The 56932-nt window shown below is 62.6% G+C and carries 52 protein-coding genes and 1 pseudogene (1 of these 53 cut by a window edge); 27 read left to right on the top strand and 26 right to left on the bottom strand.

Going from position 1 to position 56932, the window contains the following annotated elements; genetic code table 11:
• Positions 1 to 1070 (top strand): AAA family ATPase (locus tag ABIE62_RS01750; protein WP_354323039.1); only part of this gene is annotated, 1070 nt, incomplete at its 5' end.
• Entirely contained in the window at positions 1067 to 2923 is a 1857-nt protein-coding gene (locus ABIE62_RS01755) for a hypothetical protein (protein WP_354323040.1), read from the top strand. The genes ABIE62_RS01750 and ABIE62_RS01755, both read left to right, overlap by 4 nt.
• A gap of 235 nt (positions 2924 to 3158) precedes the next feature.
• On the opposite strand, the gene ABIE62_RS01760 is transcribed toward ABIE62_RS01755, so the two are convergent.
• On the bottom strand, positions 3159 to 3515 hold the full coding sequence (locus tag ABIE62_RS01760) for an ArsR/SmtB family transcription factor (RefSeq protein ID WP_354323042.1): 357 nt from the start codon (positions 3513 to 3515) through the stop codon (positions 3159 to 3161).
• Positions 3515 to 4165, bottom strand: coding sequence for a peroxiredoxin (locus tag ABIE62_RS01765; RefSeq protein ID WP_354323043.1), 651 nt, complete (start codon positions 4163 to 4165; stop codon positions 3515 to 3517). Before ABIE62_RS01765 ends, ABIE62_RS01760 begins: the two co-directional genes overlap by 1 nt.
• Before the next feature lie 74 nt (positions 4166 to 4239).
• On the opposite strand from ABIE62_RS01765, the gene ABIE62_RS01770 reads away from it, so the two are divergent.
• From ABIE62_RS01770 to ABIE62_RS01820, 11 genes and pseudogenes are all read left to right on the top strand, one after another.
• Positions 4240 to 5172 carry an MBL fold metallo-hydrolase gene (locus ABIE62_RS01770; protein ID WP_354323045.1) on the top strand — a complete coding sequence of 311 codons (933 nt, stop codon included), beginning with the start codon at positions 4240 to 4242 and terminating at the stop codon, positions 5170 to 5172.
• Positions 5169 to 5633: a YeeE/YedE family protein gene (locus ABIE62_RS01775; RefSeq protein WP_354323046.1), complete on the top strand. Its 465-nt coding sequence runs from the start codon at positions 5169 to 5171 to the stop codon at positions 5631 to 5633. The genes ABIE62_RS01770 and ABIE62_RS01775 overlap by 4 nt, the downstream gene beginning before the upstream one ends.
• Entirely contained in the window at positions 5630 to 6049 is a 420-nt protein-coding gene (locus tag ABIE62_RS01780; RefSeq protein WP_454184769.1) for a DUF6691 family protein, read from the top strand. The genes ABIE62_RS01775 and ABIE62_RS01780 overlap by 4 nt, the downstream gene beginning before the upstream one ends.
• On the top strand, positions 6046 to 6468 hold the full coding sequence (locus ABIE62_RS01785) for a protein tyrosine phosphatase family protein (protein ID WP_354323048.1): 423 nt from the start codon (positions 6046 to 6048) through the stop codon (positions 6466 to 6468). The genes ABIE62_RS01780 and ABIE62_RS01785 overlap by 4 nt, the downstream gene beginning before the upstream one ends.
• A gap of 24 nt (positions 6469 to 6492) precedes the next feature.
• On the top strand, positions 6493 to 7719 hold the full coding sequence (locus ABIE62_RS01790) for an NAD(P)/FAD-dependent oxidoreductase (protein WP_354323049.1): 1227 nt from the start codon (positions 6493 to 6495) through the stop codon (positions 7717 to 7719).
• Positions 7720 to 7726: 7 nt separating this feature from the next.
• Positions 7727 to 9484, top strand: a complete 1758-nt coding sequence (locus ABIE62_RS01795) for a SulP family inorganic anion transporter (protein ID WP_354323051.1) — start codon at positions 7727 to 7729, stop codon at positions 9482 to 9484.
• A 187-nt stretch (positions 9485 to 9671) separates the two neighbouring features.
• A complete protein-coding gene (locus tag ABIE62_RS01800; RefSeq protein WP_354323052.1) occupies positions 9672 to 10301 on the top strand; it encodes a peroxiredoxin in 630 nt (209 codons plus the stop codon).
• Between the two features lie 126 nt (positions 10302 to 10427).
• A pseudogene (locus tag ABIE62_RS01805) lies at positions 10428 to 10565 on the top strand (cytochrome ubiquinol oxidase subunit I); the annotation flags it as partial.
• Between the two features lie 85 nt (positions 10566 to 10650).
• Positions 10651 to 13023 carry a hypothetical protein gene (locus ABIE62_RS01810; RefSeq protein ID WP_354323054.1) on the top strand — a complete coding sequence of 791 codons (2373 nt, stop codon included), beginning with the start codon at positions 10651 to 10653 and terminating at the stop codon, positions 13021 to 13023.
• A 110-nt stretch (positions 13024 to 13133) separates the two neighbouring features.
• Complete coding sequence (locus ABIE62_RS01815) at positions 13134 to 14300, top strand: alpha-hydroxy-acid oxidizing protein (protein ID WP_354323055.1); 1167 nt, start codon at positions 13134 to 13136, stop codon at positions 14298 to 14300.
• A 101-nt stretch (positions 14301 to 14401) separates the two neighbouring features.
• Entirely contained in the window at positions 14402 to 14557 is a 156-nt protein-coding gene (locus tag ABIE62_RS01820) for a hypothetical protein (RefSeq protein ID WP_354323056.1), read from the top strand.
• Positions 14558 to 14573: 16 nt separating this feature from the next.
• Here ABIE62_RS01820 and ABIE62_RS01825 read toward each other — a convergent pair whose 3' ends face one another.
• Positions 14574 to 16049 (bottom strand): NAD-dependent succinate-semialdehyde dehydrogenase, encoded by a 1476-nt coding sequence (locus tag ABIE62_RS01825; RefSeq protein WP_354323058.1) that lies wholly within the window; start codon positions 16047 to 16049, stop codon positions 14574 to 14576.
• Between the two features lie 94 nt (positions 16050 to 16143).
• Between ABIE62_RS01825 and ald the strand changes: the two genes are divergently transcribed.
• The gene (gene ald / locus ABIE62_RS01830; RefSeq protein ID WP_354323059.1) at positions 16144 to 17232 is read left to right on the top strand and encodes an alanine dehydrogenase; all 1089 of its coding nucleotides are present in this window, start codon (positions 16144 to 16146) and stop codon (positions 17230 to 17232) included.
• A 236-nt stretch (positions 17233 to 17468) separates the two neighbouring features.
• On the opposite strand, the gene ABIE62_RS01835 is transcribed toward ald, so the two are convergent.
• The 9 genes from ABIE62_RS01835 to tsaD form a co-directional block, all read right to left on the bottom strand.
• Positions 17469 to 18479, bottom strand: coding sequence for a fumarylacetoacetate hydrolase family protein (locus ABIE62_RS01835; protein ID WP_354323060.1), 1011 nt, complete (start codon positions 18477 to 18479; stop codon positions 17469 to 17471).
• Complete coding sequence (maiA, locus tag ABIE62_RS01840; RefSeq protein WP_354323062.1) at positions 18476 to 19147, bottom strand: maleylacetoacetate isomerase; 672 nt, start codon at positions 19145 to 19147, stop codon at positions 18476 to 18478. The genes ABIE62_RS01835 and maiA overlap by 4 nt, the downstream gene beginning before the upstream one ends.
• A 103-nt stretch (positions 19148 to 19250) precedes the next feature.
• Positions 19251 to 20492 carry an acyl-CoA dehydrogenase gene (locus tag ABIE62_RS01845; protein WP_354323064.1) on the bottom strand — a complete coding sequence of 414 codons (1242 nt, stop codon included), beginning with the start codon at positions 20490 to 20492 and terminating at the stop codon, positions 19251 to 19253.
• A 77-nt stretch (positions 20493 to 20569) separates the two neighbouring features.
• Positions 20570 to 20926 carry a response regulator gene (locus ABIE62_RS01850; RefSeq protein WP_354323065.1) on the bottom strand — a complete coding sequence of 119 codons (357 nt, stop codon included), beginning with the start codon at positions 20924 to 20926 and terminating at the stop codon, positions 20570 to 20572.
• 76 nt (positions 20927 to 21002) lie between these two features.
• A complete protein-coding gene (locus tag ABIE62_RS01855; protein WP_354323067.1) occupies positions 21003 to 21512 on the bottom strand; it encodes a helix-hairpin-helix domain-containing protein in 510 nt (169 codons plus the stop codon).
• Positions 21513 to 21606: 94 nt separating this feature from the next.
• On the bottom strand, positions 21607 to 23262 hold the full coding sequence (locus ABIE62_RS01860) for a vWA domain-containing protein (protein WP_354323069.1): 1656 nt from the start codon (positions 23260 to 23262) through the stop codon (positions 21607 to 21609).
• Positions 23263 to 23337: 75 nt separating this feature from the next.
• Positions 23338 to 24882 carry a lipopolysaccharide biosynthesis protein gene (locus tag ABIE62_RS01865; RefSeq protein WP_354323071.1) on the bottom strand — a complete coding sequence of 515 codons (1545 nt, stop codon included), beginning with the start codon at positions 24880 to 24882 and terminating at the stop codon, positions 23338 to 23340.
• Complete coding sequence (locus ABIE62_RS01870) at positions 24879 to 25895, bottom strand: NAD(P)H-dependent glycerol-3-phosphate dehydrogenase (RefSeq protein ID WP_354323072.1); 1017 nt, start codon at positions 25893 to 25895, stop codon at positions 24879 to 24881. Before ABIE62_RS01870 ends, ABIE62_RS01865 begins: the two co-directional genes overlap by 4 nt.
• Positions 25892 to 26989 carry a tRNA (adenosine(37)-N6)-threonylcarbamoyltransferase complex transferase subunit TsaD gene (gene tsaD, locus ABIE62_RS01875; protein ID WP_354323073.1) on the bottom strand — a complete coding sequence of 366 codons (1098 nt, stop codon included), beginning with the start codon at positions 26987 to 26989 and terminating at the stop codon, positions 25892 to 25894. Before tsaD ends, ABIE62_RS01870 begins: the two co-directional genes overlap by 4 nt.
• 44 nt (positions 26990 to 27033) lie before the next feature.
• On the opposite strand from tsaD, the gene hemC reads away from it, so the two are divergent.
• The 3 genes from hemC to ABIE62_RS01890 are packed head-to-tail and all read left to right on the top strand — an operon-like array spanning position 27034 to position 29643.
• Positions 27034 to 27975 (top strand): hydroxymethylbilane synthase, encoded by a 942-nt coding sequence (gene hemC, locus ABIE62_RS01880; RefSeq protein ID WP_354323075.1) that lies wholly within the window; start codon positions 27034 to 27036, stop codon positions 27973 to 27975.
• On the top strand, positions 27972 to 28688 hold the full coding sequence (locus tag ABIE62_RS01885; RefSeq protein WP_354323077.1) for a uroporphyrinogen-III synthase: 717 nt from the start codon (positions 27972 to 27974) through the stop codon (positions 28686 to 28688). The genes hemC and ABIE62_RS01885 overlap by 4 nt, the downstream gene beginning before the upstream one ends.
• 49 nt (positions 28689 to 28737) lie before the next feature.
• A complete protein-coding gene (locus ABIE62_RS01890) occupies positions 28738 to 29643 on the top strand; it encodes a hypothetical protein (protein ID WP_354323079.1) in 906 nt (301 codons plus the stop codon).
• Here the strand turns inward: ABIE62_RS01890 and ABIE62_RS01895 are convergent.
• Entirely contained in the window at positions 29633 to 30799 is a 1167-nt protein-coding gene (locus tag ABIE62_RS01895; RefSeq protein ID WP_454184779.1) for an FAD-dependent monooxygenase, read from the bottom strand. The two genes, ABIE62_RS01890 and ABIE62_RS01895, sit on opposite strands and share 11 nt — an antisense overlap.
• Before the next feature lie 184 nt (positions 30800 to 30983).
• On the opposite strand from ABIE62_RS01895, the gene ABIE62_RS01900 reads away from it, so the two are divergent.
• Entirely contained in the window at positions 30984 to 33020 is a 2037-nt protein-coding gene (locus ABIE62_RS01900) for a protein-disulfide reductase DsbD family protein (protein ID WP_354323083.1), read from the top strand.
• On the opposite strand, the gene ABIE62_RS01905 is transcribed toward ABIE62_RS01900, so the two are convergent.
• The 7 genes from ABIE62_RS01905 to uvrB all read right to left on the bottom strand — a co-directional run bounded on the left by ABIE62_RS01905 (position 32938) and on the right by uvrB (position 38915).
• Positions 32938 to 33507, bottom strand: coding sequence for a hypothetical protein (locus ABIE62_RS01905; protein ID WP_354323085.1), 570 nt, complete (start codon positions 33505 to 33507; stop codon positions 32938 to 32940). The genes ABIE62_RS01900 and ABIE62_RS01905 overlap by 83 nt on opposite strands.
• Positions 33507 to 35018 carry a S10 family peptidase gene (locus ABIE62_RS01910; protein WP_354323087.1) on the bottom strand — a complete coding sequence of 504 codons (1512 nt, stop codon included), beginning with the start codon at positions 35016 to 35018 and terminating at the stop codon, positions 33507 to 33509. The genes ABIE62_RS01905 and ABIE62_RS01910 overlap by 1 nt, the downstream gene beginning before the upstream one ends.
• A 49-nt stretch (positions 35019 to 35067) precedes the next feature.
• Entirely contained in the window at positions 35068 to 35358 is a 291-nt protein-coding gene (locus ABIE62_RS01915) for an addiction module antidote protein (RefSeq protein ID WP_354323089.1), read from the bottom strand.
• Between the two features lie 3 nt (positions 35359 to 35361).
• Positions 35362 to 35583, bottom strand: a complete 222-nt coding sequence (locus tag ABIE62_RS01920) for a type II toxin-antitoxin system HicB family antitoxin (RefSeq protein ID WP_354323091.1) — start codon at positions 35581 to 35583, stop codon at positions 35362 to 35364.
• The gene (locus ABIE62_RS01925; RefSeq protein ID WP_354323093.1) at positions 35583 to 35834 is read right to left on the bottom strand and encodes a type II toxin-antitoxin system HicA family toxin; all 252 of its coding nucleotides are present in this window, start codon (positions 35832 to 35834) and stop codon (positions 35583 to 35585) included. The genes ABIE62_RS01920 and ABIE62_RS01925 overlap by 1 nt, the downstream gene beginning before the upstream one ends.
• 74 nt (positions 35835 to 35908) lie before the next feature.
• On the bottom strand, positions 35909 to 36718 hold the full coding sequence (locus ABIE62_RS01930) for a hypothetical protein (protein WP_354323095.1): 810 nt from the start codon (positions 36716 to 36718) through the stop codon (positions 35909 to 35911).
• Position 36719: 1 nt separating this feature from the next.
• Positions 36720 to 38915, bottom strand: coding sequence for an excinuclease ABC subunit UvrB (gene uvrB / locus ABIE62_RS01935; RefSeq protein ID WP_354323096.1), 2196 nt, complete (start codon positions 38913 to 38915; stop codon positions 36720 to 36722).
• Between the two features lie 163 nt (positions 38916 to 39078).
• On the opposite strand from uvrB, the gene ABIE62_RS01940 reads away from it, so the two are divergent.
• The 6 genes from ABIE62_RS01940 (at position 39079) to ABIE62_RS01965 (ending at position 44817) form a co-directional block, all read left to right on the top strand.
• Positions 39079 to 39885 (top strand): esterase/lipase family protein, encoded by an 807-nt coding sequence (locus tag ABIE62_RS01940; protein WP_354323097.1) that lies wholly within the window; start codon positions 39079 to 39081, stop codon positions 39883 to 39885.
• Between the two features lie 117 nt (positions 39886 to 40002).
• On the top strand, positions 40003 to 41433 hold the full coding sequence (locus ABIE62_RS01945) for a circularly permuted type 2 ATP-grasp protein (protein WP_354323099.1): 1431 nt from the start codon (positions 40003 to 40005) through the stop codon (positions 41431 to 41433).
• 21 nt (positions 41434 to 41454) lie between these two features.
• Entirely contained in the window at positions 41455 to 42399 is a 945-nt protein-coding gene (locus ABIE62_RS01950) for an alpha-E domain-containing protein (RefSeq protein ID WP_354323101.1), read from the top strand.
• Positions 42400 to 42404: 5 nt separating this feature from the next.
• On the top strand, positions 42405 to 43244 hold the full coding sequence (locus tag ABIE62_RS01955) for a transglutaminase family protein (RefSeq protein ID WP_454184780.1): 840 nt from the start codon (positions 42405 to 42407) through the stop codon (positions 43242 to 43244).
• 63 nt (positions 43245 to 43307) lie between these two features.
• Entirely contained in the window at positions 43308 to 44054 is a 747-nt protein-coding gene (locus ABIE62_RS01960) for a proteasome-type protease (protein ID WP_354323104.1), read from the top strand.
• A gap of 142 nt (positions 44055 to 44196) precedes the next feature.
• Positions 44197 to 44817: a response regulator transcription factor gene (locus tag ABIE62_RS01965; RefSeq protein WP_354323105.1), complete on the top strand. Its 621-nt coding sequence runs from the start codon at positions 44197 to 44199 to the stop codon at positions 44815 to 44817.
• Positions 44818 to 45019: 202 nt separating this feature from the next.
• Here the strand turns inward: ABIE62_RS01965 and ABIE62_RS01970 are convergent, their stop codons facing one another.
• From ABIE62_RS01970 to typA, 3 genes are all read right to left on the bottom strand, one after another.
• Complete coding sequence (locus tag ABIE62_RS01970) at positions 45020 to 45751, bottom strand: extensin-like domain-containing protein (RefSeq protein ID WP_354323107.1); 732 nt, start codon at positions 45749 to 45751, stop codon at positions 45020 to 45022.
• A 101-nt stretch (positions 45752 to 45852) separates the two neighbouring features.
• Positions 45853 to 47364 (bottom strand): sodium/proline symporter PutP, encoded by a 1512-nt coding sequence (gene putP / locus ABIE62_RS01975; protein ID WP_354323109.1) that lies wholly within the window; start codon positions 47362 to 47364, stop codon positions 45853 to 45855.
• Positions 47365 to 47433: 69 nt separating this feature from the next.
• Positions 47434 to 49269 (bottom strand): translational GTPase TypA, encoded by a 1836-nt coding sequence (typA, locus tag ABIE62_RS01980; protein ID WP_354323110.1) that lies wholly within the window; start codon positions 49267 to 49269, stop codon positions 47434 to 47436.
• 415 nt (positions 49270 to 49684) lie between these two features.
• Between typA and ABIE62_RS01985 the strand changes: the two genes are divergently transcribed.
• Both ABIE62_RS01985 and ABIE62_RS01990 read left to right on the top strand, forming a co-directional pair.
• Complete coding sequence (locus ABIE62_RS01985) at positions 49685 to 52309, top strand: TonB-dependent receptor (RefSeq protein WP_354323111.1); 2625 nt, start codon at positions 49685 to 49687, stop codon at positions 52307 to 52309.
• 140 nt (positions 52310 to 52449) lie between these two features.
• Positions 52450 to 52872: a DUF805 domain-containing protein gene (locus tag ABIE62_RS01990; RefSeq protein WP_354323113.1), complete on the top strand. Its 423-nt coding sequence runs from the start codon at positions 52450 to 52452 to the stop codon at positions 52870 to 52872.
• 27 nt (positions 52873 to 52899) lie between these two features.
• On the opposite strand, the gene ABIE62_RS01995 is transcribed toward ABIE62_RS01990, so the two are convergent.
• Both ABIE62_RS01995 and ABIE62_RS02000 read right to left on the bottom strand, forming a co-directional pair.
• On the bottom strand, positions 52900 to 55425 hold the full coding sequence (locus ABIE62_RS01995) for an ABC transporter permease (RefSeq protein ID WP_354323114.1): 2526 nt from the start codon (positions 55423 to 55425) through the stop codon (positions 52900 to 52902).
• A complete protein-coding gene (locus tag ABIE62_RS02000) occupies positions 55422 to 56129 on the bottom strand; it encodes an ABC transporter ATP-binding protein (protein ID WP_354323116.1) in 708 nt (235 codons plus the stop codon). Before ABIE62_RS02000 ends, ABIE62_RS01995 begins: the two co-directional genes overlap by 4 nt.
• A 60-nt stretch (positions 56130 to 56189) precedes the next feature.
• Here ABIE62_RS02000 and ABIE62_RS02005 point away from each other — a divergent pair, with 60 nt between their 5' ends.
• On the top strand, positions 56190 to 56909 hold the full coding sequence (locus ABIE62_RS02005; protein ID WP_354323117.1) for an arylesterase: 720 nt from the start codon (positions 56190 to 56192) through the stop codon (positions 56907 to 56909).
• A 19-nt stretch (positions 56910 to 56928) separates the two neighbouring features.
• On the opposite strand, the gene recF is transcribed toward ABIE62_RS02005, so the two are convergent.
• Positions 56929 to 56932, bottom strand: the final stretch of a protein-coding gene (gene recF / locus ABIE62_RS02010; RefSeq protein ID WP_354323119.1) for a DNA replication/repair protein RecF. Its footprint extends 1085 nt past the window's final position; 4 of the gene's 1089 nt are visible here — the last part of the coding sequence; its start codon lies beyond the right edge, outside the window; the stop codon is at positions 56929 to 56931.

The following is a 56932-nucleotide window of genomic DNA, read 5'->3' on the forward strand; positions in this document are numbered from 1 at the left end:
CCGCCATTCGTATCTGGGCGGCATCAGCCCGCTCGCATTCGAAGCCAGGGTGGCATAGTGAGATCGGTGACCGGCGCAAAACCGTTACAAGTCCAGAGCACGTATTGATCGCGAAGCGACGCGTGGCAGTCCGATCCATCAACCTGCCTTTCCCGCCACAGCAGGATTTGAAGGACGCCCTCAACGAAGCCTGGTGCGGTGCCAATGATCTACGCGCCGCTGGCTGTCCTCAACCTATTGTTGCGGCTCTGGGCGAGAGCTTCATGGGGAAAACCTCGGCAGTCACCGGTCATGTTCAGGAGGTGACCCAAAGATATCTGTCCGTTGGAAAAACTTGCCCTGTGATCTACACCAAGGTTGATCCTGACGGCACCGTCGGATCCCTTGCTACTGACATCCTGAGGGCGATGGGAGAGCGACGGCCTGACAACCTTACGCCGGAGAAGCGTTGGAACAGGGCACGCCAAGCGATACGCGATCGAGGGATTTGTTTGCTCATTCTGGATGAGTTTCAAAGAGCCGGGCGCCGGCCAACCATCAGCCCTGTCATCGCCGGCAAGCTGCTCGATATCGCCGACAGTGGCGATTGCGCCTTGGCGTTCGTCGGGAAGCATTCCTCAGAGCAGGTGTTCAAATCGTGTCCTGACCTCAAAAACCGCCTAGACGCACCCGTCCGGATAAATCCGCTGAGGTGGGAAACGGACCACGCGGAATTCAGGGCCTTCGCAGATGGATTTGACCAAGCTTTGGTCGATGCAGGTATCATTCGCATAAAGGCCGGTTTTGCTGAGGTCAAAACGGCTCAACTCCTGCTCGAGGCTTCGCGGGGATCCATCGGCCAATTCAGCCGTATCATTGAGACAGCTGTCATCGCCATCACCCGTGACGGTCATGAGGTAATCACCAGGCAAGATCTGTCCGATGCCGTTGGGGACTGGTCCATCCCGAGCGGTCGGATCAGCTACAACCCCTTCGCCATCCGCGATAGCCGGTCACCGAAAGGTCATGGTGCTGGAACTCGCAACAGTGAAGTCGCTGATGCTGACGATGACTACGAGTCCGACCGATGACTGCGCAGCCAGATCAACATGGTGGCTTCGTTTTCTATCCGGACGAGTCTTTCAATGGTGCAGTAGCAAGGTGGGCGGATGAAACGTCGCTAGAACGAATGCTCGACATCACAAGAGTTGCTGGCGTCGAATGGGGCCATCGGCAGATGGCCTCATGCGCAGATGAAGCGCATATCCGGGAGCTAGCCGCCGAGATGGTGGTCGATGCGGAAGAACTGCTCGGACGCTCCCTGCCTATCATTCAGGACGGGGCAGGGAGCTCCCGCGTCCATCGATTTGGTGGCCTGTCGGTATCGACCGCCTTGCTCGAGAAAAGGATCAGAAGAGTTTCTCCAAGAGCGCTTCAGATTGCACCTTATCACCGTGCGCTATGGGATCTGCGACTATTTCCCTGCTGTCTTGAGACGGGAGACGTGCTTATCTCTGCGTGCGATAATCCGGAGTGTAACGGCAGACCACTCGGCTGGAGGCACACTCGCGGGATCGACGTCTGTGATCATTGCATGGGCGACTTGAAGCAAGTCCGAACGCCGCAGATCGCCCCCGAACTTGTCACGAAGCTCCGGACAATTGCACAGCTGTTTGATCTGAAGCAGCGCCCAAAGCTCTTGGCGACGCTTCCGCCCGGGATCGCGGCCAAAGAGGGGCAAGTCGCATTTGACCTGCTGAACCGCCTTCTGCCGGTGGTCGATCCAGACCTGAAGAACTTGTGGGCGAGGCTGCACCGAGCGGATGCTTTCAAACTCGCACAAGCACTGGATGCAGCCTGGGAACTCATGGCGGGATGGCCAGATAGCTTCGAGGCCTTTGCCAGTGAGCGCATCGCTGATCGCGAAGCGATTCATCTCGATGGTAACGAGGGTGAAACGGTCCGGTTTCTGACTGGAAAAAGGTTGGATGAAGCATCTTCTGAGGTTGCCGATCTTGCTCGCGATCTACGTGAAAAGATGGAGGGAGATGGAAAAAATGCTGAAGGCGCTAGCCAGAGAGCACTCGCAATCAAACCCACAGCACGGCTGCTAAGTTTGGGGACTGCGGAGGTGGCGCAACTGCGACGTGATGGCATCCTTCGCATCATGCCTGTCATCGACAAACAGGGGCGATTGCAGCCTATGTTTTGCCGACGCGAAGTCGAAGAGATTGCAGAAGGCATAGCAACCAGAATGGGCGTTGATCGGGTAGCCTCACAGTTCGGGATATCGCGGCACGGCGCAGAACAGCTTGCCGATTGGGGGCACCTTGCTCCTCTCGATCACCCGTTTTTCTTGGCGAGATACGGCATTCGCCAGGTCGACAGGGCTTCGGCCGAGCGCTTTCTGCAGGATCTCGAGCAGGCTCAAGCGAACGACCCTTTGGCTACGGAAGTGTCGCTGTCGATCGCTATCAAGATTGTCGGTGCAAGCTTGAAGCCGTGGGGCCATATGTTCAGCAAGCTCTCAGACGGCAGCATCCCATTTCGCCTCGAGGCGGGAGATGCACCATTGGTTCGGCGAATCTTCATCAGGCGTGAAGACGTGGCTCAAATCCCGGATCTCGAACGTCCGGCAAGCATGTCGGAAACGCAGATATCCAAAGGCGATGCATATGAGATCCTGAACCTTGGACCGAAAGAGGGCACACAACTGTTCACGGACACCCAGTCAGAGAAGGGTGGTAGGGCCAAATTGCTCTCGGTCAAAACCGTTCTGGAAATGGCACGCCGTCACATTAGCTCGATGGAACTTGCCCTCCGCCGAGGCGTGAGCACGCAGCGAGCCTACAACGATGCCTTGAAGGCGGGCGTGCCGCTCCTAAGCCCCGCAGGCTTTTGTCGGCAGTCAGCCGAAGCCGTTTTTCTCACATCAAGCAACTGATCGACTTATTATCGCGCCGTTGAGCCGGAGGGCCGTTTGGCTCTCCGGCATTTTTTATAGGCGCAAGGTGTGCAAAACTTGGGGGTAGATAGGCGTAAGCTTGTGCAAACATAGCGTTTGCAAATTTTGACCTCAGTGCGGAGAGAGGTGCAGGCTTAATGAGACCGCACAGTCCTTGAAAATCCCAGAAAATCAGCGAAGCACCTGAGGCCATCGGAGCTGATAGGGCCTGACCCTATGTGATTTTGGACAACCGGGCGAAATTGGCGACGCCGGGGGCGGGGGTGTGCTGCGCTTCGGGTTCTGGCGCGGGACGGCTTTCGGTCGATGCGAGCGCGCCCATCGCAGCAGTCACGCCCGCCAGCGCGCTTTCTGCCAGAGAATAGAACACCAGCTTTGCATCCTTGCGGGTATTGACCAGCCCTGCCTTGCGCAGCACGCCGAGTTGTTGAGACAGGCCCGGTTGACCGATCCCGGTCGCGTGTTCGATCTCGCCGACATTGCGTTCGCCCGCCGCGATCGTCGCAAGAATGCGCCAGCGCAGCGGGTGGGCAAGGGCTTTGAGCGCCTCGATGAGATCATCTTCGGCCATCAACGCTGTTCCCCGGAATTGCGCAGGAACCAACTGGTCGGATCTTCGGCCGCGAACACCTCATCCAGGTCATTGGTCGGCGGGCTGAGCAGCGGTTCGCCTGGCTGCCAGTTGGCCGGCGCCAATGCCGCGTTCGCATCGATGGCCTGAAGTCCATCAAGGATGCGCAGCATTTCGGGCACCGAACGGCCAAGGTTGGCCGGGTAACAGGTCATCGCCCGGATCACACCACGCGGATCAATGAAGAAGGTGGTGCGCACGGTCGCGCTGTCATTGTCCTGCGCCGACACCATGCCGAACGCCCGCCCGATCACCAGAGTGGGATCTTCGACAATCGGGAACCGCACTTCGATGCCAAAGCGGTCGCGGATCATGCGCAGCCATGCGAAATGCGAAAACAGGCTGTCGACCGATAGTGCCATCAATGCACAGTCGCGCTTTTCAAAGGCAGCCGCTTCGCTGGCGAGTACAACGAATTCGGTGGTGCAGACGGGGGTGAAGTCCGCCGGATGCGAAAACAGCACCAGCCAGCGTTTGCGAAAGTTCGACAACCGGACCGGGCCGATGGTGCTGCGTGCCTCGAAATCCGGGGCGACGTCACCAATCCGCAGGCCAGCGCAGGGCGGAGGAGTGTGGGTGTGATCATTCATGGCGTCCGTATAGCACTTGACACGGCCATTGCAAGTCATATACATAATTTATGAAATTGAATTGGAGAATGGATATGCCCAGCAACGATTCGGCGCTGCAGATGGCGACAGAACAGGTGCTTCGCGCAAGAGGTGACAGCGCGCTGCGTCCTGGAATCGCCGGCTTCTTCGACGCCGCGACATTTACCGTCACTTACGTGGTTCACGATCCCGCGACGGGTGAAGCGGCGATTGTCGATTCGGTGCTGGATTTTGATTCCAGCTCTGGGCGCACCGCCACGACGTCTGCCGATGCTGTGATCGATTACGTCACTTCGCATAATCTCAAAGTGACTTGGCTGCTCGAAACCCATGCCCATGCCGATCACCTTTCTGCCGCGCCCTATCTCCAGCAGAAGCTTGGCGGGAAGATCGTGATTGGTGAACACATCACCACGGTGCAGCAGGTGTTCGGCAAGCTGTTCAACGCCGGAACCGAATTTGAACGCGACGGTTCGCAGTTCGATGCCTTGTTCAAAGATGGCGACACATTCACGATCGGCAACTTGCCGGTAACAGTGATGCACGTTCCCGGCCATACGCCGGCATGTCTGGCTTATGTGGTCGGTGAGGCGGTGTTCGTCGGTGATACGATGTTCATGCCCGATTATGGCACCGCGCGTGCCGATTTCCCCGGCGGCGATGCGCGCGCTCTGTTCCGTTCGCTGCGGCGCATTCTGGCGCTGCCACCTGAAACCCGGCTGTTCATGTGCCACGATTATCTGCCCAAGGGTCGTAGCGAATATGTCTGGGAAACCACCGTCGCCGCTGAGCGTGAGGGCAATATCCATGCGCATGACGGCATCACCGAAGATGAATTTGTCGCCATGCGCGAAGCACGCGATGCGACGCTCGATATGCCGCGGCTGATCCTGCCTTCGGTGCAGGTCAATATGCGCGCCGGACACCTGCCTCCGCCCGATGACAACGGCATCACTTACCTCAAACTGCCGGTCAACGCGGTATGAGCCTGCTGGCTATCAGCCTGCCGGGCTTCCCCGATGCCGCCCCGGTCGCAGGGCTTGCAGGCGGGGTGTTGATCGGGCTCGCAGCGGCGTTGATGCTGCTGGGGGCAGGGCGGATTGCCGGGGTTTCCGGCATTGCTGCGCGGGCTTTCGGGATTGGCGCAGGATCGATGCCGCGGCGCGGCGCATGGGCATTCCTGATCGGCCTGCCGCTGGGCGCGCTGATTGTGATGGGCATGACTGGCGCGGCAGAACCAAGCTTTGCCGGGCCGGTGCCGCTGATCATTGCCGGGTTGATCGTCGGTATCGGAACCCGTCTTGGCGGTGGCTGCACCAGCGGCCACGGGGTGTGCGGGATGAGCCGCCTGTCGCAGCGGTCACTGGTGGCAACCGCGACCTTTATCGCCACGGGCATTGCCACGGTGGCTATCATGAACGGGCTGGGAATCGAGGTACTGCTGTGATCAGGGCCATTCTAATCCCGCTCGCGTCGGGCACGATTTTCGGCGCCGGGTTGGCGCTGGGCGGGATGACCGACCCGGCGCGGGTGCGCGGTTTCCTTGATCTGTTCGGCGCATGGGATCCGACGCTTGCCTTTGTGATGGGCGGCGCGGTGCTGGTGATGGCGGCGGCGTGGCTGGTGCAGGGCAAGCTGCTGCGCCCCTGGTTCGCCGAAGGCTTCGCGCTACCCGACCGCAGCGACATTACGCTGCGCCTTGTCGGCGGATCGGCTCTGTTCGGGATCGGATGGGGGATCGCTGGACTGTGTCCGGGGCCGGGCTTTGCCGCGCTGGCGATTGAACCAGTATCGGCAGCCGTGTTCGTCGCTGCGATGCTCGCCGGGATGTTGATGGTGCGCTTGATCGAAGGACAAGCATGATGGAAATTCGTAAAGTGGATGATAGCTTCGCGGTCGCGCCGCAGCTGCAGCCTGACGAACTGGCGGCGCTGGCTGCCGAAGGCTTCTCCGCCGTGATCTGCAACCGCCCCGATGGCGAAGAGCCGGGGCAGCCCGCGCAGGATGATATGCGCCGCGCCGCGCAGGACGCGGGGCTGGCCTTTCACCACATTCCGGTTGCAGGCGGCCTGTTCCCATCCGCCGCCGTCGCCGCCTTTGCTGCAATCCGGCGCGGCACGCCGGGCAAAGTGCTCGCCTATTGCCGCACTGGCACGCGTTCAATCACGCTCGATGCGCTCGCCAATATTGGCGGCCTTTCCACCGAAGAACGCATCGCCCGCGCGCAGGCCGCCGGCTATGATCTGACGGCAATCGCCGAACGGATGGAAACTGGCGGATAACGCCGCACCACGCAGGGGATCACCATGAATAATTCATCACACACGGTCGTTGTCATCGGCGGCGGCGCGGCAGGGATTGCCGCTGCGGCTTCGATGCTGAGGCGTAGGCCGGGGCTCGACATCGCGATTGTCGAGCCGACTGACACCCATGCCTACCAGCCCGGTTGGACGATGGTTGGCGGCGGGGTTTTCGATCTCGCCTCAACGATACGTCCGATGAAAAGCGTAATCCCAAAGGGTGCGGTCTGGATCAAGCAGGCTGCGGCCAGTTTCCAGCCAGACGATAATCAGGTGACGCTCGCTGACGGCAGCACCTTGACCTACGACGTGCTGATCGTCGCCCCCGGCATTCGCCTTGCGTGGGAGAAGATCGCAGGGCTTGAACAGACGCTCGGCCAGAACGGTGTCACGTCCAATTACCGCGGCGATCTTTCGCCTTATACTTGGGAACTGGTGCAGGGGTTGAAGGCGGGCCGTGCGATTTTCAGTCAGCCGCCCATGCCGATCAAATGCGCGGGCGCGCCGCAAAAGGTGATGTATCTCGCCTGCGATCATTGGCGGCGGACCGGCGTGCTGGGCGACATCGCGGTCGAGTTCCGCAATGCGGGCGGTGTGCTGTTCGGGGTGGCCGATTATGTTCCGGCGCTGATGGAATATGTCGGGAAATACGGCATCAATCTTGAACTGGGCAATAACCTCGTCGCGGTCGATGGCCCCGCGCAGCAGGCGACTTTCGCTGCGGCAGACGGCGAGGTGACGGTCGATTTCGATATGCTACATGTCGTGCCCCCACAGGTCGCGCCGCAATTTCTTGCCGACAGCCCCTTGGCGGCGGCAAGCGGGTTTACCGATGTTGATCAGCATACCTTGCAGCACGTGCGTTACCCCAATGTGTTTGGCCTTGGGGATGCAGGGTCGATGCCCAATGCCAAAACCGCCGCTGCTGCGCGCAAGCAGGCACCGGTGGTGGCGGTCAACGCGCTGCGGCAGCTCGATTGCAAGGGGCCGACGGCGGGGTATGACGGTTATGGTTCGTGTCCCTTGACGGTGGAGCGCGGCAAGATTGTGCTTGCTGAATTCGGCTATGGCGGAAAACTGGCACCCAGCTTTCCCACATGGCTGGTCGACGGGACAAAGCCCACGCGCCTGTCATGGATGCTCAAGGCCGATCTGCTGCCGTGGATTTACTGGAACGGGATGCTCAAGGGGCGCGAATGGCTGGCTGGCCCCGGCGGTCTGATCGCGCAATAGGCCCGCCATGTTGCAACGCTATTTCCCGATCCTGACGTGGGCGCGCAGCTATGATCGGGGCGTCCTGACCAGTGATCTGATGGCGGCGGTGATCGTCACCATCATGCTGATCCCGCAAAGCCTTGCCTATGCGATGCTGGCGGGATTGCCGCCGGTGGTCGGCCTTTATGCCTCGATCCTGCCGCTGTTTGCCTATGCCGTGTTCGGCACCAGCCGAACGTTGGCAGTTGGCCCGGTGGCGGTGGTTTCGTTGATGACGGCGAGCGCGGTGGGCGCGATCGCTACGCCGGGAACGACTGAATATTGGGAGGCGGCGGTCACGCTCGCCGCGCTGTCAGGGGTGATGCTGGCAGTGCTGGGCCTGCTGCGGCTTGGGTTCCTGGCCAACCTGCTGTCGCATCCGGTGATCAGCGGGTTCATTTCGGCCTCTGGCATCCTGATTGCCACCAGCCAGTTGAAACACATTCTGGGTGTGAAGGCCGGGGGTGAGACTTGGCCGGAGATGCTATCCGGGCTGGCAGGTGCGCTAGGCAGCACCAACCTTGCCACCCTCGCCATCGGTGTTCCGGCGACGCTGTTCCTGTTCTGGGTGCGCAAGGGGTTGAAGCCTGCGCTGCAACGCTTTGGCATGCCTGCGCGCGCTGCCGATATGACGGCCAAGGCCGGGCCGGTGGCGGCGGTGGCGGTGACGATCCTTGCCGTGATCGGATTTGGGCTGGAGGCGAGCGGCGTATCCGTGGTGGGCGCTATCCCGCAAGGCCTGCCACCGTTTACCCTGCCTTCGACCGAATTTGCACTGATTCAGGCTTTGTGGGTGCCCGCGCTGCTGATTTCGGTGATCGGGTTCGTCGAAAGTGTCTCGGTCGCGCAGACGCTCGCGGCCAAGCGGCGTCAGCGGATTGCGCCCGATCAGGAATTGATTGGCCTTGGTGCATCGAACATCGCTTCGGCGCTGTCGGGCGGCTATCCGGTTACAGGCGGCTTTGCACGGTCGGTGGTGAATTTTGATGCGGGTGCGCAGACCCCGGCTGCGGGCGCCTTCACGGCGGTGGGCATTGCGCTCGCCAGCCTGTTTCTCACTCCGCTATTGTTCCACCTGCCAAACGCGACGCTCGCAGCAACCATCATCGTGGCGGTGCTGAGCCTTGTCGATTTCAAGACACCCCGGCTGCTTTGGGCCTATTCCAAGGCCGATTTCGCCGCCCATGCCGCGACCATCGCCATCACTCTGCTTGCCGGGGTGGAGTTGGGGGTGATCGCCGGGGTGGCGGTGGGCCTGCTGCTGTATCTGTGGCGCGCCAGTCGTCCCCACGCGGCGATCGTCGGACGGGTGCCGGGCACCGAGCATTTCCGCAATGTCGAACGCCACAAGGTGCTGACCCTGCCGCATCTGCTGTCGATCCGCATCGATGAAAGCCTGACCTATCTCAATGCCCGCTGGCTGGAGGAATATGTGCTGGAACAGGTCGCGGATCGCCCGCCGCTGCGGCACGTGGTGCTGATGTGCAGCGCGGTCAACGCCATCGATGCCTCGGGTCTGGAAAGCCTTGAGGCGATCAACCACCGGCTGGCCGACGGGGGTGTGAAACTGCACCTGTCGGAAGTGAAAGGCCCGGTGATGGATCGGCTGGGGCGCGCGCACTTTCTTGATGATCTGTCGGGCCGGGTGTTTCTGTCGCAGGACAGCGCCTTTGCTGAACTGGCGCTCGATACTGGTGAGGAGCCGGGGTCTGACGATCCATTGGACGCGCGCGGGATGATCTGACGAACACTCCAATATCAAAAATCTGTATGCGAAATACGTCGAAATCTGTGGAACTTGCCAGAATCTCGCGCAGGCACCACTCATTAGCACTGAATTAAAAAATCGATTTCATAAAATGAGTAATTGAGTTAAACGCGAATCGCATCTCCTGCTAAAGCGGTTGCATCAACGCAAAGGAGTATACGTAATGAGCCTTCACATCGGCGATACCGCCCCCGACTTCACCGTCGCCACCACCACCGGCGAAATCAGCCTGCACGATTGGGCAGGCGACAGCTGGGTGTTCTTTTTCAGCCATCCGGCCGATTTCACCCCGGTTTGCACCACCGAAATGGGTATGACCGCGCGCCTTGCCGCCGAATTTGACAAGCGCAACACCAAACCGCTCGGCCTGTCGACCGACACGGTTGAAGAACACCTCACCTGGGTCAAGGATGTCGACGAAACGCAGGGCGTCACACTGACATTCCCGATCGTGGCTGACGCTGATCTGGAAATCGCCAAGCTTTATGACATGATCCACCCCGATCAGAGCGAGACGGCGGCGGTGCGTTCGGTGTTCATCATCGATCCGAAGAAGAAAATCCGCCTGACCATGACCTATCCGATGAGCGTGGGACGCAATTTCGATGAGATTCTGCGCGTGATCGACAGCTTGCAGCTGGCCGACCGCATGACCATCGCCACCCCCGCCGATTGGCGTCCGGGCGACAAGGTCATCATCCCGCCGTCAATCCCCGATGCCAAGGCGAACGAAATGTTCCCGCAGGGCTTCGAAACCATCAAGCCTTACCTGAGGTTGGTGGACGTCGCGTAGGCGGCCCCGCCACAACCTGCACCGCCGGACACCCCCCGTCCGGCGGTGCAACCTTCTGCCGCAAAACCGTATATCAGGTGCAGTGATCGCAATTGATTGCAGCTCCGACGGGAGTAGTTCCTGACCATGTTCGAAAACCTCGACGCCCTGCTGCTCGCGCGAATCCAGTTCGCTTTCACGATCAGCTTTCACTTCTTCTTCCCGGCGTTTTCAATCGGGCTGGCGAGCTATCTCGCGGTGCTTGAAGGGCTGTGGCTCAAGACCGATTGTGGCTTGGCAGAGCGTTGGGATTGTTGGAATGGTGCGGCAAAGGGGATCATATGATCACATCCGCCAAGACAATTGCCCGATGACGCTATCCGAAACGCTCGCCCGCGCCCGCACCGAGGAAGACGTCAAGGACGCCTATATCAAGGCGCTTGGGCTGAAAGGCGTGTTCAAGGGGCTGGTCGATATCCAGACCCCGGAGATCTGGTTCGAGGCGAAGGAATCGCCAACTGCGCCGCTGCTGATGTTCGCGCAGCTGCTCACCTACGTCCGCGCCGCGCGCAAACGCGGCGAGGCGATCCCCGGCTTCCTGTGCGTGATCGACCGCGAAAAAGCCGCGCTGATGGCGACCGATCACGCCCTGCCGCTGCTGGATGACAAGGCGATTGTCTGGCCCAAATCCGGCTCGGCGGCGGACAAGGCGCTGGCAGCGCAGATTGCTCCCACCATCGAAACCCATTTCATCCTCTATCAGATTGACGGATACGAGGCCGAGTTCATCAAGGCCGCCCGCGATGCGGTGCGCGAAGGGCGGATCATCCGCACCCCGATCACGCCGAACAACCTGCGGCAGGTGTTCGACAAGTGGGTGGCGATGGTGGGCGTCGAATTGGGCGTAAAGCGCGAGGCGGATTACGCCGTGCTGTTCTTTGCCGACATCATGCATGACGGGCGCAACGAAGCGATGCGCAACCTGCCCGCGCGCCTGCTGTTCAGCGGTGACAAGCCGGTGTTCATCATCGGGGGCGATCAATACGAACTCGCCAGCGAGCGCGGCTATCGCAATTTCTGGAACATCTACCACCGCCCGCCGGAACAGAAACACCGGCACTACCTGCTCGAACGGCGCGACAGCCTGCTGCCGATGGACGATCAGAAGTTCAAGGGCGCGTTCTACACCCCGCTGCACATCGTCGATAAAGCCTATGACCAGCTTAATGCTACTCTCGGCGCGGACTGGCAGCAGAAATATATTGTCTGGGATATGTGCGCAGGCGTCGGCAATCTGGAGGCCAAGCATTCCAACCTGCGCAATGTCTTCATGTCCACGCTCGATGCCGAGGACGTGACGATCATGCGCAGCAACCCGGCCTTCGCCGGGGCCGAGATTTTTCAATATGATTATCTCAATGATGATGTGACCGATTTCGGCGAGATTGATTACAGCCTTTCGGATAAGCTGCCACAGGCGCTGCGTCAGGCGATTGCCGATGCGCGTGAGGGCAAGAAGGGCGCGAAGCCGATTCTGGTGCTGATAAATCCGCCTTATGGCGAGGCCGCGAACTCACAGGGAAATGCTGGAAAAACGGGTATTGCAGCCACGAGAATTAGTCATGGAATGAACGATCTTGGATACGCTGCTCGCGAACTTTTCGTGCAATTCCTGCATCGCATCATGCTCGAACTACCCACTGCAAAACTTGCGATGTTTAGCACACTCAAATACATCAATGCACCAAATTTTTCAGCTTTTCGAGAGCGTTGGCAGGCGGCCTATCTCGATGGGTTTGTCGTGCACAGCAAGGCGTTTGATGGCCTAAATGGCCACTTTCCTATCGGGTTTCTCATGTGGAACCTAGCTCAACGTGAACCGGCTGAAGAGGTCAACACTATTGCGGTTGATCGGTTCGGAAAAATTGTCGGCGAGAAAAAATTCATAGATGCACCAAACAGCCGGATGCTTAGTCAGTGGCTTCCTAGGCTCCCTGCAAAGACGCAAGCAATACCATTAAAAAATGCCATCGTGCCCCAGAATGGATATGCGAAAGTATCGAGCTGGCACGATGGTGCCATTGCTCACATGCTATCCAACAGCAATGATATTCAAAATGCAGGGACGCTAACAGCATTATTCTCGTCCGTTTATAGTGCTGGCAATGGCTATTACGTCACCCCCGAAAACCTCTGGCAAGCCGCCATCGTCTTTTCCGTCCGTCGCCTGATCAAGCCCACATGGCTCAACGACCGCGACCAGTTCCTGCAACCCTCGCAGCCGCTCTCGGATGAATTCAAGTCCGATTGCCTCGTCTGGATGCTGTTCAACGGCAGCAACCTCACCGCAGGGGCAGACGGCTTGCGCTGGAATGATCGCGACTGGAGCCTCACCAACCACTTCATCCCCTTCACGGAAAGCCAAGTCGGGGCCAAGGCGCGCTTCGAGAGTGATTTTCTCGTGCGTTACATGCAGGGGATGGCGTTCTCACCAGAGGCGCAGGCCGTGATGGATGAAGGGCGCAAGCTGTTCGCCCGCTTCCACGCCACCCGCTTCCCCAACAAGATCAGGGAAGAATACAAGCTGAACCGCGCCGATGCCGGATGGTATCAGGTGCGCCGCGCGCTCGAAGCTTACGGCGATATCGAACTCACCGATTTCGATCCGTTCAAATCCGCCTACGCCGCGCTGACCGCCAAGCTGCGCCCGATGGTCTATGAACTCGGCTTCCTGCCCGAATAAAGCCCCCTAACGCTTCTGACCCCAAACGCCTGTTTGCTCAAAAATCGCTTGCCCCGTGCCGCTGCATGGTCTGAATCCCTCCTCATAGAGAAGCGGGAGAGACCAAGGCCATGACCAATTTCGGCGCAATGCAGAATGAAATCTACAATGCCGGGTTAAGCGGTGTTCTGCCCACCTGGCCGGTCGATTTCGCCACGCTGGAAAAACGCGCGCACGAAGCGTTGGGGCCAAGCCTGACCAATTATGTCGCGGGCGGGTGCGGGGATGAACACACGCAGGATCAGAACGCCGCCGCGTTCCACCATTGGGGCATGGTGCCGCGCATGATGGTCGATTGCGCGACGCGCGATCTGTCGATCGAACTGTTCGGCCACACCTATCCCACCCCGCTGTTCATGGCCCCGGTTGGTGTCAACGGCGAAGCCTCGCAAGACCGCCACGGCGACATGGCAGCAGCGCGGGCATCGGCGCTGACCGGGGTGCCGTTCTGCGCTTCGACGCTGGCGAATGATCCGCTGGAGGATGTGAAGGCGGCCTGCGGGGACACGCCAGCGTGGTTTCAGCTTTACACCCCGCGCAACCGCGAACTGGCGACCAGCCTGATCCGCCGGACCGAAGATGCGGGCTATACGGCGCTGGTGGTGACGCTCGACACCTGGGTAACAGGCTGGCGCCCGCGCGATCTCAACGCGTCAAACTTCCCGCAGCTGCGCGGCAAGGTGCTCCAGAATTACTTCACCGATCCGGTGTTCCGCGCGATGCTGGCGAAACCGCCCGAAGAAGACCTTGGCGCGGCGATTTTTACGTGGGCGGCGACCTTTGGGCAGGTGCTGACGTGGGATGACATGGCGTGGTTCAAATCGGTGACGAAGCTGCCGATTGTGCTCAAAGGCATCTGCCACCCCGACGATGCGCGCCGTGCGGTCGATAGCGGGGCGGATGCGGTCTATTGTTCAAACCATGGCGGCCGGCAGGCCAACGGCGGGATCGCCACCATCGATCTGCTGGGCGAGGTCGTGCAGGCGGCGGGCGATACCCCGGTGCTGTTTGACAGCGGAATCCGATCCGGCACCGACGCGGTCAAGGCGCTGGCGATGGGTGCCCGCGCGGTCGGCGTTGGGCGGCCCTATACTTATGGACTCGCATTAGGCGGGGCCGAGGGCGCGGCGTGGGTGTTACGATCCATCCTTGCCGAAGCTGATCTTTTGATGGCCGTTAACGGTTATCCGACCCTTGCCGATGTGCGTTCTGCCGGGGTGAGACGCACGAATCGGTGAAGTGTGGCAGAGGTAAGCCCGTTAACTATGTTTAGTTTGTGTTTTCCACAGATTTGCTGTTAACTTGCTCAATACCAAATAAGCGAATCGGGAAGCGATCAATGGCAAGACCAACAATCTGGTCCAGCGGGCCAGATCCCATGCACCGCACTGTCTGCATTCAGGACGAATATTCGCGCCGCGCGCGCTATGGCCGGATTCAGCCGATGCAAACCCGCCAATCGCTGCTTTCGCGAATTGTCCACCTGATCGCGTAAACCAGACCGGCGCGGCCTACCCGCCCGCTTTCGCCATGATCACCAGCTTGGTGTCGGTGAAGGCGAGGTAGCCCTCTTCGCCCCCTTCCGATCCGAACCCGCTATCGCCCACTCCGCCAAACGGGGTTTCGGGCGATGATACGATCAATTGGTTGATCCCCACCATGCCCGCGCGCAAGGCCCGACCAAGGTAATGCGCTTCGTCGAGGTCGCCCGAAAAGGCATAGGCGGCCAATCCATAGCGCAAGCTATTGGCGATCCGCACCGCGTCCTCGATAGCATCGAACGGGACGATCCCGGCAATCGGGCCGAAGGGTTCCTCGGTCATGAAGCGGCTGTCGGGGGCGGGGTTGGCGATCACCGTGGGCTGAAAGAAGAACCCGCTGCCTGCGATGACTGATCCTCCGGTGACAACCTCACCGCGATTGCCTGTCCCCAAGCTGCCAACATTGGCAACCACCGCCTCCATCGCCGCGATCCGCCGTCCGTGGGCGAGCGGCCCCATGTCGACGCTGTCATCCGCCCCCGGATCGCCGACCTTCATCTTGCCCGCGCGCGCGGCGAATTCGGCAACGAAGCGGTCATAGACCTCGCGCGCCACCAGAAACCGCGTGGGCGAAACGCAGACCTGCCCGGCATTACGAAACTTGGTCGCCGCGCAGGCCGCCACCGCGCGGTCAAGATCGGCGTGTTTGCTGACAATCACCGGGGCATGGCCGCCCAGTTCCGGGGTAAAACGCTTCATGTGCGAAGCCGCCAGCGCGCCCAGATGCTTGCCCACCGCGGTCGATCCGGTGAAGCTGACTTTGCGCACCGCAGGCGCTGCGATCAGGTGTTCGGACACCGGGCCGGGATCGCCGTAAACGAGGTTCAGCACCCCCTTGGGTACGCCCGCATCGACAAAGCATTCGACCAGCAATTGCGCCGATGCGGGGGTGTTTTCGGCAGGCTTCAGGATCGCGGTGCACCCCGCCGCCAGCGCGCCTGCGATCTTCTTGGCGGGCAGATTGACGGGAAAATTCCACGGGGTCAGCAGCACACTCGGCCCGACCGGTTCGTGGGTCACGGTCTGGGCGATCACGCTATCGCTGCGGGCAGGGATCAATCGTCCGCCGCGCCGCTTGGCCTCTTCACCAAGGAAGTCGATCATGTCGCCCGAAGCGGTGATTTCGCCCACGGCCTGCGCGCGCGGTTTGCCCATTTCGGCGGTGACGGTGTGGGCGATGGCAGGCGCACGTTCGCGCAGCAGTTCGGCGGCGCGGCGCAGGATGGCGTAACGCTGTGCGCCGGGCGTTTTGCTCCACGTAACGAAGGCTTCGTCGGCGGCGGCGATTGCGGCGTCGAGCTGCGCGGGTGACGCCTTGGGGCATTGCCCGATCACCTGCCCGGTGGCCGGGTTCACCACGTCCATCGCGCCGGCTTCTCCTGCGGCGATCCATTCGCCGTTGATGAGCATTTTGACGGTGGGATATTGGGGGGGATGGGCGGTCATGGGCGGCTCCTGGCTTGCAATCGACCTTGCGCGAACTTGTAATTTTATTACGCCTACACTAGCGACGTTTCCGCTGCATCGCGAGGAGAGAATCATGCTGGTCGGCGTTCCCAAGGAAATCAAGCCGAGCGAGTTCCGCGTCGGTCTCACCCCCGAAGCGGTGCGCGAATATGCGTCTGCCGGGCATCGGGTGATCGTTGAAACCGGCGCTGGGCTGGGCATCGACAAGGATGATGACACCTACCGCAAGGCCGGGGCCGAAGTGGTCGATAGCGCCGCCGAAGTCTTCGCCCGCGCGGACATGATCGTGAAGGTCAAGGAACCGCAACCCGGCGAATGGGTGCAATTGCGCGAAGGGCAGATCCTGTTCACCTACCTGCACCTAGCCCCCGATCCCGATCAGGCGCGCGGCCTGATGCAATCGGGCGTTTCGGCGGTTGCCTATGAAACCGTCACCGGCCCCGGCGGCGGCTTGCCCTTGCTCGCTCCGATGAGCGAAGTGGCAGGCAGGCTCGCGATTGAGGCGGGGGCGCTCGCCTTGCGGGCCAATACCGGCGGGCGCGGCACTTTGATGGGCGGGGTGCCCGGCGTGATCCCGGCGCGCGTGGTGGTGCTCGGCGGCGGGGTGGTCGGCACTCAGGCGGCGCGCATGGCGGTGGGGCTGGGGGCGACAGTGGAGATTTTCGACCGTTCGCTGCCGCGCCTGCGCCAGCTTGACGAGATGTTCCAGGGCCGCGCCATCACCCGCTTTTCCACCGCCGGAACAATCGAACAGGCGGTCGCCCAGGCCGACGTTGTGATCGGCGCAGTGTTGATCCCGGGGGCGAGCGCGCCGCACCTGATTACCCGCGCGATGCTGCCTGATATGAAGCGCCGTGCGGTGCTGGTGGATGTGGCGATTGATCAGGGCGGGTGCTTTGAAACTTCGCACCCCACCACCCACGAAAACCCGACTTACGAGGTTGACGGGATCATCCATTATTGTGTCGCCAATATGCCCGGCGCGGTGCCGCTGACGAGTTCCTATGCGCTTAACAATGCTACCCTACCGTTTGGGCTGGCGCTGGCGAACAAGGGGATCGCGGCTTGCAAAGATGACCCGCATCTCGCCCCCGGCCTCAATGTGCACAGGGGCCGGATTGTCAACGCGGCGGTGGCGGAGAGTCTGGGGTTTGATGCCTGATGTTTCACGTGAAACATTGGCCAAGACCAGCCTAGAGGGGGTCTAAGGGGGGTCTAGAGGGGGTCTAAACCACCCCAAGCCCCCCAATCAGCCCACCAACCGTTCGTCCTGAGCTTGTCGAAGGACTGCACTTCTGCATCCGGCACCGCGCTTGAAGTGAAGGACAACCCTTCGACAAGCGCAGGGTGAACGGGCCTTCGACAAGCTCAGGGTGAACGGGAGAAGAGGGGGAAACTTTAGACCTCCACCACGTCCTGTTCAATCGCGCCAAAGATCGAACGGCCTGCCGCATCGCGCATTTCGATCCGCACGCTGTCGCCGGCCTGCATGAACGGCGTCACTGCCGCGCCGCCAGCAATGGTTTCGATCATGCGGATTTCGGCAATGCACGAATATCCCGCACCCCCTGCCGAAACCGGGGTGCCCGCGCCGCCATCGGCCCCCTTGTTCGATACCGTGCCGCTGCCGATCACAGTGCCCGCGCCAAGGTTGCGGGTTTTCGCCGCGTGGGCGACCAGTTGCGCCAGATTGAAGGTCGCATCCTGCCCGGCGTTCGCGCGCCCGAATGGCGCACCGTTCAAATCCACCATCAACGGCAGATGGATCAGGCTGTCGGCCCATGCTTCGCCCAATTCGTCAGGCGTTACCGCCACCGGAGAAAACGCGCTGGCGGGCTTGGACTGGAAGAAGCCGAAACCCTTTTCCAGTTCTGCCGGGATCAACCCGCGAAGGCTCACGTCATTCACCAGCATCAGCAGCTTGATGTGCCCTGCCGCGTCGTCCGCCGAAACGCCCATCGGCACATCATCGGTGATAACCGCAATCTCGCCCTCCATGTCGCAGCCCCACGCGGGATCGGCCAAGGGTATCGGCCCACGCGGCGGTAGGAAAGCGTCCGATCCGCCCTGATACATCAGCGGGTCGGTGTAGAAGCTGTCGGGAACCTTGCTCCCGCGTGCCTTCCGGACGAGTTCGACATGGTTGATATAGGCGCTGCCATCGGCCCATTGGTAGGCGCGCGGCAGCGGCGAATGCGCCTGCCTTTCGTGGAAGCGTTCGCACGGCACGGTTTCATGCTCGACATCGCGGGCCAGCACTTCCAGTTGCGGCGCGATCCGTTCCCAATCATCCAGCGCGGCTTGCAGGGTGGGGGCGATATATCCTGCCGCGCAGCAGCGGGTGAGGTCTTTGGATACCACCACCAATTTGCCATCGCGGGTGCCGTTGTTGATCGTTGCGAGTTTCATGTCTGGCCTCTTTCCGGGGAATCGATCTGGTTATCGGGATGCGCGTTGATGAACGCGGGCAGGGCAAGGCAGGCGGCCTCGATCCGGGTCATGTGCGGGCTGGCTGACAGGTCGTAATCGAACCGCCGCGCATTGGCGAGTTGCGGGATCAGCACCACTTCAAACAGGCCGGGCGCGTCGCCGTGGAGGAAATCGCCGGTCGTGAGCTGCGCCAACCGCGCCTCCACCGGCTTGAGCGTGCGCGCCAGCCAGTGGCGATACCACACGTTGATTTCATCCTGCGTGTGGCCGAGCGGGTCTTTGAGATATTTGAGCACCGGCAGGTTGTTGATCGCGTGAATCTCGGTCGCGATGCCGTAGGTCAACTCGCGCACCGTGTAGCGGGATTCGATGTCTTTCGGCAGCAACGCAGGCTCAGGATAGGCTTCGTCGAGCCATTCGAGCAGCGCCATCGACTGCGCCCGGTCACGCCCGTCAGCCTCCAGCATGGGGAGCGATCCGAACGGGTTGCGCGCCGTAAAGGCGGCGTCCTTGTTTGCGCCCGTGACGAGGTTCACCGGAATATTCTCGAACGCCAGCCCTTTGAGGTTCAGCGCGATCCTCAGGCGGTAGGAGGTCGAGGAGCGGAAGTAGCCGTAGAGTTTGATAGGTGAACCCTCCTTCGTCATTGCGAGCCTGCCAAGCGGGCGCGGCAATCCAGCATCCGCCGGTTCCGGTCTTGCGCCGCTCTTGATTGCCGCACGGCTGCGCCGCTCGCAATGACGAACATCATCAGAACGCTGCAATCCCGGTGATGGCGCGGCCCAGAATCAGCGCGTGGACATCATGTGTGCCTTCGTAGGTGTTGACCGTTTCCAGGTTCACCATGTGGCGGATCACCTGATATTCTTCGGAAATGCCGTTGCCGCCATGCATATCACGCGCCGCGCGGGCGATATCCAATGCCTTGCCGACATTGTTGCGTTTAACGATCGAAATCATGTCGGGGGCGAACCGGCCTTCGTCGATCAAGCGGCCAACGCGCAAGGATGCTTGCAGGCCCAGCGCAATATCGCTCATCATGTCAGCGAGTTTTTTCTGGAACAATTGCGTCGCGGCAAGCGGGCGCCCGAACTGCTGGCGATCCAGCCCATATTGGCGCGCCGCGGCAAGGCAGAACTCGGCCGCGCCCATCGCGCCCCACGAAATGCCGTAACGCGCGCGGTTGAGGCAGCCGAACGGGCCTTTCAACCCTTCGACATTGGGTAGCAGCGCGGATGCCGGCACGCGCACGTCTTCCATCACGATCATCCCGGTGGTGGAGGCACGAAGGCTGATCTTGCCCTTGATCTTGGGCGCGGAAAGCCCCGCCATGCCCTTTTCCAGCACAAACCCGCGGATCGCGCCGCCGTGGGTATCGGATTTAGCCCAGACCACGAACACATCGGCAAATGGCGCGTTGGAAATCCAGGTCTTGCTGCCGGAAATGACGTAATCATCACCGTCGCGCCTCGCGTGGGTTTTCATGCCGCCGGGATCGCTGCCCGCATCGGGTTCGGTCAGACCAAAACAGCCGATCAATTCGCCGCTGGCGAGGCCGGGCAGATATTGGCGGCGCTGTTCGTCCGATCCATAGGCATAGATCGGATGCATCACGAGGCTGGATTGCACGCTCGCCATCGAACGGTATCCGCTGTCCACCCGCTCAATCTCGCGCGCGATCAGCCCGTAGGCGACATAGCTTGCGCCCGCGCCGCCAAGTTCTTCGGGCAGGGTCGCGCCGAGCAGCCCGGCCTTGCCCATCAGCGGGAAAAGTTCGGGCGCGTCTGTTTCCTCGCGGAAGGCGTCGATCACGCGCGGTTGCAGTTCACTTTGGGCGAAACCGTGGGCGGCGTCGCGGATCATCCGCTCTTCCTCGGTCAGCTGGCTTTCAAGGTCGAAGGGGTCTTGCCAGTTGAACGCGGAAAGGCGCGAAGTGGGCGGTTGCGAAGTGTCTGGCGAGGTGCCGTGCACGGGGATGCTCCTGCTGTTCATGCTTCACAGCCATTGCAGGCTTCAAGCTGCGGGGCAAGGGGGGCAGCGGGGCGGAAGAGCGCGCCGCACAGTGCCGGTCAGGCGGGCGCGAGCAGGCGGCAGGCGGCATCGAGCAGATCGGCCGGGGGGCAGGGTTTGTGGACGGTTACGGCGCGCGGGAAGCGGGCGGCGAGTTCGCGCGATTCATCGTGTCCGGAATACAGGATTACCGGCACATCATCGTCAATCAGGGTTTGCGCCAGTTCGTAAGTCAGCCCGTCGGCCAGCTCAATATCGAGGATGGCGAGATCGGGTTTGTGTTTCTGGCAGGCGAGCAGCGCGGCAGAAATGCCCGCGTGCGGCCCTTCGATCTCGTAGCCCGCTTCCTCGAAGGTATCGCACAGGTCGACAGCGGTGATGAATTCATCCTCAGCCACCAATATCCGCAAGCCCATCCACCCTCTCCCCGCGTCAGCGACTCCCCCGAAGAGCGGGAATGTAACACGGATTGGGGGTCAGGCTTGCGGAATATTATCCATTCCTGCCAAATTTGTCAGTGAAGGCCGCTTCGTCGCCCGCTGCGAGCAGTTTGGCCTGTTCGATCCACTGGTCGCGGGTGATGCGGCCCTTGAACCGGCCCAGCTCGGCATCAATGCGTTCGACATCCGCATCGCTCCACGCGGCGATCTGCGCGTAGGAGGTGATGCCAAGTTCGCCCAGCAGCGTCACCAGCTTGGGGCCGACGCCTTTGATGCGGGTGAGATCGTCGGCGACAGCAGGCGTGGGTGCGGGGGCAGGCATGGGCATGGGAACCGGGACAGGCTCCGCCATCACCTTTACCGCCGCCGGAGCCGCATCGATCAACGCCTGATTACGGCGCGCTTTTTCAGCGCCTTCGTCCAGCACGTCGCGGGCGAGGGCGCTGCCATCTTCGACCACCTTCGCCTTGCGGTTGCGGCGGGTAAGCAGCCACACCGCCACGACGAGCAGCGCAAGGCCCAGCAGGATCAGCGGCAGGGCGGTAGAAAAATCAAGGGACATGGCGCGGTAATCTCCGGCAAAAGGGAATCAATCGCTGCGACCTTAGCAGGCGCACCCGCTTGCGCCCAAGCCCCTTGACGCCCCTTGACGCGCCTCAGCCGCCCTTCATGCTGCCAGCGAGTGCGTTCAACCGCAGGAATTCCTGCCGCCAGAAATTGTCCTGCCCACCTGCGAGCGTGCCGATATCGCTGAAGCCAAAGCCGTTCATCAATTCATCCCCGCGCAGCACCTGGCCGTAGGCGGCGACCGCTGCGGCGAAGGCGAAATCGCCTTGCGGGGCGGCGGCGGCTTTGAACGCGCTGGACGCCACCACCTGTTCGATCAGTTTCGAGGTGTCGCTTGTCGGCAATTTGTAGCGCAGCTTGACGGTCGCGGCCTCGGCCAGCTTGGCCTGCGCGGCGGCGGCGGGCGCATCTTCATACTTGCGCGGCGCGATCCAGCCCTTGCTGCCAACGGGGACGACTTCGTAAATCGCTGTCACCTGATGGCCCGCGCCAATGTCACCCGCATCGACCCGGTCATTGTCGAAATCTTCCTCGCGAAGCGCGCGGTTCTCATACCCGACCAGCCGGTATTGCGCGATCACGGCGGGGTTGAATTCGACCTGGATTTTCACATCCTTGGCGATGGTGAACAGCGTGCTCGACATTTCTTCGCCCAGCACCTTTTTCGCTTCGAGCGCAGAATCGATATAGGCGTAGTTGCCGTTACCCTTGTTGGCGACCTGCTCCATCATCGCTTCGTTGTAATTGCCCTGCCCAAAGCCCAATGTGGTCAGCGTGATGCCGCTGTCGCGCTTGGTCTCGATCAGTTCGATCAGCGCCTTGGTGCTGGAGACGCCGACATTGAAATCGCCGTCGGTGGCAAGGATCACGCGGTTGACCCCACCACGCACGAAATTGTCCTCGGCAACCCGATACGCCAGTTCGATCCCCGCGCCGCCTGCGGTAGAGCCGCCCGCGCTCAGGCTGTCGAGCGCGCGGCGGATTGTGGCGGTGTCATTGGTGGGTTCGAGCACAAGGCCCGCGGCCCCTGCATAGACCACGATCGAAACCCTGTCCTGCGGCGACAATTCGCCCGCAAGGCCAGCCAGCGCGGTTTTGACCAGCGGCAGCTTATCCGGGCTGTTCATTGATCCCGATACGTCCATCAGGAACACGAGGTTGGCGGGCGGGCGTTCTTCGCTGTCGATATCATACCCGCGCAGCCCGATCCGCATCAGGTAGGAACTAGCATTCCACGGGCTTTTCGCGACATCGGTGGTGACGGTAAACGGCTGGCTGCGATCTTTGGGCTTGGCATAATCATAGCGGAAATAGTTGATCATCTCCTCGGTGCGCACCGCGTCCTTGGGCGGCATCATGCCTTGGGTCAGGAACCGCCGGGCATTGGCATAGGCCCCGGTATCGACATCGACCGAGAAGGTGGACACGGGTTCAATCACGGTCAGTTTGACGGGGGATACTTCCTTGCCGTCATATTGCTCACGCCCCGGATCGGTGGCGACGATGACCGGCGGCACAAAATAACTGCGCTCTGCGGCAACTGCATCGCCGCGCACCCGCGAACCTGTGACCACCACCATCTCTTGCGGCGCATAGGCGACGGTCGGCAGCGGCGGCGGTGGAGGCGGCGGAGCGACCACCGGCGGCGGCGGCGGAGCCTTTGCCAGTTCTTCGGGCGCTTTGCTGGCGCAACCTGCAATCACAGCGCACAGCGCCGCCATTCCTACCAACCGAACTGCGCGCATCAATTTTCTCCCCACAACCTGAGCGATGCCCGAAAATCACGCCGCAGCCGTGAATAGCGACTGAACGTGCGCGGGTTACGGCAGGTCGTTTACGGGATCGGGGACAACCTGCTTGCGGAACAACACCTTGTCCTCCTCACCAAACCCGCGCCGCCAGATGACGAAGGCATAGGTGGCCAGCACCGCCGGAACGCCGAACAGCAGCTCGATCCATTCGGGCACGAAGGTGAAGGCATAGCCCACTACCACCGCAGGCGCAGCGGCATAGACCAGCGCCCAGCGCCAGTTCGAAACCGGGGCCTTGAGCAGATGTTTGAGCATCAGCGCCTTGATCAGGCTGGATACCGCCAGCGCAATCAACAACGCGCCCGCTGCGCTGGCCGCCTCGTAGCCTGCGCCCAGTCCGTAACGCCCGGCCAGCTGGATCAGCACGATGGTCAGCGCCGCTTGCAACGCGATGATCCCGACCGAAATCGCCAGATTGCGTTTGCGCGCGATATAGACCAGCACGCTTTCCGACACGACCGCCATCGATGCCGCGACCTCGGCCGCCAGCAGCAACGACAGCGCCGCCGTGCCCGCGACATAATCCGGCCCCCACAGGCCCATTACCGCTTCGCCCGGCATGCCCAGCACCAGCGCGATGCCCAATTGCACCGCGATGATCCAGAACCCCACCTGCCGCACCTGCGCAGCAATCGCGCCCATATTGCCGATCCGCAGGTTCTTGGTGATGACCGGCGACAGGATCGGTTCAAAACTGGTTTTCAGCTTTTGCGGCAGGCTGGCGATTTGCTGGGCGGCGTAATAGATGCCGACCGCCGATGGCGGGGCGAACAGGCCGAGGATGAAGATATCGAGCAACCGTGTGCCGCGCTCAATCGCATCGGCCCCCACCAGCGGGAAAGCGCGGCTCGACATCGCCAGCATCGCGCGGCCCTGCGGCTGCCAGCCTTTGGGCAGGCCATAGCTGCGCAGGAACGGCCATAATGCGGTCAGCAACCCGGCATAGATCGACGCGATATACGCCAGCGCCAGCCCCGCATCGCGGGTGGCGGGGATGAAAAAGAACACCCCGGCGGCAATCGAAATCGTCCACGGTTCGACAATCGCGCGCGCGCGCACCGTGGTGGCGATATCGAACCGGTAAGCCTGCGCGGCGAGCAAAATCTCGGTCACGGCAAAGGCGGGGATGGCGGCGATCAGCCAGATATCCAGCGGGCTGTTCATGCCGTTGGGGAACATCGGTTCAGGAAAGGCCAGCAGCAGCAGCGCGGCGACGGTTGAATAGGCCAGCGCCAGCACAATGCCATCATAGACCAGATTGGTTTCGGCAGCGCGGTTGTCACCCGCGCCCACCGATAGCCGCTGCGCCAGCCCGCGTTTTTCGCCGAGCGAACAGATCAGCGCGATAATCTCGATCAGCACCAATGCCGATGCAAAGCGGCCCAGCGTCTCGGCCCCATAAAGGCGCGTTGCGATCACCAGAAACGGGATGCGCGCTACCAGCCGGATGGCGAAACCCATGGTATTGGTGCGCCCGCCCTTGGCCAGCGTGGCCAGATCATCGCCGCCCTTGTCAGGCGCGGCGGCGGGCGCGTCGGCGGGCGGCGTGCTCACGCCTCGATATCCTTCGCGTCGCTTTCCAGTTCAGCGCGCAAGGGGCGGGCGAGCAGTTCGGCCACCACTGCGCGCGCGCTTTCCCCGGTCAGGATCGCATCGACCGCGGCAACAATCGGCATCGCGATCCCGCGTTCGGCTGCGATTGCGGCGAGCACAGGGGCGGTGTGCGCGCCTTCGGCCACGGTGCGGCGGTCAGCCATCAGGGCGGCGGGGTTGGCACCTTCGCCAAGCGCTTTGCCCAGCGAAAAATTGCGGCTGGCTGTGGATGAACAGGTCAGCACCAGATCGCCCAGCCCGCACAGGCCCGCAAGCGTTTCGCCCTGCGCGCCCAGCGCCTCACCAAAGCGCAGCATTTCGGCATAGCCGCGGGCGATCAGCGCGGCGCGGGCGTTCTGGCCCAAGGCCAGCCCGTCCACCACTCCGCAGGCGATGGCGAGCACATTCTTGACCGCGCCGCCAATCTCCGCGCCGGTCACATCGTCGCTGTAATAGGGGCGGAACGCGGGCCGTGCGATGGCGGGGGCGATCCGTTCCCACTGCTCGCCGCCGCCGCTGCACGCCAGCGTCACGGCGGTGGGCAGGCCAGCGGCGACTTCATGCGCAAAGGTTGGCCCGGACAGCACGGCGATGGCGCTGCCGGGGCAGGCCGCGCGCGCGACATCGTTCATCAACCGGCCGCTGCCCGCCTCGATCCCCTTGGAACACAGCACCAGATCGCGCGGTGGGCGGGGGAGGCCCGCCAGAACCCGGCCCAGCACCTGCGCTGGAGTAACAACCAGCACGGTATCGATCGCGGCGAAATCCGCCAGATTGCCGGTGGCGCGGATGGTGGGGGCAAGGCTGGCCGATGGCAGATACAGCGGGTTGCGATGATCGGTATTGATCGCGGCGACCACTTCCGGCTCGAACGCCCAGACCAGCACCTTGCGCCCGTCGCTCGCCAACATCTGCGCGAGCGCAGTGCCCCATGCGCCTGCGCCGATGACGCCGATAGTTTCGCGCCCAATCATGCCTTTACCCCCGCTCCGCGCGCTGTTTCTGCCTGCGTATCAAGCGGCCAGCGCGGGCGCGCGACGAAATCGAGTGGGTCGCCGGTGAAGTTTGCGCCAGCGCCCCATTTCTCTGCCGCCAGCCGCTCGCACCCCGCCCAGGCGATCATCGCGGCATTATCGGTGCACAGTGCCAGCGGCGGCGCGGTAAAGCGCATCGCGTGCCGGTGCGCGAAGGTTTCAAGCGCGGCGCGCACGGTCTGGTTGGCCGCCACCCCGCCCGCCACCACCAGCGCCGGAAACGGCCCTGCGCGGGTCAGGGCATAGTCCAGCCGATCAATCAGGCAATCGACGGCGGCCGCTTGAAAACTCGCGGCGATATCGGCGGGGTCATGCGCGCCGCTTTCTACCGCCCGCAGCACCGCGCTTTTCAGGCCCGCGAAGGAGAAATGCGGTTCGCTCGATCCCTTCAGCGGGCGCGGCAGGGGAACCGCCTTGGGGTCGCCCGCGCGCGCCAGCCGTTCCACCGCAGGCCCGCCCGGATAGCCGAGGCCGAGCAGCTTGGCGGTCTTGTCAAACGCTTCGCCCAGCGCATCGTCAATCGTGGTGGCAAGGCGGCGATATTTCCCGACCCCGTCCACCGCCAGGATCTGGCAATGCCCGCCCGATACCAGCAGCAGCAGATAGGGGAACGCAAGGCCCGCGTCCGCCAGCCTTGGGGACAGCGCGTGGCCTTCCAGATGGTTGATCGCCAGCAGCGGCTTGCCCGATGCCATCGCCAGCGCCTTGGCGCTCACCAGACCGATCATCACCCCGCCGATCAACCCCGGCCCGGCGGTGGCGGCAATCGCATCGACATCATCCAGCGTCAGCCCCGCTTGCCCCATCACGGCTTCGATCATGGGCGCGACCCGTTCGGCGTGGGCGCGCGCGGCGATTTCGGGGACGACCCCGCCATAGGGCGCGTGTTCGGCTTCCTGACTCGCGATGGCTTGCGCAATGATCGTGCGATCTGCGCGCACCAGTGCCACGGCGGTTTCATCGCAGCTCGATTCGATCCCGAGCACGATTGGCCCGAGGCCTGTGGCGTCAGAGGTGTGCGTTGCCGATCCCATCCCGCTTCCATCTAGACTTTGTGAAGGCTAGAGCAAGTAAAGCTATGAACGAAGCACCCCAAACCGCCCCTCGCCTGCGACTGGGCACCCGCAATTCCCCGCTTGCGATGGCGCAGGCGGTTGAAGCGCGCGCGCGGCTGTGCGCTGCCCACGGTTGGGGAGAGGACGCGGTTGAACTCGTCCCCGTGCTGGCGAGCGGCGACAAGGTGCTCGACCGGCCGCTGTCTGAAATCGGCGGAAAGGCGCTGTGGACCAAGGAACTCGATCAATGGCTCGGCGAAGGGCGGATCGACTTGTCGGTGCATTCGGCCAAGGATGTCGAAACGATCCGGCCCGATGCGTTCCATTTCGCAGCGCTCCTGCCGCGCGCTGACCGGCGCGATAGCCTGGTGGGGGCAGCCAGCATTGCCGCGATCCCTGAAGGCGCGACTGTCGGCACCAGCGCCCCGCGCCGCGCCGCGCAATTGCTCAACCTGCGGCCCGATTGCCGGGTGGTGACGTTGCGCGGCAATGTCGCGACGCGGCTGGCGAAATTGCAGGCGGGGGAGGTCGACGTGACCTTCCTTGCCGCCGCCGGATTGGAACGGCTGGGGCAGAGCAGTGTCGGCCACCCGCTTAGCCAAGGCGAATGGATCCCCGCCGCAGCCCAAGGCGTGATTGCGATTGAATGCCGCACCGATGATGCGGCCACCACCGCGCTGCTCGCCGCGATTGACGATGCGCCGACGCGCGCGGAACTGGAGGCCGAACGCGCGTTGCTGGCGCAGCTGGGCGGCACCTGCCATTCGCCGGTCGCGGTGCTGTGCGAAACGGCGCGCGGCGCGCTCGCGATGCGCGCCGCGCTGTTCAGCCCTGATGGGGCCGAGCGGATAGAAGGCACCGCCACCTTTGCGCCCGGCGATCATGCGCCGATCCGCGCGCTCGCTGCTGATCTGCTGGCGCGCGCCACGCCGGGGATTGCCCCGCATTTCCGCAAGCACCAATGACCGCGCACAGCCTCGCGCTGCGGCCTGAACCGGGCCTTTCCGCGACGCTCGACAAAGCCCGCGCGATGGGCCTCGCGATCACCGGCCACGCGTTGTCGCAAATCCGGCCCGTGGGCTGGGATTGTCCCGATCCTGCGGGGATCGACGGCTTGCTGATCGGCAGCGCCAATGCGTTTCTGCATGGCGGGCCGAACCTCGCGCGGCTGACCGGCAAGCCGGTGTTTGCCGTGGGGGAGGCCACCGCCGATGCCGCGCGCGCGGCGGGCTTTGTCGTGGCGATGGTGGGCAGCGGCGGGTTGCAAGGCGTGCTCGATGCGGTACCCGCACCCCGCCACCTGCTGCGCATCGCGGGTGAGGAGCGCGTTGCGCTGACCGCGCCCGCTGGCGTGACCTTTGACGAAGTGATTGCCTATCGCAGCGTGCCCCTGCCGCTTGATCCGGCGGCACCGCTGCTGCGGGCAGGCGGCACGCTGGTGCTGCTCCATTCCGCCGCCACCGCGCGGCATTTCGCGGCGGAATGCGACCGGCTCGGCCTCGCCCGCAGCGCCGTTACGCTCGCCGCGCTTGGGCCGCGGATTGCGGCGGCAGCGGGGGGAGGCTGGGCCGCTGTCCACACCGCCGCCCACCCGGATGAAGCCGCGTTGCTGGAAATGGTGTTTGACTTGTGCAACAAGCCGCGCTCCATTCCCGTTTCCCCGCCCTGCAAGCCGTAATCGCGGCGGCGGCGCGGCAATAGCAATCAGGGTCGCAGAACGGATCAAAATGGCACCGGACTACGCAAGCCTCCGAAGGCCGCCTTCGGGCAGAGGCATCATCATTGCTGCACTGGCCGCGTTTATCGCGGGCGGGCTGCTGGTGGGCTATATGATGTGGAACAATTTCCAGCCGGAGCGCGCCGATGTGCCGAATGCTTCGCCCCCCGTCGCAGCCGATCCGGCACCCACCGCTGCGCCAAGCGCTGCGTTGCCGGGGAGACTTGCCGCGCTGGAGGATGCAACCAAGGCTGAACAGGCCGTTGAACGCGTCGCCGAACAGCAAGGCGGGCTGAATCAGCGGCTGGCGGCGGCGGAACAGCGCCTGACCCAGCTTGATCTGCAAGCGCAGGCGGCGGCAGGCAATGCCGCGCGCGCCGAAAGCCTGCTGATCGCCTTTGCCACCCGCCGCGCGGTCGAACGCGGGGCGGAACTGGGATACCTTTCCGATCAGTTACGGCTGCGGTTTGGCGATCAATGGCCCAATGCGGTGGCCACCATTATCGAATTTTCGCGCAATCCAATCCGGCTGGATGGGCTGGTCGCTCGGCTAGAAGGGTTGGGGCCGCAGCTGCGCGAAAGCAGCGATGGGCCATCATGGGCCTCGTTCCAGCGCGAGCTGAGCCAGTTGTTCGTGTTCCGGCGTGAAAGCACCCCATCGCCAGAACCGAAACGGCGGCTGGAACGCGCGCGCTGGGCGCTGGAACAGGGTCGCTATCAGAACGCGATTGATGAAGTGAAGGGGATGCCCGGCGCGGACAAGGCCGAAACCTGGATCGCCGATGCTGAACGTTTTCGCAAGGCGATGGAAGCGCTGGAGGTGATCGAAACCGCCGCCGTGCTCGATCAGCGCGGCCTGCGCGACGGGGCGGGCAACCCGGTGCGGCAATTGAGCAGCCCGCTGGTTATGCCCTGAGGATCGCAGGCAAATCGCCCGCCACCCCGCGCGCTTCGTCCATGAAAAAGCTCTTGAGCATGGGCGTGCGCTGCACCGCTGCCATGCCCAGCCGCCGCACCGCCGATGCGGTCTTGCCCCGCACCCCGAACAGCCGGGTTAGCCCATCGGTCGCCAGCGCCACCATGAAGCTATCAAGCCCGCGCCAGTTCTCATACCGCTTGAGCAATTCGGGATCGCCCGAATCAAGGCCGAGCCGCGCGCCTTCGCCCAGCACTTCGGCCAGCGCGCCCACGTCTCTCAGGCCAAGGTTCAGCCCCTGTCCCGCAATCGGGTGAATGCCATGCGCCGCATCGCCGATCAGCGCGAGCCGTTGTGCCGTGATCTTGGCGGTGTGGTGGAAGCCGAGCGGGTAGGATGAGCGCGCACCGACGCTGAGCACCTTGCCCAGCACCCCGCCCATGCGTTTTTCCACCTCGGCCAGAAACGCCCGGTCGCCCAGCTTCATCACGCCCGCGCCGTCGGCCTCGGACACCGTCCACACCAGCGATGATCGGTGGGTGCCGTCGGCGTCATCGCGCATTGGCAGCAGCGCAAACGGCCCGGCGGGGTAGAAGATTTCCCACGCGACATTGTCATGCGGCTTTTCGTGCGTCAGCCCGGTGATGATCGCACGGTGTTTGTAATCCCACTTGGCGATGGTGATGCCCGCCTGATCCCGCGTCGGCGATTGGCGGCCCTCGGCAGCGATCATCAACCGGCCTTTGAGCTTGCGCTCATCAGCCAACACGGCGGCGACGCCATATTCGCTGCGCTGGCGTTCGGTGACGTTGGCCTTGGCGGTCCAGTGGATCAGCGGTTCCTTGGCCGCAGCTTCAAACAATGCGAGCCTGAGCCGCCGGTTGGGCAGCATCCGCCCCAGCGTGCCGCCTTCGGGGCCGGGTTCGAAATCCAGCCTTCCGGGCTTGTTCTGATCGGTCACTGCGATGCTGGCGATGTCGCAGGCGAATTGGTCAAGACCATCGGCGATCCCGATATTTTCAAACAGGTGCCAACTGGCGGTGGAAATCGCGGTGGCGCGGTCGTCAAACCCTTCGGCGGTCAGTTCCGCCGGGTCGGCGCGGTCGATCACGTGGCTCGACAAGCCCTTTGTCGCGGCGGCGAGCGCCATCGTCATCCCGCCCAAGCCTCCACCAAGGATCACGAGGTCGCGGGTTTCATTTTCAGGCTTGGTCACGGGTTCGCTCCGATTGCGAAGATTGCGCGCGCAGCCTAGAGGGTTGGCTGTGTCCCGCGCAAGAACCTTCCCGCTTTTGGTCCGTCAATTCGCTGCATGCTGGCTTGCACTGATCGCAAGTGTAATGCTGGCCGCGGCGGCCCATGCGCAGGAACCGGAGCGCCGGGCGCTCTATGGCGATCAGAATATCGCGGTGACGTTGTTTGCCGATGGCGCGCCTGAGGCGGGCAGGGAATGGATGCTGGCGCTGCGTTTCACGCCCAGCGCGCACGAATGGCACGGATATTGGTCCAACCCCGGTGATGCGGGGCAGGGGATGAAGCTGACTCTTGATCTGCCCGCAGGCTGGCAGGTGGGTGAGGCGCGCTATCCGGTGCCGCAGCGGCTGACCATCAGCGGGCTGATGAATCACATTTATGAAGGCACTTACGCCGTTCTGGTGCCGGTAATTGTGCCGCCGGGCGCGGGTGTTGGCGCGCTGCCGCGCATCACCGGTCATGTCGAATACCTCGCCTGCACCGACAAGATTTGCGTGCCGCAGGATGCGCTGCTCGACGCGCGCCAAGGCGGTGATTTCGCGCGCTGGCGGGCGCAGGTGACGCCGCCGCTTAGCGCCGCGGCGGATTTCGCGATCACGCGCAGCGCCTTGCGACTGGCGATCCCCTTGCCCGCCAGCGTGACGCTCAACGATCCGCACGTGTTCATCAGCAACGCCAATCTGGTCGATTACGCCGCCCCGCAGACCTTCCGCCGTGCGGGCGATGTGCTGACGGTGGAGATTCCGCTGGCCGACTACCGCCCCGATACGCCGAGCGCGGTCGGCGGGATTCTGGCGTTTGATGCGGGCGCGGGGGTGGAATTTGGCGCGATCCCCGGCGACGTGCCGAACGGGGGCGATCTGGTCGCCGGGCCGCAGGGCGCGCTGATCCCGCCACTGTGGACGCTGGTGCTGGGCGCGCTGGCGGGCGGCCTGCTGCTCAACATCATGCCCTGCGTGTTCCCGATCCTGAGCCTCAAGGCGCTGAGCCTCGTGCGTGCAGGTGGCAGTGAGGCGCACGCGCGCGCCGAGGGGCTGGCCTATACCGCAGGCGTGGTGATCGCGAGCCTTGCCTTGGGCGCGGTGATGCTGGCCTTGCGCGCGGCGGGTGAGCAGGTGGGCTGGGCGTTTCAATTGCAGGAACCGGGCGTGGTGGTGGCGCTGTTGGTTCTGGCGGCGGTGATCACCGCGAACTTTGCCGGGGTGTTTGAACTGCCCGCATTGCCCATCACCAGCGGGGGTCAGCCATCGGGCGCATTTGCCACCGGGTTGCTCGCCGCTTTCGTCGCCACCCCCTGCACCGGCCCGTTCATGGCGGCGGCACTGGGCGCGGCGCTGATGCTGCCCGTGCCGCAAGCCTTGCTGCTGTTCGCATTGCTGGGGCTGGGGCTGGCACTGCCGTTTCTGGCGCTCGGCTTTATTCCCGCACTGCGGCGGATGCTGCCGAGGCCGGGGCCGTGGATGGAGCGGTTCCGCCGGATCATGGCGATCCCGATGGGGCTGACCGCGCTGGCGCTGGTGTGGCTGACCGCGCAGGTTGGCGGGCGACCATTCGCGCTGATCGCGCTGTTGCTGGTGCTGGGCGTGATGATCGCGCTGTCGGTGGTCGGGCGGCTCCAGCGCAGCGGCAAGATGGCATGGCCCGCATTCGGCCTGATCGCCGCGCCGTTCCTGGTGGTGGCCGCGATTGCCCTGCCATCGACCTACGCGGTGAAGGGCAAGGAGGTGGCAGCAAGCATCCACAACCCCGCCGCCTTCCGCCGCGCGGCGCTCTCCGAAGCGCGCGCCAGCGGTAAGCCGGTGTTCGTGTGGTTCACCGCCGATTGGTGCGTCACCTGCAAGGTCAATGAAAGCGTCGCGATCGAACGCGAGGCGGTGCGCGATGCCTTTGCCGCAGCGGGCGTGGTGACGATGGTGGGCGATTGGACAGTGCGCGACGAAGCGATCACCGCCTTCCTGACCGAGCAGGGCGTGGCGGGCGTGCCGCTGTACCTGTGGTATGCACCGGGCGCCTCAGCGCCGCAGCAATTGCCGCAGGTGTTTACGCAGGATCTGCTGATTGATCTGGCCGACCAATCCCCCGGCACACCTCCACCAGCGCCAGCGGCAGCGGGCTCGGATTAAGCCGCACCAGCCCCGCGCCGGGAACGGTGGCGGTGGCTTCACGCGGGCCTTTGAAGGCGTCCCATCCGGGCGCGCTTGCGGGCACATCGCCCTGCCACATCAGCCTGTCCCCGCGCGGTGTCGCATCGACGGGGAAGCGCCCGATCCGGCCGTTGCCGATCAGCGCCAGCAGCGCCCCCGCGCCGCTATCAGCCGGGGCATGGCGGGTGATCCTGAGCGTGGCAGCAGCGGGCGTTTCGGCTCCGATGCATTCAATCGCCAGCAGCACCGGCTCACCCGGAGCGCCGTAAACCAGCCGCAGCGGGCCACCGCTCTGCGCCCATACCGCATCCGTGGTATCGGGGGAGGGCAGCGGGGTGGATGGCCCACCCGCATCTGGCATGATCGCCGCGCGCGCCACCGCCGCATCGGTCGGCGGCGGCTTGCACGCGGGCAGTGCCAGCGCAGCGATCAGCGCGGCGGCCAAGGCAGGTGTGCGCACCCCCATCACCGCGCCCGGATAAAGGAGCGGATATCGGCAGACAGCTTCGCGCGGTCTTCATCGCGAATATACATCATGTGCCCCGCATCATAGTAAGCCCAGGTGATCCGATCCTGCGGAATCCCGGTGCGTTTCAGCGAATATTCCGCGCCAAAAAACGGCGTGGCGAAATCATACCAGCCCTGCGCGTTGAACAGGCGCAACCCGCTGTTCTGCCGCATCGCCCGCCCGATCAGCGGGGCGACATTCAAATAGGCCTCACGCCCCTGACCGCCAAGGCTCCAATCCCAATGCCGCCCCGGTTCACGCCCGATCGACTGGTATTCGCGGGCCGTCTGATAGCCGAGGCTCTCACGCGCCCAGACATTGATCGCGGCGGTGTAGCCGGCATCAATCCCGTAAAAGCTGGGGTCATTATCGGGGCGTTCTCCGGCACTGTCGTAATCCACGCCGGTATAGCGCGAATCCAGCCGTCCGATGGTCTGCCCCCGGTCGCGCAGCAGTTCCTTGTAGAACCGCTGATCGGTGACGCGCAGGTTTGCCTGTTCCAGATAGGTTTCGGACAGCCCGGTGAGCCGCGCGAGTTCGCGGCGCACGGCGGCGCGTTCGTCGGCGGGCAGATCCTGCCCTTTCAGCAGCGCGCTGGCGAACGGGCCGATGGCGAACTGGCGCGCTTCTTCGGCGATGGCTGCGGCTGATGGCGCCTGCACCTTGCCATGGAAATAAGCCGCCGTCGCCATGCTGGGCAGGGTGACGATATAGGCCATTTCGTTGCCCGGTGTCGGTTCCCGCCCGGCAAAATCGAGGATGGTGGAGATCAGGATCAATCCGTTGAGGCCGACATCATTGAAGGTGCCGCCTTCCAATTCATCCACCACCATCGCGGTGCGGCTGGTGCCATAGCTTTCCCCGCCGATATATTTGGGGCTGTTCCAGCGGCCATTATCATTGAGCCAGCGGCGGATCACCTCAGCCACCGCGCGGCCATCCTGTTTCAACCCGTAATATTTCTTGGGATCGGTGCCCTCGGTCAGATAGCTGAACCCCGTGCCCGGCGGATCGATGAACACCAGATCGGCAACATCGAGCAGGCTGTCAGGGTTATCGAGCAGCGGATAGGGCGGCGCGCCATCATCGCGCGCGTCAGACGGGATCGCCACCCGCTTTGGCCCGAACGCGCCCATCTGCAACCACACCGATCCCGAACCCGGCCCGCCGTTGTAGATAAAGAACACCGGGCGCGATGGGTCAGCGGGGGTTTTGGCGTAGGACGTGGTGACGATCACCGCTTCGGGTTTGCCGTCATCGCTGGTCAGGATCGTGTCGGCAATGGTCGCGCGATAGGCAACGCGCTGCCCGCCGAAGGTGCCCGAAAGATCGCGGGTTTTGATTTGCGCGACCGGCGCGGCGGGCGTGGCAGCCTCAGATTTGGCGGCAGGCGCATCCTGCGCAGCGGCGGGCAGGGCAACAGCGGCGAGCGTGAGCGCGGCGAGGCGCAAGGGAAGCGAATGTTTCATGGCCGCAAGGAGTGGCAGGCTTGGCCGCGCGGTTCAAGTGCGCGGGTGATCAGGCGGCGCGGGGTTGCACAGTCAACTGCAACCCCAACGCGTCAAGCACGCCGAGGAGCGTTTCCAACGTCGGATTGCCGTCTTCCGACAACGCCCGATAGAGCGCCTGCCGTCCGAGACCGGATTTCTTGGCGATCTCGCTCATGCCTTTGGAGCGCGCAACATCGCCCAATGCGCGGGCGATATGTTTGGGGTCATTCCCCTCCATCGCCGCCTCGAGATAATAGAGGATATCTTCCTCCGTCTCGAGGTAGTTGGCGTGGTCAAAAACGTATGTCTTGAGCGGCACAGATCACGCAGCGGCATAAATCGCTGGACGGTAACGCGCTTTCGGGATCGTAAGGTTCCCAGCGCGCGCCGATTCCAGCCAAGCATCGACGGCCAATCGCGCCTCTGCGATTGCTTCTTCGGGGGTATCACCAAAGGCGGAGCATGATTTCAGATCAGGCACGTCCGCGACCCAGCATTCGTCACGCTGAGACCAGAACACATTAATATGGTAGCGGTGATTCATCACTTGCTCATTTCAAGGCCGAACTCTTCGACCATATCAAGAAACTGGTCGATTTGGTAGGGCTTCGCTTGGCCGCCACGCGGCTGAATGCTGAGGCGACGCGGAACAGCCGCGTGCTTGTAGATGTGGTGGCTTCCGTTGATGCGGTCAAGCTCAAACCCAAAGGCCGTGAGGATGCGCTCGAAATCGGCGAATCGCATGGCGGCGCGGGACTGGACGAGGCGCGTGTAGAGTTTTTCGAGTTGGGTCATTTTTCTTCAACCGTTGGATGATCGCCGCGCTTTATCACACGCTTGCGACCGAATGAATCAACCCAATCATGGTATTAGCGAGGCCGATTGACCGATTGCGGGGGACACCACCAAACGCGGATTGCTGACATTGCAAGGCTCTCCACTCTCGACTGCACATTAAATTCTGAGATGGTTTCATCAGAGTCATCAACTGCGGCAGCAGAGAAACAAGAGATTGCTTTCCATGGGAGATCTGGTGAAAGGTTTGGCTTATGCGGATTGTCCAGAGTTCCTTTTTGGTAACCGTCTCTGCGAAAGAAGGTGATCTGATCCGCAAGGCAAAGTGCGACAGCTACTGAAATCTTCGGTGTAGCTGCGGGAATAGCATCGTATTCGATTGCGCCAAAACGGGCCGATAGATTGTCTCCAGCTTCAATGGCTCCTGTTAAGTAGGAGAGGGCTTCGTCGAAGGCGTCGATGGTTTGCGCGTTCGTCGTCCCCTTGGGCAAAGAAACCCCCAACGAAGCAAGAAAAATCCGTGTGAAGTGGATTTTGAAGCGAATGAGGCGGTTTCCACCAATAATTTGTCGAAGCGGATGGCTAAGCTTTTTGGGGGCCTTCAGAAGCTTCCGATCGTTCTTGCGACGTGCAATGACCTTGCTGTCGTAGTCCCAATCGTACGTCCTCCAAGCCTCACATGACCTGACCGTCAAGTTGCGGATCAGGAAAAAATCAGTTTCATTATTTTGAGACCAATCAGGCCCCGCCCACTTTGCAAGTTCAAGGACAGCTTCGTGATATCTTTCCGGGATCGCAGCTGTGGCCGGCGGACGCCATAGTGGCGTCACTCCTTTAAAAAAATCGCTGTCTATAGCCTCTGGAATTGGTGGGTGTCGTCCCATCTCAAGCCTTCCCGCCCCTCCACTTCGCCCGCACCTTCCCATACCGCGTCTTGCGCGTCCCCGGTTTCCCCTCGTTGCTCCGACCCACAATCGGAGCGCGCTTCTCGCCGTCCGGAATCCCCAACTCGTCCGCTTCCAGCCGCCGGATTTCGTCGCGCAACCGGCCTGCTTCTTCGAATTCAAGGTTCGCCGCCGCGTCGCGCATCCGTTTTTCGAGGTCTTCGATGTAGCTGCGCAGGTTGTGGCCGACGAGGTTGTTGCGCGCATCATCGCCGGTATCCACCAGCACGCTATCCTGCGCCGCCGTATGCGCGACGATGTCGTGGATGTTGCGCTTGATCGACAGCGGCGTGATGCCGTGTTCCTTGTTGAACTCTTCCTGCTTGGAACGGCGCCGGTCAGTCTCTGCCAGCGCCCGCTCCATGCTGCCGGTCACGCGGTCGGCATAGAGGATCACCCGGCCATCGACATTGCGCGCGGCGCGGCCGATGGTCTGGATCAGGCTCGTCTCGCTGCGCAAAAACCCTTCCTTGTCCGCGTCAAGGATCGCCACCAGCCCGCATTCGGGGATGTCCAGCCCTTCGCGCAGCAGGTTGATCCCGATCAGCACGTCATAAACGCCGAGCCTGAGGTCACGGATCAGCTCGATGCGTTCGAGCGTTTCGACGTCCGAGTGCATATAGCGCACCCGCACGCCCGCCTCGTGCATGAATTCGGTGAGGTCTTCGGCCATACGCTTGGTCAGGGTAGTGACGAGCGTGCGATAACCCTTGGCTGCGGTGGCTTTGCATTCGACGATGCAATCCTGCACCTGATCTTCGACCGGGCGGATTTCCACCGGCGGATCGATCAACCCGGTGGGGCGGATCACCTGTTCGGCGAACACCCCGCCGGTCTGCTCCATTTCCCAATGCCCCGGCGTGGCGGAGACGGCAAAGGTTTGCGGACGCATCGCGTCCCATTCGTTGAAGCGCAAGGGGCGGTTGTCGATGCAGGATGGCAGGCGGAAGCCATATTCGGCCAGCGTCAGCTTGCGGCGATGATCGCCCTTCGCCATCGCGCCGATCTGCGGCACGGTCTGGTGACTTTCATCGACGAATAGCAGCGCGTTTTCAGGCAGATATTCGAACAAGGTTGGCGGGGGTTCACCGGGGAGCCGCCCGGTGAGGAAGCGGCTGTAATTCTCGATCCCCGCGCAGCTTCCTGTCGCCGCGATCATTTCCAGATCGAAATGCGTGCGCTGTTCCAGCCGCTGGCGTTCGAGCAGTTTGCCTTCGGCCTCCAGTTCTTTGAGCCGTTCTTCCAGCTCGAATTTGATCGCGGCGGCGGCCTGCTTCATCGTCGGCCCCGGTGTGACGTAGTGCGAATTGGCATAGACCCGCACCTTCTCAAGGCTCGCGCCCTTGCTGCCGGTCAACGGGTCAAACTCGGCAATATCCTCGATCTCGTCGCCGAAGAAACTGATGCGCCACGCCATGTCTTCATAGTGCGACGGGAAGACTTCGAGGTTGTCGCCGCGCACGCGGAAGGTGCCGCGCGTGAACGCCGCGTCGTTGCGCTTGTATTGCAGCGCCACCAGCTTGCGGATCAATTCGCGCTGATCGACCGTTTCGCCCGCCTTGATGTCGAAAATCATCGCTGAGTAAGTTTCGACCGAGCCGATGCCATAGAGGCACGATACCGAGGCAACGATGATCACGTCATCGCGTTCGAGCAAGCTACGGGTGGCCGAATGGCGCATCCGGTCGATCGCTTCGTTTACCGAGGATTCCTTCTCGATATAGGTGTCAGACCGCGGCACGTAGGCTTCGGGCTGGTAATAATCGTAGTAGGAAACGAAATATTCGACCGCGTTTTCGGGAAAGAAGCTTTTGAATTCGCCATATAACTGCGCGGCGAGGATTTTGTTGGGCGCAAGGATCAATGCGGGGCGTTGCAGCGTTTCGATCACCTTGGCCATGGTGAAGGTCTTGCCCGATCCGGTCACGCCCAGCAGCACCTGCGTTTTCTCGCCCGCCAGCGCGCTTTGCGTCAATTCGGCAATCGCGGTCGGTTGATCGCCTGCGGGTTCGTATTCGGACACCAGTTTGAACGGGATGCCGCCCATCGACTTGTCGGGGCGGGCAGGGCGGTGGGGGGTGAAGTCCGCGCCCGTGTCGGGCTCGTCCAACCCCCTGCGGATCACGAGTTCGGCCATGCATCGCCATATGCGGCGTCGCGCGGCGGTTGTGAAGGGCCGCGAGGCTGGCCGGATGCGCAATTTTGCAGGGTCGGCGCGGATGAATTGTGACATTTCAGCGAAGGTTCATCCGCTGCGTGGCTTAGAGGCGCATATGGCTCCGTTGCGCTCCGTTCCTGAAATGCCTCGCCTGCCCGGCCCGTGGATGGCAGCCGCCGTTGCGGCCGGGGCTGGCGCGCGGCAGGCCTATGCGGCCAGCGCCTTTGCACGGCGCGTGGCGCTGGCGCGTGAAGTCATCCCTGAAGAACACGAAGCGGGCAAGCCCCGGCTGGTACGGATGCTGGCAGAGGCTGACATCCTGCTCGAACCGCTGCGCCGCCCCCGCCGCACACTGGAAATCGCGCCCAGCGCCAACCCGCAGACGGCGATGATTCTGCCCGGTTTTGGCACGCGCCCGGGCCGGATGCGCTATCTCGCGCGGCAGCTTGAGGCGGCGGGCCATGTTGCCAAACGCTGGGGGCAGGGCCGCAACTGGGGGCCGGATCAACAGCGATTTGAATTGTTGGAGGCGCGGCTGCTCGATCTGCACGCGCGCCACGGGCGCAAGGTGGTGCTGATCGGCTGGAGCCTGGGCGGGCTTTATGCGCGCGAACTGGCCAAACGTCAGCCGCACGCGGTGGCCAAGGTAATCACCATGGGATCGCCGTTTTCGGGCAGCCCGCGCGCCAATAATGTCTGGCGCGCCTATCAGTTCATCACCGGCCATTCGGTCGATGCGCCGCCGATCGAGGCGGAACTGGCGGTCAAGCCTCCGGTGGAAACGGTCGCTTTGTGGAGCGCCAATGACGGCGCGATTGCCCCGCGCTGCGCGGCAGGCCGACCGGGCGAGCGCGACCGCGCGATTGCGGTGCGCTGCACCCACATGGGCTTTACCTATGAACCGCAGGTGATCCATGCCGTGCTGAGCGAGCTTGAAATTACCCGCTAAGCCGCGCTGGCGCAGCAAAGTTGCAGGTGGTCAAGCAACCGCTTTCCTTTTGTGAAACCGCGGTTACATTGCTGCAGTGCACATATTTGCGCACACACGGCGAACTAGCGGGGGTCAATGCACGCAAGCAGCGGCAATTTTGACGAGATGTTCGATGGCGGCGGCCATACAAGGCCGGCCTATGCCGAATACTGCCGTTGGTATGATGAGCAGCCCGGCGAATTCCTGCGCCGCAAAAACCGTGAGGCGGATGACGCCTTCCGCCGCACCGGGATCACCTTCAATGTCTATGGCGAGAACGAGGCGGAAGAACGCCTGATCCCGTTCGACATGGTGCCGCGCATCATCACTGCGGCCGAATGGCGCAAGCTGTCGCGCGGGATCGAACAGCGGGTGCGCGCGCTCAATTCGTTCCTGTATGATCTCTATCATCGGCAGGAAATCGTGCGCGCGGGCCGTCTGCCCGAACGCTTGCTGCGCGGCAATGATGCGTGGCTGGCGAACATGGTTGGCTTCACCCCGCCGGGCGGGATTTACACCCACATTGTCGGCATCGATCTGGTGCGCACCGGGCCGGACGAGTTTTTCGTGCTCGAAGACAACGCGCGCACGCCTTCGGGCGTGTCCTATATGCTCGAAAACCGCGAAACGATGATGGGGATGTTCCCCGATCTGTTCAGCCGGATCGCGGTGGAAAGCGTGTCGAACTATCCGCGCCGCCTCGCGCGCAGCCTGGCCGCCTGCGCGCCGCCCGCTTTTGCCGGGGGTAAGCCCACGGTCGCGGTGCTGACGCCGGGGATTTATAACTCGGCCTATTTCGAACACGCCTTTCTGGCCGATCAGATGGGGGCCGAACTGGTCGAAGGCAGCGACCTGCGGGTGGTCGGGGGCAGGGTGCAGATGCGCACCACGCTGGGATACAAGCCGATCGACGTGCTCTACCGCCGGGTCGATGATGATTACCTCGATCCGCTGACCTTCAATCCCGATTCTGCGCTGGGCGTGCCGGGGATCATGGATGTGTACCGCGCGGGCGGGATCACCATCGCCAATGCGCCGGGGACGGGCGTGGCCGATGACAAGGCGATTTACAGCTTCATGCCCGAAATCGTCGAATTCTATACCGGCGAAAAGCCGCTGCTGCCCAATGTCCAGACCTGGCGTTGCGCGGACAAGGATGCGCTTGCCTATGTGCTCGACAACCTTGCCGAACTGGTGGTGAAGGAAGTTCACGGATCGGGCGGATACGGGATGCTGATCGGGCCGACATCATCGAAGCGTGAAATCGCCGCCTTCCGTGAAAAGCTGATCGCGCGGCCCGATAACTACATCGCGCAGCCGACATTGGCGCTGTCGACCTGCCCGATTTACACAGCCAAGGGCCTGTCACCGCGCCATCTTGATCTGCGCCCCTTCGTGCTGGTTTCGCCCGAAGGGATCGACATTACGCCCGGCGGGCTGACGCGGGTGGCGTTGAAAAAGGGATCGCTGGTGGTCAACTCCTCGCAAGGGGGCGGCACCAAGGATACCTGGGTGCTGAAGGACTGACATGGAGGACAACCCCGCCCCATGCTAGGCCGCACCGCCAACAGCCTGTTCTGGATGTTCCGCTATCTTGAGCGGGCAGAGAACACCGCGCGCCTGCTCGACGCGGCATTGCGCATGGCGCTGACCCGCGATCTGACCACGGCCGAGGCGGAATGGCGATCGGTGATCGCGACGCTCGGCCTGCAAGCGGCCTATGAGGCAGTGCATGATGGCTATGACGGGTTGCAAGTGTGGAACTTTGTGCTGCGCGGGGGCTCCAACCCCGGCAATATCCGCGCAATGTTCGGCGCGGTGCGCAGCAATGCGCGCACGGCCCGCACCAATATTTCTTCCGATGTCTGGGAAGCGGTCAATGATAACTGGATGAAGCTCGATGCCATGCTCGCCCGCCCGGTCGGGCAGACCGCTGTGGGCGAGGTGCTGGGCGCAATCCGGCGCGCTGGCACGCAGGTGCACGGCGCGTTCGAAGGTTCGATCCTGCGCGACGAAGGCTATCATTTTGCGCGTGCCGGCACCTTCATCGAACGCGCAGACAGCACTGCGCGCATTCTCGACATGAAGTATTTCCTGCTGCTGCCATCGCTGTCTTACGTGGGTTCCAGCCTCGATACCGGGCAGTGGGAACAGGTGCTGCGATCGGTCGCGGGCGCGCGGGTCTATAGCTGGCTCAACGCCGGGCAGATCGAAGCGCGCGGGATTGTCGAATTTGTGGTGCTGGATGATCGATTCCCGCGCAGCCTTGCGTTTTGCCGCAATGCGCTGCGCGAAACCTTGGCCGCGCTGGCGCGGATGCATGGGGCAGACGGGCAATGCAATGCCTTGATGCGCGATGCCGATACCCGCATCAGCCACCTTACCGTCGATCAGATATTCGAGGCCGGGCTGCACGAATTTCTGATCGATTTCCTCGCCCGCAACGCCGCCATCGCGCACGCGATTGCACAGGATTACCGGTTCCACGCATGAGCAGTATGACCCTCTCGATCCGGCACACCACGCATTACGCCTTTGCGCAGCCGGTGGTGCACGCATTGCAGCGGTTGCGGCTGACGCCCAAGGAAACGCAGGGGCAGCGGATCATCGATTGGTCGATGGCGCTGGAAAACGCCCATGCCGAACTTGAATATGACGATCAGCATTTCAACCACGTCACGCTGATCGCGCTGGACCCCGGCGCGCGTGAGGTGACGGTGACCTGCGCGGGCACGGTTGAGACGGATGATAATGCCGGGGTGATCGGCCGCCATTCGGGTCATCTGCCGTTGTGGAGTTTCGTGCGCCAGACCGCGCTGACCCGACCGGGTGCAAAGCTGCGAGCCTTGCTGCGCGAGGTGTCGGGGCCGATAGATGATGCGCCGCTCGATTTCCTCCACGCATTGTCGGGCCTGATCCGTGACCGCGTTGCTTACGAGGCCGGGCGCACCCATTCGGCCACCACCGCCGAAGAAGCGATGCAGCATGGTTACGGCGTGTGTCAGGACCATGCGCATATCTTCATCGGCGCGGCGCGGGCGGCCGGTATCCCGGCGCGCTATATCAGCGGTTATCTGATGATGGATGACCGGATCGAACAGGAAGCCACCCACGCCTGGGCCGAAGCCCATGTCGAAGGGTTGGGCTGGGTCGGGTTCGATGTGTCGAACGGCATTTGCCCCGATCCGCGTTACGTCCGCGTGGCGACCGGCAGCGATTACCGCGATGCCGCCCCGATCACCGGGATCAGCATTGGCGCGACCGCAGAAGTGCTGACCGTGGGCGTAGCAGTGGAATCGCGCCCAACGGGGCAGCAGCAAGATCAATCATCGCAATAGACCGCCTTTGCCTAGGCGCGCGCTTCGGTATAGGGGCACCGCGCTGCTGAAAAAGGATATGGCATGACCTATTGCGTTGGCATGGTGCTGGATAAGGGGCTGGTGCTGATGAGCGACACCCGCACCAATTCGGGCGTCGACAACATCTCCACCTTCCGCAAGCTGTTCCACTGGAACGTGCCGGGCGAACGCATGATCGCGGTGATGACCGCGGGCAACCTTGCCACCACGCAGGCGGTGATCAGCCAGCTTGAAGAACGCACCAAGGCGCCGGAGGAACGTGACAACGCGCTGCTTAAAGGGCCGACGATGTTTCAGGTCGTCACTGAAATCGGCCGCTTGCTGCGCGCCACCATCGAAGCCGCGCAAAGCGGCAATGGAGATAGCGGCAAGGGGCGCTTTACCGCCACCATGATCGTGGCCGGGCAGATCGCCGGTATGCAGCCCCGCCTGTTCATGATCTATCCCGAGGGCAATTTCATCGAAGCCAGCTGGGACACGCCGTTTTTCCAGATTGGCGAAACCAAATATGGCCGCCCGATCCTGATCCGCGGCTATGATCGCGACATGAGTTTTGAAGATGCGGTGAAATTGCTGATGGTGAGTTTCGATTCCACCCTCAAGGCGAACCTGTCGGTCGGCCTGCCGCTGGATCTGCTGGTGATCGACAAGGATGGGTTCGCGCCTGCCCATGAACACCGGATTACCGCCGATGATCCATATTTCGAAACGATCTCATCGGGTTGGGGAAATGCGCTGCGATCCGCGTTCCATTCGCTTCCACCTTACCAATTTGCCGACAAGGGTTGAATCTTTACCATAATCAAACTCCGATATGGAGGAGAATATCGAAGCAATTTCAATGGTAAGATGCTTTCCCGGTGTGGTGAATGCTCCAGATCGGCGGCGCTACTGCGTGTATCCCTTAAGGGATTGCCGCAAGCCTGTGCCCATGACACGAAAAGCCACGCTCCACTTCATCGATTCCTGTAGCCGCCAACGTGCCGAACTGGCCCGGATAGGCTTCGCGCTGGGCCATCATTGCGAAGTGTATGGCGATCTGTCCGAATTGGCGGCTCACCCGCCGCGCGAAGGCATCATCATCGCCCGCGATACTGCCGAAGATGGTGGGGTCGGCATGATCCTCGATCGGCTTGGGCGGCTGGGCATCTGGCTCCCGCTGATCGCGGTCGATGAGCAGCCGCGCCCCAATCGCATTGTCGAAGCGATCAAGGCCGGGGCCCTTGATTATCTCGCACTGCCGTTTGATCCTGAACGTTTCACCCGCTGCCTCGACCGTATCGAGAAAGAGGCCGAGCAATTCGGCGTGGCGCGCCGCCGGATGATCGAAGCGCGTGACCGGATTTCCACTTTGTCGACGCGCGAACGCGAAGTGCTCGATTGGCTGGCGATGGGCAGCAGCAACAAAGCGATAGCGCGCGAACTTGAAATCAGCCCGCGCACGGTCGAAATCCACCGCGCCAACATGATGACAAAGCTGGGCGCACGCCATGCGGCTGAAGCGGTGCGGCTGAAAATGGAAGCCAAGCTGGAGCCGAAGCTGACAGCATAGAGCATCGTGCTGAAAAGTGGGAACCGGTTTCCAGCTTTTTACGATGCGACAACAAAGGATGGAGCGGGCGACCTGCGTCAGATTTAACGCAGCCCGCTCATAGACCGATTGCGGCCTGCCATCGCGGCGGAGTGGGGAAGGCGCAGCGACCGGTGTTCGTGCCAGCTCTCGCTTAACCCGACCGGATGGGGTTTGGCTCTGCTCAACGGCAGAAGGTCGCGCCGGTGCCTTCGAGATGGAAGTGGTCTTTGTGCGCGGCGTTGTATTCGGGGCCAAGCACGGTGCCAAACCGCTTGCACGCGCTTTTGTGCACCACCCGCAGGAATTCGCGCGTGGCCGCATCGCCGCCGTCCCAGTCGCGCTGCAACACGATCCGGCGGCCATCGGCCAGCACAAAGCCTGAAACGTCGATCGCTTCGGCGCGGGCGTGGGCGGAGCGGCGTTCAGTCCCGGCGACATTGCGGCAGGAATAGCTGCCCATCGTTTCGATCCGCGCGACCGGGCTGCCAAGGATCTGGCGCGCGGCGCGGTCAACGCCAAACCGCGCCCAGTCATTGAAAGCCTTGGCGGTGCCGCAGCGCACTGCGCCGATATTGCTGACGTTCAGCGGTGCACGGTCGCCCGCCAGCGCCATCAGTTGCACCGTGCCCAGCTTGTTGCATCCGGGCGCGGCGTAGGCATCGGGCAGGGCATCGAACCGCGCACCGCTGGCGCCAAGATCAGCTAGGCAGCTCGCATCTTCGGGGCGCGGGACATAGGATTGCGGGGCGGAACTGACGCGGGTGGCCGGGCGGGCCGCAGGTGTGCGGTCTGATGTACTGACGGAACCGGGCGCAGCCCCGCTGCCGCCGCCGGGGATCAACGAGCCGCATCCCGCCAGCGCCAGCGTGGCTGCAATCAGCGTCGTTACGCGAATCTTGCCTGTGCCTGTCATAGCTAAGGACTATTAAACAATAATGGTTAACAGACCGGAAACGAATGCGGATAGGTGATGGTTTTAAGTGGGGTAGGTAAAAGGCGCGAGGTGCCCCGCGCTTAGGTAATCCCCGGTTTCGGCCGGGTGAACTTGCTCACCACGATGATCGCCGCCATCGCTGCGGCAAAGCCGGGGACTATTTCGTAAAGGCCGGGGCCGCCGCCCAGCGCGGCTGGTAACTGCGCGTTCCAGCCCAGCGCGATCCATCCGGCCACCACGCCCGCGCCGGTCACCAGCCCGGCCACTGCGCCCGCCCCGGTCATGCCCGTGCCATCCTTGCCCGTCCCATCCTTGCCATGCCACATCAGCGCCAGCAGGATCAGCGGGCCGAACGCCGCGCCAAACCCAGCCCAGGCATTGGCGACCAGGCCCAGCACCTGGCTGTTCGGATCAGCCGCAATCACGATCGCGGCGATGGCGACCAGTGCGACCGCGATGCGCGAGACATTGACTGCCTCACGCTCGCTGGCGTTTCGGCGCAGGAACAGGCGGTAGAAATCCTCGGTCAAAGAGCTCGAACTGACCAGCAACTGCGATGAAATCGTGCTCATGATCGCGGCCAGCAGCGCGGCGTATAGAAACCCTGTTACCGCCGGGTGGAACAGCAATTGCGCCAGCACGATGAAGATCGTTTCGGGATCGTCCACCACCAGCCCGTTGCGTTCCGCATAGGCCCGCCCCGCGATGCCCAGCCCGATCGAGCCAAGCAGCGCAATGCCCATCCATCCCATCCCGAACGCCGCCGCGCGGCGCACGTTTTCCACCCGGTTGATCGCCATGAAGCGCACGATGATATGCGGCTGGCCGAAATAGCCCAGCCCCCATGTCACCGCGCTGATAAAGCCGATGGCGGTGAGGCCGTAAGTGAGGTCGAGAAAGCCTTCGATCGGCACTTCGGTCAGGCTCCCGCCCGCCGATCCGCCGGGGCCGAACATCACCACCAGCGGCATGATGACCAGCGCCCCCATCATGATCAACCCCTGCACGAAATCGGTCAGGCTGACCGCCAGAAACCCGCCAACCATGGTGTAGGCCAGCACGATCCCGGCAGTGATGACGATGCCGAGCATATAGTCGCTCAGCCCGGTGTTCGGGAGGATTCCGGCAAAGGCGGTTTCAAACAGCTTACCCCCGCCGACGAGGCCGGCTGCGGTATAGACGGTGAAGAAGGCGACGATGATGATTGCCGATGTCACCCGCAGCGCGGTGCCGCGTTCGGGGAAGCGGTTGGCGAGGAATTGCGGGATGGTGAGCGCGTTGCCGATCCGCTCGGTCTGTTCGCGCAGTCGCGGCGCAACCAGCACCCAATTGGCGAGCGCGCCGATGAATAGCCCAATCCCGATCCACGCTTCGACCAGTCCGGTGGCATACAGCGCGCCGGGCAGGCCCAGCAGCAGCCATCCCGACATATCGGATGCGCCTGCGCTCAGCGCCGCGACCGACGGCGGCAGGTTGCGCCCTGCCAGCAGATAGCCGGCAGAATCCCCGGTCGATCTGCGCCAGGCGTAAAGCCCGATGGCGAGCATCAGGATGAAATAGGCGGCGAGGGAAGCGAGAGTGGCACTGTTCATGGCGCGGTGGGTAACAAGCGCGCGGGCGCTTGGCCACCGCTAGCCGGGATTTTTTCCCGCCTGCGCCGATCAGCCGTCCTTGCGGCGGCGTGCTTTCTTGCGTTCGTTGGGATCGAGGATCGCCTTGCGCAGACGGATCGATTGCGGGGTCACTTCGACCATTTCATCGTCGTCGATATAGGCGATGGATTGTTCCAGGCTCATCCGGCGCGGCGGGGTCAGGCGGATCGCTTCGTCCTTGCCCGATGATCGCACGTTGGAAAGCTGCTTGGCCTTCATCGGGTTGACTTCGAGATCGTCGGGCTTGGCGTTTTCGCCGATGATCATGCCTTCATACAGCTTCATCTGCGGGGCGACGAACAGTTCGCCGCGTTCTTCGAGCATATTGAGCGCATAGGCATTGGCTTCGCCATCGCCGTTCGAGATCAGCACGCCGTTCTGCCGCCCTTCGATCGAGCCCTTGTAGGGGCCGTATTTCTCGAACAAGCGGTTCATGATCCCGGTGCCGCGCGTGTCGGACAGGAATTCACCGTGATAGCCGATCAGCCCGCGTGACGGGGCGGAAAAGGTGATGCGGGTCTTGCCCACGCCCGACGGGCGCATTTCGGTGAGGTCTGCCTTGCGGCGCTGCATCTTTTCCACGACCGTGCCCGAATGTTCGTCATCCACGTCGATGACGACGGTTTCGTATGGCTCCATGCGCTTGCCATCTTCCTCGCGGAACAGCACGCGCGGGCGGCTGATGCCGAGCTCGAACCCTTCGCGGCGCATCGTTTCGATCAGCACGCCCAACTGCAATTCGCCGCGCCCGGCGACTTCGAAGGCGTCCTTGTCCTCGGATTCGGTGACGCGGATGGCGACGTTGGTTTCGGCCTCGCGCAGCAACCGGTCGCGGATGATGCGGCTGGTCACCTTGGTGCCTTCGCGCCCAGCCATCGGGCTGTCATTGACCGAGAAACGCATCGCCAGCGTCGGCGGATCAATCGGCTGGGCGGCGATCGGTTCGGATACCGAAGGATCGCAGATGGTGTTGGCCACGGTGGCCTTTTCAAGGCCCGCCAGAGCAATGATGTCGCCCGCCTGTGCGGTTTCCACCGGCACGCGTTCCAGCCCATCAAAGCTCATCAGCTTGGTGGCGCGGCCCACTTCGATCACCTTGCCGTCCATATCGATAGCGTGGATCGGATCATTGACCTTGATCGTGCCCGACTGCACCCGCCCGGTAATCACGCGGCCCATGAAGTTGTCACGATCAAGCAGCGTGGCAAGGAAGCTGAACTTCGCGTTCGGGTCGAGGCCGGGGGCGGGGACGTGTTCGATGATCTTTTCGAACAGCGGGGCCAGGCTGCCTTCGCGGCGATCCTGATCTTCGCTGGCATAGCCATCGCGGCCCGATGCATAGAGCACCGGGAATTCGAGCTGATCGTCGGCAGCATCAAGGCTGACGAACAGATCGAACACTTCGTCCAGCACTTCCTGCGGGCGGCCATCGGGACGGTCGATCTTGTTGACGACGACAATCGGGCGCAGACCCAGTGCCAGTGCCTTGCCGGTCACGAACTTGGTCTGCGGCATCGCACCTTCGGCACTGTCGACCAACAGGATCACGCCGTCCACCATGCTGAGGATACGTTCCACCTCGGCGCCGAAATCGGCGTGACCGGGGGTGTCGACGATATTGATGCGCGTGGTGGTGCCATCTGCGCCATGCCATTCGACGCTGGTGCACTTGGCAAGGATCGTGATCCCGCGTTCCTTTTCCAGATCGCCCGAATCCATTGCGCGTTCTTCGACCCGCTGGTTTTCGCGGAAGGTGCCCGATTGGCGGAACAACTGATCAACCAACGTGGTCTTTCCGTGGTCAACGTGGGCGATAATCGCGATATTTCTCAGGGCAGACGACATTCGGGAAACTTCCGGTAAAAAAGCCGGTCGCGGGGCGTCCGGTGCATGAAATACGGGCAGCGCGCGCCGGGCACGATGCGTTAGGCGGTGTTTGTGGCGAGTTAGCGACAGACCTTGACGCTACGGCATGGGCCGCAGACGCGCCGGAGTGCTGCGATGCAACATTGCCGCGCCGCCTAGCGCAAGCGCGCGCGCGGGGCAAGCGCAGGGCTTTACGAAGCGATGGGCCGTAGGCGTGGCAGTGTGACTCTTGCGCAACAATCTGCCGTTTTGCCTTGGAAAAGCGTGGTTCTGCGGCTTGTCGCTGGCGCAACACTCGCTTATCACCGCCGCTGCACGACCACGGGAGAGAACGCATCTTGAGATGCGGGCCCTAACCGGCGCCGGGGTCGCGGGATTTAGGAGAGGAGCTTCCATGCGTTCGACCACCACCGGCTTTGCCGGATCATACCGATTGACCCTGCTCGCTGGTGCAGCGGCTTTTGCCTTGGGCGCACCGGGTGTCGCTTTTGCGCAAGATGAGGCGCCCGAAGTCGATGCCCCTCAAAGCAGCAACGTCATTATCGTGACCGCGTCCAAGCGCGAGCAGACGCTGCAGGAAACGCCGATCTCGGTTTCGGTGACCAGCGGTGAAACGCTTGAGCGGGCAGAAATTCGTGACGTGCTCGATCTGCAAACCGTGGTGCCATCGCTTCGCGTGAGCCAGTTGCAGACGTCATCTGCAACGACCTTCATCATCCGCGGCTTCGGTAACGGCGACAACAATTTCGGGATCGAACCTTCGGTCGGTGTGTTTATCGACGGTGTGTTCCGGTCACGCTCAGCCTCATCACTGTCCGATCTCAACATGATTCAGCGCATCGAAGTGCTGAGCGGGCCGCAATCGACCTTGTTCGGCAAGAATGCGAGCGCGGGTGTGATTTCGGTTGTGACCAAGGAACCGCAATACGAATTCGGCGGTCAGGTTTCAGCGACTTATGGCAATTTCGACCAGATTTTCCTGCGCGGTGAATTGACCGGCCCGATCACAGACAATATCGCCTTTTCGGTCGACGGATCCTATCAGGAACGCGACGGGATTGGCCGGATCGTCAACCTCGACAACGCGGAAATCAATGATCGTGACCGCTGGTCGGTCCGTGGCAACCTGTTGATTGAGCCGACGGCTGACATCAAAATCCGTCTGATCGGCGATTATTCGAAAATCGAAGAAGTGTGCTGCCAGACCAGCAACCTTGTTGTCGGCCCGATAACCGCGGGTGCCATTGGCGCAGTCGGCGGGCAATTCCCGACCGACTTCTTCAGCTTTGACAATTTCCTCAACGTGATTCCGGAGAATGACAACGAGAACTACGGCTTTTCGGGCCAGATTGACTGGTCGTTTGGTAATTTTACCGTCACTTCAATCACGGCCTATCGCGAGCTGAACAATTCGTTCTTGCAGGACGTTGACTTTACCAGCGCCGATCTCGTCAATGAATCGCGCGATCAAGGAGTGGATACATTTACGCAGGAACTGCGCATTGCATCAGACTTTGACGGCCCGATCAACTTTCTGCTGGGCGGCTTTTATTTTGACGAAGAAATCGAACAAGACAGCTTCCTGACTGTAGGCGCCGACTTCCGCGATTTTGCCGCGTTCCAGGCAGCACCCGCTGCGCTGCTGCCACCCAACCCGACTGGTGCCCAGCGTATCGCTGTCGGCAACGCGGTGCTCGGGCAAGCCGAAGCCGGGCTCGGCCTGCCGAACGGCAGCATCTTTGGTGGTGACCTCCTGACCAGCGAAACCTTCACGGTCGACAACAAGTCATGGTCGATCTTTGGCACCGTTGATTTTGAACCGCTCGATGGCCTCGTGTTCACCGCCGGTTTCAACTACACCGACGATGAAAAGGACTTCACGTCTGATTTCAACGCACTCGATCCGTTGGCGAATATCAATCTGGTGGACGCGTTCATTATCGGCGCGACCGGTGGAGCTGTCACCAACCGGGCACAATTCCAGGCTCTGCCGACCGCAAATCAGCAAGGACTGCTTGCTGCTGCTACCAATCCGGCCGTGAACCCGCTGCTTGGTCTGAGGGCGTTGCAATTCCAGACACCGTTCCCGGACGTGCCCAACGCGGTTGAAGACGGGCGCACGCGCGATGACGATTTTTCGTACTTGCTGCGCGTGGCGTACCAGGTGTCGAACGAGGTCAACGTTTACGCCAGCTACGCGACAGGCTTCAAGGCGAGCTCCGTCAACCTGTCGCGTGACAGCCGCCCACTACTGACTGACTTTACCCCGGGCCCGGGCGTGTCGACCTTTGCTGCCCCATCATCGCCGATCATCGATGCGGGGCTGGCGACACCGAACCTGACCACTGGCACACGCTTTGCCGGTCCTGAAGAGGCAGAGGTTTACGAACTTGGGGTCAAGGCGCAGTGGGATGGCGTCGGCTTTAACCTGGCAGTGTTCGATCAGTCCATCGACGGCTTCCAGAGCCTTGCGTTCACCGGTCTTGGCTTTGCGTTGCAAAATGCGGGCAAGCAATCTGTTCAGGGCTTTGAATTCGATGCGACGGTATCGCCAGCCGAAAGCCTGGTGCTGACTTTTGCTGCGACCTACCTCGATTCAAAGTTCGACAGTTTCCCGGGCAGTGTGCTGGGCGATCTTTCGGGGCAGTCTGTTGGCGGGGTTCCTGATTTGAGCCTTGTTGCCTCGGCAACCCATACCCACGAATTTGGAGCCAGCGGCAACCGTTTGATCACGCGCGTTGATTTCAACCATGAAAGCAGCACGCCGATCAATAACGGCCTGCCGACATTCAATAGAGGATTGGGCAACACCCAGATATTCAACCGCGAAGTCAATCTGGTAAACACCTCGATGACACTGGCGCTGGACAACGGGCTTGAAGTCGGGGCGTTTGCGCGCAACCTGTTCGACGATAAGTACATCATCACGGTGTTTGATGGCGTCGCGCAGGCCGGAACGGTTTCGGGCTATCCCAACCAGCCGCGCACCTATGGCGGGGTGGTGCGCTTCAAGTTCTGAGCCCACGCTAAGGCTGACAAGCAAAAGAGAAGGCCCCGCGCAGTTGATGCGCGGGGCTTTTTTTATGTTTGCGTTGCGGGCACGATTGTGTTGATTTGCCGAGGCTTCTTGAGTGCAAGGACGATCACATTATGCGATGGATGATTTTGCCGTTTAAACGGTATGCCGATTTTCATGGGCGTTCGCGGCGAATGGAATACTGGATGTTTCAGCTCCTCAATTCGGTGGTGACGCTGGTGCTGATAACACCGTTCATCTACACGATCGTGAGTGTGACGATGGCACTACCTGATGATCCGAACATATTAGCTGCCGCATACTTGGAAATAACTACAGACTGGATGAGCCTTCCTATGATCTGTCTGGCCCTCCTCGGTCTGTATATATTAGCCTCCTTCATTCCCTTGCTAGCGGTAACTGTGCGGCGGATGCATGATCGCAACATGTCAGGCTGGTTATATCTTGTCGCCGGTTTGGTGCCGTTGATGTTGCCGGGAACGGTAGGCCCCAACCGCTATGGCCCTGATCCCAAAGACTCATACGGCGGATACGTTTTCGCCTGAGGCCGCCCGCGCGGGCGCTGCCGGGGGTTACAGCTCCCGCAGCGCCTGCGCCGGTTTCGCCCGCAGCAGCGGCAGCGATCCGGCGAGGGCGAAGGCGAGAACCAGCGCCACGCCAAATCCGAGAACGCCGAGCACCTGGCCCCAATCGGGCAGCCAGTCAAAGCTGAACAGCTGGGTGATTACCACCCACGCCAGCGCCGATCCCAGCCCCAGTGCAACCACCGCCAGCACGCCTGCGATCAGGCCATATTCGGCCAGTTGCAGCAGCAATATCTGCCGCCGGCTCGCCCCTAGCACCCGCAGCATCACCGTGTCATAGGTGCGCGCCGCGCGCGCCGCAGCAATCGCGCCCATCAGCACTGCAAGCCCCGCCAGCACTGTCACCGCCGCCGCCGCCAGCGTCGCCAGGCTCACCTGATCGAGGATAGTGCGCGCCTCGTCCAGAATGCTGCCGACCTCGATCACCGAACTCGACGGCATTTCCCTTACCAATGCGCGCAGCAGCCGTCCGCGCGCGTCGCTATCCGCGCCTGCGGGCAGATCAATCGTGGCCGAAAGATTGTGCGGAGCATCGCTGATCGCATTGCGGCTGAACACCAGCAGGAAGTTGAACCCCATGCTTTCCCAGTCAATCTCACGCAAGGAAGCGATCCGCGCGGTGCGTTCCACGCCGAGGATGCCGACGGTGATGTAATCGCCCACCTCCAGCCCGGCGGCCTTGGCCAGATCAACGTCCATCGACACCAGCGGCTCGCCATCGTGCATCGGGCTCCACCATTCGCCCGCCACTACGCGGTTGCCCTGCGGCAGCGTGTCCGAATAGGTCAGCCCGCGTTCGCCGCGCAGGCCCCACGCGCCGTCGGGAATCTGATCCAGATCGGCAACCCGCACCATCGCGTCCTTAGGCCCGAAAGCCAGCACCGCGCCGCGCATGGTCGGCACGGTGCGGATCGCGGCCTTGGGGAAATCCTGCTGGATCAGATCGAAGAACCGCGGCTCTTTATCGCGCGGCACGTCCAGCACGAAGTAATCGGGCGCATCGCGCGGCACGCGGCTTTGGATATTGCCGTCAATCGCGCTTTGCACGGCGGCCAGCAGCACAAATGCGGCAAGGCCAAACCCCAGCGCCGTGACCAGCGCCCCGGTCGGCGCGCCGGGGCGGTGGATGTTCGACAATGCGCTGCGCAACAAGGGATTGGCCGGACGCGGCACGCGGCGGGCGAGTTGCTGGATGCCCCAGCCAAGCCCCGCCAACAGCGCCAGCGCGCCGCCTGCACCGATCAGGAACCCGCCCGAAAGGCGCGGCTGCGCGGTGGTCAGCAGCGCCAGCGCGCAGATCGCGGCGATCCCCAGACCGGTGGCAATCAGCGCGCGCCTGTCACGCCCCAGCGGCACAATCCCCGACCGCATCAGCGCCATCGCCGGATAGCTGCGCGCGCGCAGCAAGGGCGCAGCGGCGAATGCAAAGGCGACCAGCAAGCCATAGGCCGCCGCCAGCGCTAGCGGGGCCGGGGCGATGATAAACCCGCTTTCCACCGGCAGCAGCCCCTGCAACGCCGCGCCCAGCACGGGGGTGATCAACACGCCCGTGGCCAGCCCGGCAAGGCTCCCCACCAGCGCCGCAACCCCGATCTGCATTGCATAGATGTGCACGATATCGCCCGATGTCGCGCCCAGCACTTTCAGAGTGGCGATGCTGGTGCGGCGTTGATCGAGATAGGACGACACCCCGCCCGCAATCCCGATGCCCGCGATCACCAGCGCAGCCAGCCCCACCAGCGTGAGGAAATCGCTCATCTGCCGCACGAACCGGTCGGTGCTGGGCGATGCGCGGTCGCGGGTGCGGATATCGAACCCGGCATTGGGGAAGGCGTCTGTCAACGCCTCCTCAACCGCCTTGGGATCGCGCGCGGGATTGGCGAAGGCGACGCGGTGTTTGCTTTGATAGAGCGCGCCGGGCTGTAGCAATCCGGCGGCGGCAGGCACACCTTGCGCGACGATCACCGTCGGGCCAAGCTGGAACCCTTCTGACAGGCGATCAGGCTCGTCCTTGATCACGCCAGCGGCTGTCAGGGTGGCGGTGCCGACGGTGAAACTGTCACCCACTGCGATGCCGAGCCGGTCTATCGCGGTTTGCGCAATCCATGCGTTGTTGCCCGAAGGCGCGCCGACTTTGCGCCCGTCAGCCAGCACCAGCGCGCCGAACATCGGCCATTTGGCGTCCACGGCCTTTAGTTCAATCGGCGCGGCGGCTTGCGGCGTGCTGGCCATCGCCTGCAACCGGAATCCGCTCGAAACCTCGCCATATTCCTCCAGCGCGGCGCGTTGATCGGGGGCAAGGTCGCGCTGCCAGATTTCGACTTCGAGATCGCCGCCGAGCAGCTCCTGCCCGGATGAAGCCAATTCGCGTTCGATCGCCGATGTCAGCGTGCCGATCGCGGCGAGCGCGGCGGTGCCGAGGAAGATGCACACCAACAGCAAGCGCAAGCCCCGGAACCGGGCGTTGAGATCGCGCCGGGCAATGCGCCACGCCGTCTTGAGCGGCAGGCTCATGCTGCGTCGGCTGCGCTTGGCGCTGTGTCCGATACGATCACCCCGTCGGCCATCGTCAACACCCGCTCGCAGCGCGCGGCGAGACTGGCATCGTGGGTGATGATCAGCAACGTTGCCCCCGTTTCGGCGCGGCGGGCGAATAACAGGTTGATGATCTCTTCCCCGGTGGCGGCGTCAAGATTGCCGGTCGGTTCATCAGCGAAGATCAGATCAGGGCGCGGCGCGGTGGCGCGGGCGATGGCGACGCGTTGCTGTTCGCCGCCCGAAAGCTGGGTGGGGTAATGCCCGGTGCGGTGGCCAAGGCCGACAGCGGCAAGTTCCGCCTGCGCGCGCGGCGCGGCGTCGGCCATCCTGGCGAGTTCCATCGGGGTGGCGACGTTTTCGGCTGCTGTCATCGTGGGGAGCAGGTGGAACGCCTGAAGCACAATTCCGATCCGCCCCCGGCGCGCTTCAGCAAGGCCATCTTCGGACAAGGCGGCGAAATCCGCGCCCGCCACCGTCACGCTGCCGCCGCTGGCGCGTTCAAGCCCCGACAGCACCGCCATCAGCGAGCTCTTGCCCGAACCCGATGGGCCAAGCAGCGCCACCACCTCACCGCGCGCAATGTCCAGATCAATCCCGCGCAGGATCGTGACCGGCGCGGCAATGCTGCCGAGGGTGAGGGTAAGGTTGCGGGCGCTGATTGCGAGAGAGGGACTTGTCACAGGTTTCCGATGGCATAGTTGGTGGGGTGCGGGCAAGTTACTCGCAGGGGAGGTTCACGGATGCACAAGCGCGGTTGGTCGAATATTGCAGGGTTTGGCGCGTTTGCGCTGGTGTTGACAGCGTGCAGCGACAGCGCGGGCGAGGATGCGACCCGCGCTCCCGCAGCGGCTGCGGCGGGGGAAGCAGCCCTGCCAGCGATCCCGGTGATGGGGCCGGAACGGCGGATCATCGCCTTTGGGGATAGCCTGTTTGCCGGATACGGCCTCGATCCGGCGCAAAGCTACCCGGCGCGGCTGGAAGCGGCCCTGCGGGTGAAAGGCATCAACGCCGCGATCACCAATGCCGGGATTTCGGGCGATACGACCGCCGCGGGCCTGCAACGGCTGGCCTTCACGCTCGATGCGCAGGATCACAAGCCCGATCTGTTTATCCTTGAACTGGGCGGGAATGATCTGTTGCGCGGATTGTCGCCGGATGAAACCAAGGCCAATCTGGCCAAGATGCTCGATGAATTGCGCGCCCGCGATATTCCGGTGTTGCTGATGGGAATGCGCAGCCCGCCGAATTACGGGCCGGAATATCAGGCGCAGTTTGATGCGCTCTACCGCGATCTTGCCAGCGAATATGGCGCAGACCTGATCCCGTTCTGGCTGGACAACATTTACCGCGAGCCGAAGCTGTTCCAGTCCGACCGCATCCACCCCACGGCAGAGGGGATCGAACGGCTGGTCGCGGCGACTTTGGGCGAGGTTGCGGAGGCTTTGCCGGAGAAGAAGTAATTCGTCATTGCGCGGGGACTCAC

It is taken from the genome of Porphyrobacter sp. MBR-155 (genome assembly GCF_040547625.1).
In the GTDB taxonomy this organism is placed as follows: Bacteria; Pseudomonadota; Alphaproteobacteria; order Sphingomonadales; family Sphingomonadaceae; genus Erythrobacter.

Bases quoted from the DNA above. Each gene is read 5' to 3' on its own strand.
- ABIE62_RS01755 (WP_354323040.1), top strand. From the start codon at position 1,067: ATGACTGCGCAGCCAGATCAACATGGTGGCTTCGTTTTCTATCCGGAC.
- ABIE62_RS01760 (WP_354323042.1), bottom strand. From the start codon at position 3,515: ATGGCCGAAGATGATCTCATCGAGGCGCTCAAAGCCCTTGCCCACCCG.
- ABIE62_RS01765 (WP_354323043.1), bottom strand. From the start codon at position 4,165: ATGAATGATCACACCCACACTCCTCCGCCCTGCGCTGGCCTGCGGATT.
- ABIE62_RS01770 (WP_354323045.1), top strand. From the start codon at position 4,240: ATGCCCAGCAACGATTCGGCGCTGCAGATGGCGACAGAACAGGTGCTT.
- ABIE62_RS01775 (WP_354323046.1), top strand. From the start codon at position 5,169: ATGAGCCTGCTGGCTATCAGCCTGCCGGGCTTCCCCGATGCCGCCCCG.
- ABIE62_RS01785 (WP_354323048.1), top strand. From the start codon at position 6,046: ATGATGGAAATTCGTAAAGTGGATGATAGCTTCGCGGTCGCGCCGCAG.
- ABIE62_RS01790 (WP_354323049.1), top strand. From the start codon at position 6,493: ATGAATAATTCATCACACACGGTCGTTGTCATCGGCGGCGGCGCGGCA.
- ABIE62_RS01795 (WP_354323051.1), top strand. From the start codon at position 7,727: ATGTTGCAACGCTATTTCCCGATCCTGACGTGGGCGCGCAGCTATGAT.
- ABIE62_RS01800 (WP_354323052.1), top strand. From the start codon at position 9,672: ATGAGCCTTCACATCGGCGATACCGCCCCCGACTTCACCGTCGCCACC.
- ABIE62_RS01810 (WP_354323054.1), top strand. From the start codon at position 10,651: ATGACGCTATCCGAAACGCTCGCCCGCGCCCGCACCGAGGAAGACGTC.
- ABIE62_RS01815 (WP_354323055.1), top strand. From the start codon at position 13,134: ATGACCAATTTCGGCGCAATGCAGAATGAAATCTACAATGCCGGGTTA.
- ABIE62_RS01820 (WP_354323056.1), top strand. From the start codon at position 14,402: ATGGCAAGACCAACAATCTGGTCCAGCGGGCCAGATCCCATGCACCGC.
- ABIE62_RS01825 (WP_354323058.1), bottom strand. From the start codon at position 16,049: ATGACCGCCCATCCCCCCCAATATCCCACCGTCAAAATGCTCATCAAC.
- ald (WP_354323059.1), top strand. From the start codon at position 16,144: ATGCTGGTCGGCGTTCCCAAGGAAATCAAGCCGAGCGAGTTCCGCGTC.
- ABIE62_RS01835 (WP_354323060.1), bottom strand. From the start codon at position 18,479: ATGAAACTCGCAACGATCAACAACGGCACCCGCGATGGCAAATTGGTG.
- maiA (WP_354323062.1), bottom strand. From the start codon at position 19,147: ATGACGAAGGAGGGTTCACCTATCAAACTCTACGGCTACTTCCGCTCC.
- ABIE62_RS01845 (WP_354323064.1), bottom strand. From the start codon at position 20,492: ATGAACAGCAGGAGCATCCCCGTGCACGGCACCTCGCCAGACACTTCG.
- ABIE62_RS01850 (WP_354323065.1), bottom strand. From the start codon at position 20,926: ATGGGCTTGCGGATATTGGTGGCTGAGGATGAATTCATCACCGCTGTC.
- ABIE62_RS01855 (WP_354323067.1), bottom strand. From the start codon at position 21,512: ATGTCCCTTGATTTTTCTACCGCCCTGCCGCTGATCCTGCTGGGCCTT.
- ABIE62_RS01860 (WP_354323069.1), bottom strand. From the start codon at position 23,262: ATGCGCGCAGTTCGGTTGGTAGGAATGGCGGCGCTGTGCGCTGTGATT.
- ABIE62_RS01870 (WP_354323072.1), bottom strand. From the start codon at position 25,895: ATGATTGGGCGCGAAACTATCGGCGTCATCGGCGCAGGCGCATGGGGC.
- tsaD (WP_354323073.1), bottom strand. From the start codon at position 26,989: ATGGGATCGGCAACGCACACCTCTGACGCCACAGGCCTCGGGCCAATC.
- hemC (WP_354323075.1), top strand. From the start codon at position 27,034: ATGAACGAAGCACCCCAAACCGCCCCTCGCCTGCGACTGGGCACCCGC.
- ABIE62_RS01885 (WP_354323077.1), top strand. From the start codon at position 27,972: ATGACCGCGCACAGCCTCGCGCTGCGGCCTGAACCGGGCCTTTCCGCG.
- ABIE62_RS01890 (WP_354323079.1), top strand. From the start codon at position 28,738: ATGGCACCGGACTACGCAAGCCTCCGAAGGCCGCCTTCGGGCAGAGGC.
- ABIE62_RS01895 (WP_454184779.1), bottom strand. From the start codon at position 30,799: ATGACGATGGCGCTCGCCGCCGCGACAAAGGGCTTGTCGAGCCACGTG.
- ABIE62_RS01900 (WP_354323083.1), top strand. From the start codon at position 30,984: ATGCTGGCCGCGGCGGCCCATGCGCAGGAACCGGAGCGCCGGGCGCTC.
- ABIE62_RS01905 (WP_354323085.1), bottom strand. From the start codon at position 33,507: ATGGGGGTGCGCACACCTGCCTTGGCCGCCGCGCTGATCGCTGCGCTG.
- ABIE62_RS01910 (WP_354323087.1), bottom strand. From the start codon at position 35,018: ATGAAACATTCGCTTCCCTTGCGCCTCGCCGCGCTCACGCTCGCCGCT.
- ABIE62_RS01920 (WP_354323091.1), bottom strand. From the start codon at position 35,583: ATGAATCACCGCTACCATATTAATGTGTTCTGGTCTCAGCGTGACGAA.
- ABIE62_RS01925 (WP_354323093.1), bottom strand. From the start codon at position 35,834: ATGACCCAACTCGAAAAACTCTACACGCGCCTCGTCCAGTCCCGCGCC.
- ABIE62_RS01930 (WP_354323095.1), bottom strand. From the start codon at position 36,718: ATGGGACGACACCCACCAATTCCAGAGGCTATAGACAGCGATTTTTTT.
- uvrB (WP_354323096.1), bottom strand. From the start codon at position 38,915: ATGGCCGAACTCGTGATCCGCAGGGGGTTGGACGAGCCCGACACGGGC.
- ABIE62_RS01940 (WP_354323097.1), top strand. From the start codon at position 39,079: ATGCCTCGCCTGCCCGGCCCGTGGATGGCAGCCGCCGTTGCGGCCGGG.
- ABIE62_RS01945 (WP_354323099.1), top strand. From the start codon at position 40,003: ATGCACGCAAGCAGCGGCAATTTTGACGAGATGTTCGATGGCGGCGGC.
- ABIE62_RS01950 (WP_354323101.1), top strand. From the start codon at position 41,455: ATGCTAGGCCGCACCGCCAACAGCCTGTTCTGGATGTTCCGCTATCTT.
- ABIE62_RS01955 (WP_454184780.1), top strand. From the start codon at position 42,405: ATGACCCTCTCGATCCGGCACACCACGCATTACGCCTTTGCGCAGCCG.
- ABIE62_RS01960 (WP_354323104.1), top strand. From the start codon at position 43,308: ATGACCTATTGCGTTGGCATGGTGCTGGATAAGGGGCTGGTGCTGATG.
- ABIE62_RS01965 (WP_354323105.1), top strand. From the start codon at position 44,197: ATGACACGAAAAGCCACGCTCCACTTCATCGATTCCTGTAGCCGCCAA.
- ABIE62_RS01970 (WP_354323107.1), bottom strand. From the start codon at position 45,751: ATGACAGGCACAGGCAAGATTCGCGTAACGACGCTGATTGCAGCCACG.
- putP (WP_354323109.1), bottom strand. From the start codon at position 47,364: ATGAACAGTGCCACTCTCGCTTCCCTCGCCGCCTATTTCATCCTGATG.
- typA (WP_354323110.1), bottom strand. From the start codon at position 49,269: ATGTCGTCTGCCCTGAGAAATATCGCGATTATCGCCCACGTTGACCAC.
- ABIE62_RS01985 (WP_354323111.1), top strand. From the start codon at position 49,685: ATGCGTTCGACCACCACCGGCTTTGCCGGATCATACCGATTGACCCTG.
- ABIE62_RS01990 (WP_354323113.1), top strand. From the start codon at position 52,450: ATGATTTTGCCGTTTAAACGGTATGCCGATTTTCATGGGCGTTCGCGG.
- ABIE62_RS01995 (WP_354323114.1), bottom strand. From the start codon at position 55,425: ATGAGCCTGCCGCTCAAGACGGCGTGGCGCATTGCCCGGCGCGATCTC.
- ABIE62_RS02005 (WP_354323117.1), top strand. From the start codon at position 56,190: ATGCACAAGCGCGGTTGGTCGAATATTGCAGGGTTTGGCGCGTTTGCG.